The following is a 57,671-nucleotide window of genomic DNA, read 5'->3' on the forward strand; positions in this document are numbered from 1 at the left end:
CCCCGAGCTCCTCGACCTCGTCGAGCGGGTACGCGCCCTGACCCGCTCCGACGGCGAGGCCGCCGCCCGCCTCCTCGGCGACACCGACCTGGCCACCGCCGCCAAGCTCGTCCGCGCCTTCTCGACGTACTTCCACCTCGCCAACGTCACCGAGCAGGTCCACCGCGGCCGCGAGCTGCGCGCCAAGCGCGCCGCCGAGGGCGGCATCCTCGCCCGCACCGCCGACATGCTCAAGGACGCCGACCCCGAGCACCTGCGGAACACCGCCCGCAACCTCGGCGTACGCCCGGTCTTCACCGCCCACCCCACCGAGGCCGCCCGCCGCTCCGTCCTCACCAAGCTCCGCAAGGTCGCCGAGCTGCTCGACCGCACCGACGCCACCGAACGCCGCCGCACCGACCTCCGCCTCGCCGAGAGCATCGACCTCATCTGGCAGACCGACGAACTCCGCGTCGCCCGCCCCGAGCCCACCGACGAGGCCCGCAACGCCATCTACTACCTCGACGAGCTCGCCCGCGGCGCCGTCGGCGACGTCCTCGAAGACCTCGCCGCCGAGCTCGAACGCGCCGGCGCCCCGCTGCCCCCCGGCACCCGCCCGCTCACCTTCGGCACCTGGATCGGCGGCGACCGCGACGGCAACCCCAACGTCACCCCCCAGGTCACCTGGGACGTGCTGATCCTCCAGCACGAGCACGGCATCACCGACGCCCTCGAACACGTCGACGAGCTCCGCGGCGCCCTGTCCAACTCCATCCGCAACTGCGGCGCCACCGACGAGCTCCTGGAATCCCTCCAGCGCGACCTCGACGTGCTCCCCGAGATCAGCCCCCGCTACAAGCGCCTCAACGCCGAAGAGCCCTACCGCCTCAAGGCCACCTGCATCCGCCAGAAGCTCGTCAACACCCGCGAGCGGCTCGCCGGCGACACCGCGCACGTCCCCGGCCGCGACTACCTCGGCACCACCGAGCTCCTCGACGACCTCACCCTCCTCCAGACCTCCCTGCGCGAACACCGCGGCGGCCTGGTCGCCGACGGCCACCTCGAACGCACCATCCGCACCATCAGCGCCTTCGGCCTCCAGCTCGCCACCATGGACATCCGCGAGCACGCCGACGCCCACCACCACACCCTCGGCCAGCTCTTCGACCGCCTCGGCGAGGAATCCTGGCGCTACGCCGACATGCCGCGCGACTACCGCCGCAAGCTCCTCGCCAAGGAACTCCGCTCCCGGCGCCCGCTCGCCCCCACCCCGGCCCCCCTCGACGAAGCCGGCGCCAAGACCCTCGGCGTCTTCCGCACCATCCTCAAGGCCAAGGAAACCTTCGGCCCCGAGGTCGTCGAGTCCTACATCATCTCCATGTGCCAGGGCTCCGACGACGTCTTCGCCGCCGCCGTCCTCGCCCGCGAGGCCGGCCTCATCGACCTGCACGCCGGCTGGGCCAAGATCGGCATCGTCCCGCTCCTCGAAACCACCGAGGAGCTCAAGATCGCCGACCAGCTCCTCGACGAAATGCTCGCCGACCCCTCCTACCGGCGCCTGGTCGCCCTCCGCGGCGACGTCCAGGAGGTCATGCTCGGCTACTCCGACTCCTCCAAGTTCGGCGGCATCACCACCTCCCAGTGGGAGATCCACCGCGCCCAGCGACTCCTCCGCGACGTCGCCCACCGGCACGGCGTGCGCCTCCGCCTCTTCCACGGCCGCGGCGGCACCGTCGGCCGCGGCGGCGGCCCCTCCCACGACGCGATCCTCGCCCAGCCCTACGGCACCCTCGAAGGCGAGATCAAGGTCACCGAGCAGGGCGAGGTCATCTCCGACAAGTACCTCATCCCGTCCCTGGCCCGGGAAAACCTCGAACTGACCGTCGCCGCCACCCTCCAGGCCTCCGCGCTGCACACCGCACCCCGCCAGTCGGACGAGGCCCTCGCCCGGTGGGACGCGGCCATGGAAACCGTCTCCGAGGCCGCCCACGGCGCCTACCGCCGCCTCGTCGAGGACCCCGACCTCCCGGCGTACTTCCTCGCCTCCACGCCGGTCGACCAGCTCGCCGACCTGCACCTGGGCTCGCGGCCCTCCCGCCGCCCCGGCTCGGGCGTCTCGCTCGACGGTCTGCGTGCCATCCCGTGGGTCTTCGGCTGGACCCAGTCCCGGCAGATCGTCCCCGGCTGGTACGGCGTCGGCAGCGGCCTCAAGGCCGCCCGCGAGGCCGGCCTCGACACCGTCCTCGACGAAATGCACGAGCACTGGCACTTCTTCCGCAACTTCCTCTCCAACGTCGAAATGACGCTGGCCAAGACCGACCTGCGGATCGCCCAGCACTACGTCGACACCCTCGTGCCGGACGAACTGAAGCACGTCTTCGACGTCATCAAGGCCGAACACGAACTCACCGTCGCCGAGGTCCTGCGCATCACCGGCGAGAAGGAACTCCTCGACGCCAGCCCCGTCCTCAAGCAGACCTTCCACATCCGCGACGCCTACCTCGACCCGATCTCCTACCTCCAGGTCTCCCTCCTCCACCGCCAGCGCACCGCCGCCGAACGCGGCGAGGAGCCCGACCCGGTACTCGCCCGCGCCCTGCTCCTCACCGTCAACGGCGTCGCCGCCGGCCTCCGCAACACCGGCTGACCCGACACACCCCCGCACAAACGGCGGCGGCCGGCCCCTTCACCGAAGGAGCCGGCCGCCGCCGTATCAATTCCAGATGCGCTACATCGTCGCGAACGCCGCCCCCAACAACGCCGCCCCCAACAACCCCATCCCCCACGCCGTACGCCGCATCCGCATCCCCCCGGCCACCACCAGCGCCGCCAGCAACAACGCCCCCGCGAACGGCACCCACGCATGCAGCACCCCCGCCGTCCCCGCCCGCACCGCACGCGACGTCCCCGGCTTCAGCACCACCTCGACCCGCTCACCCTTCTCCGGCGCCGCCGCCTGCGCGATCGACACCCGCGGCCGCGGCCGACCCGTCCCCGCCACCGGCACATACGGACCCGAACACCGCTCACCCGCACACGCCGACACCGTCAGCACCCCGCGCTCCCGGCCCTTGACCAGCATCGCGTACTTCGCCGTGCTCCACGAGGTCCACACCCCCGCCACCAGCAACAGCAACGCCAGCAGCCCCATCAACCCCGTCCGGGCGACCAGCACCACCCCATAGGCGCTCTCACCGAGCCGCCGCCAACGACTGCGTCTGACCGAACGGGTGCGCGTACTGCTTTTGGGCATGGCCGCGATCCTTGGCCATCCACCAGCACCCGTCAACCTCCGACAACAATTCGTCAGACCCTGCCCCGACCCGTCCCCTAAAAGCACTCGATCACGAGTTGTACGTACTCTGCGCCCGCTCCAAACCATCCACGATCAACGTCTCCACCGCATCCGCCGCACGATCCACGAAATAGTCCAACTCCCGCCGCTCCACCGACGAAAAGTCCCGCAGCACGAAATCCGCCACCGGCATACGACCCGGCGGACGCCCGATCCCGAACCGCACCCGGTGATAATCCGCCCCCAACGACTTCGTGATCGACTTCAGACCGTTGTGACCGTTGTCACCACCACCCAGCTTCAGCCGCAGCGCACCGAAATCAATGTCCAACTCATCATGAACCGCCACCACATGCGCCACCGGCACCTTGAAGAAATCCCGCAAGGCGGTCGTCGGCCCACCCGACAGATTCATGAACGACAACGGCTTCGCCACCACCACCCGGCGACTCGACAACCCCGGCGCACCCAGCCGGCCCTCCACCACCTGAGCCCGCGCCTTGTGCGACTTGAAACGGCCCCCCAACCGCTCCGCCAAAAGATCCGCCACCATGAAACCGACGTTGTGCCGATTACCCGCGTACTCCGCACCCGGATTACCGAGACCCACCACCAGCCACGGGCTGTCCGCATCCGCCATCTGCACCCTCCTCCAACGGCACGACCGCCGCCCCGCGCCAAACGGCACGGGACGACGGTCACCAAAAGAATCACCAGGGCACACCGGCCCCGGAAACGAATCAGGCCTGGGCGCCCTCGGCCTCGCCCTCGGCACCCTCCTCGGCCGGAGCCTCCGCCTGCGCCGCGACGACCTGCAGGACGACGGTCTCGTCCTCCACCGCCAGCGACACACCCGACGGCAGCGCGATGTCCTTCGCCAGCACCGACGTACCCGCGTCCAGGCCCGCGATCGACACGGTCACCGACTCCGGGATGTGCGTCGCCTCGGCCTCGACCGGCAGCGTGTTCAGCACGTGCTCCAGCAGGTTGCCACCCGGAGCCAGCTCACCCTCGGTCTGGATCGGCAGCTCGACCGTGACCTTCTCGCCCTTCTTCACGGCCAGGAAGTCCACGTGCACCAGGAAACGACGGATCGCCTCACGCTGCACATCCTTGGGGATGACCAGCTCGCTCTTGCCGCCGAACTCCAGACGAAGCAGCGCGTTCGGCGTCTTCAGCGCCATCATCAGCGCGTGGCTGTCGATCGCCACGTGCTGCGGCTCCGCACCGTGACCGTAGATCACCGCCGGAACCTTCGCCTCACGACGCAGACGGCGGGCCGCACCCTTACCGAAGTCGTCCCGCACCTCAGCGGAAAGCTTCACCTCAGCCATGACAGCACTCCTCGTATCTCAGAAACATCCGGTGGGCGTCACCCGGCCCACGACAGACCTGCTACGAAGAGCGCGTCGATAACGGACAACCACCCAAAAAAGGCGGCCTCCCTCGCCGAGCAACTCCACGAGTCTACCCGGCAGGAAGGCCGCCCCAAAATGGATCTCAAACGCCCAGCGGACGCGGGGACCTACCCCACCCCACGGACACCGACGATCACCACACTCACTGCTCCTCGAACAGGCTCGTCACCGAACCGTCCTCGAACACCTCACGGATCGCCCGGGCGATCGTCGGCGCCATCGACAGCACCGTGATCTTGTCCAGCTCCAGCTCCGAAGGCGTCGGCAGCGTATTCGTGAACACGAACTCACTCACCTTCGAATTCTTCAGCCGATCCGCCGCCGGACCCGACAGCACACCATGCGTCGCCGTCACGATCACATCCGACGCACCATTCGCGAACAGCGCATCCGCCGCCGCACAAATCGTGCCACCGGTGTCGATCATGTCATCGACCAGGACACACACCCGGTCCTTCACATCGCCGACCACCTCATGCACGGTGACCTGATTCGCCACGTCCTTGTCACGCCGCTTGTGCACAATCGCCAGCGGCGCACCCAGACGGTCACACCAACGGTCGGCGACCCGCACCCGGCCGGCGTCCGGCGAAACCACCGTCAGCTTCTCCCGGTCCACCTTCGCGCCCACGTAATCCGCAAGAACCGGCAGCGCGAAAAGATGATCCACCGGGCCGTCGAAGAAGCCCATGATCTGATCCGTGTGCAGATCCACCGTCACCACACGGTCCGCACCCGCGGTCTTCATCAAATCCGCGATCAGCCGCGCCGAAATCGGCTCACGACCCCGGTGCTTCTTGTCCTGACGCGCATAACCGTAGAACGGCACGACCACCGTGATGCTCCGAGCGGAAGCCCGCTTCAGCGCATCAATCATGATCAGCTGCTCCATGATCCACTTATTGATCGGAGCCGTGTGGCTCTGAATCAAAAAGCAGTCCGCGCCACGCGCCGACTCCTGATAGCGGACATAGATCTCACCATTGGCGAAGTCGAAAGCCTTCGTCGGGACCAGGCCCACACCCAGCTGGTGCGCGACCTCCTCGGCCAGCTCGGGGTGGGCGCGGCCGGAGAAGAGCATCAGCTTCTTCTCGCCGGTCGTCTTGATCCCGGTCACAGCAAATCTCCTCGAATCACAGTTTGCGTGCGCTCATCACGGTACGCCCCGCACGGCGCACCTGGTTGCACGATCACCGCTCGCCTTCCGACTCCCGGCGAGCAGCCGCAGCAGCCTGCGCGGCGGCACTTCCAGGCCGCTTACGCGCGACCCAACCCTCGATATTCCGCTGCTGGCCACGCGCGACCGCCAGCGAACCCGGGGGCACATCCTTGGTGATGACCGAGCCCGCCGCCGTATAAGCGCCGTCCCCGATCGTGACCGGAGCCACAAACATGTTGTCCGACCCCGTCCTGCAATGCGAACCAACGGTCGTGTGGTGCTTCGCCTCACCGTCATAGTTCACGAACACACTCGCCGCACCGATATTGGTGAACTCACCAATGGTCGCATCCCCCACATACGAAAGATGCGGCACCTTCGTACCCTCACCCACCGACGCGTTCTTCATCTCCACATACGCGCCGGCCTTCGACCGCGGACCAAGATCCGTCCCCGGCCGCAGATACGCATACGGGCCCACATTCGCACCCGCACCGATACGCGCACCCTCAGCAACCGTGAAAGACACCACCGCACCCTCACCCACCGACGTATCCGTCAGCCGGGAATGCGGACCCACCTCGGCACCCGACGCCACACACGTCGCACCCAACAGCTGCGTCCCCGGGTGCACCGTCACGTCCTGCTCGAACGACACCGACACGTCCACGAACGTCGACGCCGGATCCACCACCGTCACACCCGCCAGCATCGCCCGCTCCAGCAACCGCTCATTCAGCAGCCGCCGCGCCTCCGCCAACTGCACACGGTTGTTGATCCCCAGAATCTCCCGGTGATCAGCGGCCACCGCCGCCCCCACCCGATGCCCCGCCTCACGCACGATCCCCAGCACATCAGTCAGGTACTCCTCACCCTGACTGTTGTCCGTCCGCACCTTCCCCAGCGCATCCACCAGCAGCCGGGCATCGAAGGCGAACACCCCCGAATTGATCTCCCGGACCGCCCGCTGCGCCTCCGACGCGTCCTTGTGCTCGACGATCGCCGTCACCGCACCCGACGCCGCATCCCGCACGATGCGCCCGTAACCCGTCGCGTCCGGCACCTCCGCCGACAACACCGTCACGGCATTCCCGTCCGCCGCATGCGTCTCACCGAGCCGCCGCAGCGTCTCCCCGGTCAGCAGCGGCGTGTCCCCGCAGACCACGATCACCGTGCCGTCGAGCACGACACCGCTGTCGCTCAGCTCCTCCAGCGCCGTACGGACCGCATGCCCGGTACCCCGCTGCTCGTGCTGGACGGCGGTCCGCACCCCGGGATCGACCTCGGAGAGATGCGCCCGCACCTGCTCCCGGGCATGGCCGACGACCACGACGAGATGCTCGGGGTCCAGCTCACGGGAGGCGGCGACGACATGGCCGACGAGAGAGCGGCCGCAGAGTGCGTGCAGGACCTTGGGGGTCGCCGACTTCATGCGGGTACCTTCACCCGCTGCGAGAACGACGACGGCTGCCGGGCGGTTGGCGCTCACGGGGATGCCCTTCGGCTTCTTGGCTACTTCGGGTGGTGGTCACCCGAAGGATACCGGGGCGTATTGCGGGCGAAACGACGGCGGGTCCTGATCTTGCGATCAGGACCCGAACTTGCACTGGCTCCCCCGCAAGGATTCGAACCTTGTCCTGCTGGTACCAAAAACCAGTGTGCTGCCAGTTACACCACGGGGGACAGTGCGTCAGACCATACCTGAGCCTGCGCCGGGCGTGGACACCGATTTGACCATGCCGGCCCACCAACCCTCGATGCGACGGTAGAGCTCAGCGCACTGAAGAACGCGGACCACGAAGCAGCCTCGGTAGTCGTCGCCCACGTTCTTGCGCACCGTTTTGGTGTTGTGCCTCTTGAGTACCGTCTTGCACAGGTCGGGGACGTCGACGCCCACCAGGTCCGCCCAGTACTGCTCGGCGCCTGCCACATCGGCAGACTCGTGGATCATCACGGAGAAACGCAGTCGCTCACGCTCGACGCCGAGCAGCGTCAGCCAGGCCATGTAGACCTTGATCATGCCTGGGTCGCTGTTGACGAAGATGACCCGTTCTCTGCGCTGGTACGGCTTGCTCTTGCTCCCCTCCGACCAGTACAGGCCGACACCGATCAGGAACAGTTCCCGCTCGCTGAGTGTGCCGATGCCTTTCGCCGCCTCCGCCTTCGTCTGCTCGATCGCGCGGTCCCGGGCTTCCCGGTACGGCGCCCACCGCGCCTCCCGCATCTGGTGCATGGCCTCGGGTGACTTCTGAGGCTTGGGTAAATCGCGCACCCAGAGCGACACGGAGCTCTTGGCGACCCCGAGCTCCGCCACGATCTCGTTGTAGGTGCGCCCCTGCTTGCGGAGCTCGCGTGCCTTCGCCCGGAGGTCGTCCTTGGCGTTCGGGCGCCTGGTCCAGTCGGGCGGCGGCTCACCTTCCAGGAGGGAGGTCAGGGCGGCGTCGGTCAGGGGGAGGGACAGCCGGTCGCGGATCTGGCGGCGGCTGAGGCCGGCGCGGCGGAGGGCGAGGGCGTGGTGGCGTAACGCTTCGTAGTCGTAGGGGGTCCGTTGGGTGTGCGACATGGGAACAGGGTGACGGGACACGACACGCCAGAGCATCGAAAACGTGGGCGATTCAACAGTTCGAGGGATAACCGAGGGTAAGGCTGGTATCCGGGCGGGCGGGCGTCCATAACTGGGCGGAGGAACCGGTGGAGGCCCCCGTAGGCTGGTCGGTATGACCGCGACGGGGGCAAGTGAAGGTGTGGGCGCGCGGGGTGCGCCGATAGGTGGGCCGTGGTGGTGGGCGCGGCGGCGCAGCGCCGTACTGGATGCGTCGTTGGCGGCTGCTTCGACGGTGGAGTGCCTGCTCGAGGGCGTGAGTTTTGCGCATGGGGCGCATCTGCCGGAGCTGCTGGGGGCGCTGCTCGGTGTGCTGGTGGGTCCGGTGCTGTTGGTGCGTCGCCGGTGGCCCGTGGTGGTGGTGCTGGTTTCGATAGCGGTGATGCCTGCGGAGATGGGCGGACTGCTGAGTGTGGTGGGGCTGTACACGCTCGCCGCGTCGGATGTGCCGCGTCGGATCACCGCGTTGTTGGCCGGTATGACGGTGACGGGGACGTTGGTGACGACGTTCCTCAGCATGCGGCAGGACATCGCGTCGCAGCCGGACTTCAATCCGCCGGTGTGGCTGGTGCCGGTGATGGCGTTGGCGCTGGGTCTGGTGCTGACGGCGCCGCCGGTGTTGTGGGGGTTGTACGTCGGTGCGCGGCGGCGGTTGGTGGAGAGTCTGAGGGAGCGTGCGGACGGTCTGGAGCGTGAGCTGTCGCTGTTGGCGGACCGGGCCGAGGAGCGGGCGGAGTGGGCCCGTAACGAGGAGCGGACGCGGATCGCGCGGGAGATGCATGACGTGGTCGCGCACCGGGTGAGTTTGATGGTGGTGCATGCGGCGGCGTTGCAGGCGGTGGCGTTGAAGGATCCGGAGAAGGCGTCGAAGAACGCGGCTCTGGTGGGGGACATGGGCCGGCAGGCGCTGACGGAGTTGCGGGAGATGCTCGGGGTGCTGCGGACGGCCGAGGGGTCGGCGTCGCGGGGTGTTGCGGGGGCGGATGTGCCGGAGCGGCTGGCGGCGGTGGCGTCGGGGGTGCGGGCGCGGGGTGCGGCCGAAGGGGATCCGGAGCGGGAAGGTCGGGAGCGGGACCCGGGTCGGAGGGGTTCGGCTGTGGAGGTGTCGTCGGGGGAGGGGGATCCGGACGGGCCGGGTCTGGATGATCTGGGGGATCTGGTGGGGCAGTCCCGGGCGGCCGGGATGGTGGTGGAGCTGTCGGTGGCCGGTGGCGAGGGGGAGTCGGTCCGTCCGCGTTATGGGGCGCGGGTGGAGCGGGCGGTGTACCGGGTGGTTCAGGAGGCGTTGACGAACGTCCACAAGCATGCGCCGGGTGCCCGGGCGCGGGTGCGTCTGGCGCATCGTGAGGGTGAGCTGGCGGTGCAGGTGGAGAACGGTCCGTGTGAGGGCGGGGCGGCGGATGCGGGGCTGCCGAGCGGGGGCAATGGTCTGGTGGGGATGCGGGAGCGGGTGACGGCCCTGGGTGGGGTCTTTGTCTCGGGTCCGACGGACAGTGGTGGTTTCCGGGTTTCGGCGGTTCTGCCGGCGCCTTCGCCGGCGCCGCGCGTCGTGGGCTGACCCGGGTCGCGGTTTCTTCCGGCGGTCCGCCGGGTGGGGGTGCTGCGCCGGCGGGGGCGTTGTCGGGCCGTGCCTCGGGGTCAGTCGGTCCCGTGGGGCGAGAGGCGGCTCGGTCGGGTGCCGAGGACGAGGGTGCCCAGTGCGGTGTCGATGTCTGCGCCGAGGTACCAGTCGCCGGTGTGGTCGAGGCTGTAGATGCGGCCTTCGGCGTCGATGGCGAGGGCGGCCTGGGGGTGGATGCCGTCGTGGGTGGGGAGTTCCTCGCGGCCGAGGGGGGCGACGTCGGTGGCGAGGGCGCGGCCGAGGTCGCCGAGGGTGCGGGCGAGGTGGAGGCCGTGCAGGGGGTCGATGACGAAGGGGGTGGGGGCGATGTGGCGGCCGGGTCCGGGGCCGGTGATGCGCAGGCCGCCGAATTCGGCCCAGGCTTCTACGGCGGCGGGGAAGACGGTGTGGCGGTGGCCGGCGGGGGAGGTGTGGGCGCGGAGGGTGTCGGCCCAGTGTTCGGCCTGCTTTATGTCCCAGCGGCCGGGTTGCCAGCCGGCTTCCTGGAGGGCGACGTCGACGGCGGCGGGGAATCGGGTGGAGTCGGTGCGGCCGGGGGTCCGGTCGTGGGTGGCGTCGCGGGGTCCGGGGGTGCGCGGGCCGGGGGTGGTGGGCGGCATGGTGGCGTTCAGCTCCCTGTGGGCGTCGCGCCGATCGGCATGACGCCGAAGTGGGCGAGGAGGGCGTCGCAGGAGCGGCAGGGTGGGGCGTAGCTGCCGTGCTGGGGGTCGCCGTCCTCGCGGATGTGGCGTGCGGTGATCTTGGAGTGTTTCAGGGAGCGGCGGGCTTCGCCGTTGGTGAGGGGCTTGCGGGAGGCGCGTTTGCCGCGGTTGGTCTCGACGGCGGTGAGGTGGCGGGAGAGCAGGACGGCTTCGGGGCAGCGTCCGGTGAAGCGTTCGCGTTGTGCGGTGGGGAGGGCGTCGAGGAAGTCCTGGACGAGGGGGTGGAGCGGTGGGGGCTGTTCGGCCTTGCTGGCGGTGCAGGTGAGGGTGTGGCCGCGTACGGACAGGGCGGCGCCGATGGTGGGGAGGATGCCGTCGCGGCGGTGGTGCAGGGCCGGCGGGCGGTGGGTGTCGGCGGTGCCGCTCCAGCCGATGCGGGGGTCGCCGGTGCCGGTGCCGGTGCTGTGACGTGCCGTGGTGCTCATCCGTGGTGCTTTCCCTCCCTGCAAACCCCCCGGTTGCGGGGGTCAGCCTGCCAAATGTGCTGGGTGTTCCGGTAGTCGGACGGCCTGTCGCGGTGATCACGAGGGGCTGACGGGGTGTCGGCCGGTGGCCAACGGGGCTGGTGGGCGGGGTGGTGTGCGGGGTTCAGGGGCGGTGGGCCGGCGGGTGACGCCGGTGTGTCGCGGGGCTGACGGGCGGGGGGCGCGGGGGCGGAGGAGGGGGTTCCGCCGGGTGGGAGGCGGGTCGTCGCCGGGCCGGGGGGTGGCGCTGACGTGCGGGGCGGGGGCGGCGGGGGGTGTTGCGGTACGGCATAGGCTGTGCCCCAAAGCCAGCTTCAGCCAGGGGGCAACCGCGATGACGACAGGTCGGCCAGGGCTGGGGGTTCCACCCGGCCCCCAGGCGGCGGGACATGCCGCGCCACCGAATGCGGCCTATGCCGGACAGGTCGTGCATTTTCCGGATCCGGTGCGTGCCGCGCGGTATCCGGCGGGGGTGCGGATGGACGGGCGGGGCTTCCCGGATTTCACGCCGTACGCCCGGGCCGCGGCGGAGATCGCCGAGCCGCCGGAGGGTTTCGGGGTCGATGAGCTGAGGCTGACGGACTATGTGTCGGCGAACGCGGCGCTGCACGCGCAGGGGCACGAGCTGTGGATAGATGTGCCGCCGGTGGCCACGCCGCACGGCTGGACCTGGCATCACGTGGCGGGTACCCGGCGGATGGAGCTGATCCCGGTCGAGGTGAAGGCGCTGTTGCGGCATCACGGTGGGCTGGCGACGGCGGCGGTGGCGCACGACAAGCGCGGGACGCGGCCGTTGCAGGAGACCCGGCCGGCGCATTTCGGGTTGCCGCACCGTGATCTGTCGGTGGGTGAGGAGCAGGTGGTCCAGGCCGAGGAGGCGCTGGGGTACCGGCTGCCGGGTGCGTACCGGTCGTTCGTGAAGGCGGCGGGCGGGTGTGCGCCGGTGGGTGCGGCGCTGGACGCGGAGTTGGGGCTGCTGGTGGACCAGCCGTTCTTCACGGTGCGGGACGATGCGGCGGTCAATGACCTGGTGTACGTGAACAAGTGCCTGCGGGACCACTTCACCAAGGACTATCTGGGCGTGGCGTTCGCGCAGGGTGGTGTGGTCGCGGTGAAGGTGCGCGGTGAGGGGCGGGGTTCGGTGTGGTTCTGCCCGTACGACGATGCGCGGGACCGGGACGGCTGGACGGTGCAGGAGCGGGTGGAGCGGTTGTTGTTGCCGTGCGGGGCGGATTTCGACGAATTTCTGCAGCGGCTGGCGGGTAATCCGCCGGAGCTGGAGACGGTGGCGAACCTGATGGTGGACGGCGGTTTCGCGCAGGCCGTTGCGGTGGGGGGCTGATCGCGGTGGTGACGTTCGCGCAGGCGCAGGAGCGCGCCGAGCGGTGGGTGAACGGTGAGGTGCCGGCGGAGCTCCACCGTGAGGTGCGGGTGCGGGAGTTCGATCTGGGTTTCGTGGCCTGGGCGGAGGACCGTGAGGGGGGTGCGGCGTCGGAGGGCGGCCGGGCCCGGATGGTGATCGCGCGGGACAGCGGGGAGACCACGCTGTGGCCGGGGCTGCCGGTGGGCGAGGTGATCCGTCGTTACGAGGAGGAGTACGGCACTCCGGTGGACGGCGGGTACGGCGCTGCCGAGCCGCCGCAGCGGATCGATCTGGAGGCCACGTCGTTCCTGCTGACGCCGCCGGAGTGGCTGCAGGAGGCGGCGGACGCGATCGGGGTCCCGGACCGTAGTGGCGGTGCGGGGGCGGCCGGTGGCGCGGGGAGTGCGGGGAGTGCGGGGGAAGGGGCCGGTGCGGGTTCCGGCCCGGTGGCCCCGTCGGTGCCGCAGCAGGCCGCCGCGCCGCAGCCGTCCGCGGTGCCCGCGCCTGCTCCTGCCGCCGCGCCCGGCCCGGCCCCCGCGAACGCTGCCGACGACACCCCCTGGGCGGCGGCGGACACGACGCATTCCGACGCGGGGGCCGGGGACCGTTCGGTGGGCCTGCCGGCGACGGTCTTCGCGCCGCCGCTGGCCGGTTGCGACGAGGAGGACGCCCCGGTGGCGCCGCGGGCGCGGCCGGACGCCAAGACCGAACTGCTGCAGGGCGGCAGCCAGTTGCCGCGTACCCAGGTCGCGCCCGCGCTGGACCTGCCGTCCGGTCAGGCCGGCGGTCCCGGTGGGGCGCCGCTGCCGCCGATGCCGTCCGCGCCGCCGGCCGTTGCGGGGCTGCCGGATCTGCCGCCGCCGTCGGGGCCGCCGGTCGCGGACGTGCCGCCGCCGCCCGGCGTCGCCGGGCCGGGTGCTCCCGGCCCCGCCACGCCCCCGCCCGCCCCGCAGAGCGCGGAATCCCCGGCCACGGGTACGGGTGGGGCCGCCGCGGGCGCGTCCGGTGGGCCGGCCGGTGGTTACGTACCGACGCAGCTGGTCTCGCAGCTGGATGCGGACGGTCTTGATCTGAGTGCGGTGGACGGGCCGGGTGGCGCCGGCGGTCCCGGTGGCGGTGACGCGGGTGGCTCCGGCGGTACGGGTGCGCCGGGTGCCGGCGGTCCCGGTGGTGGGGTGCACGCCGCGGCGACGATGCTCGCCGACGGGGCGGCGCTGCAGGATCTCGTGGGTGCCGGTGGCCCGGGGGGCGCGGGTGCGGGTGTGCCGCCGCCGCCCGCGCCGCCGGGCGTACCCGGTGCGCCGAAGCCGCCCGGCCCGCCGGGGCGGCCCGGTCAGGGTGCGCACGGCGGCCAGGGCGCGCAGGGTGGCCAGGGTGGGCAGGGCGGTCCGCCGCCGCCCCCGCCGGCGCCCGTCGCGGGTGGTGGCTCCGGTGGTGGGGTGCATGCCGCGGCGACGATGCTGGCCAGTGGCGCGGCGCTGCCGGGCGGTCCCGGTGGTCCGGGCGGTCCGGGTGCGCCCGGTGTGCCGCCGGCCGCCGGTCCCGGTGTGCCGCCGCCCGGTGTGCCGGGTCCGCCGCAGGGGCAGCCCGCCGCGCCCGGCCCGCAGCCCGGTGTGCCGGGCCCCGGCGGTGCGGCTCCCGGTGCGTACGGCTATCCGCCGGCGCCCAGTGGTCAGCCGACGGTCGGTCCGGGCTACATGGCGGTGCTGAGCTATCGGGCCCCGGACGGTTCGGAGCAGAAGATCGTGCGCCGTTCGGCGCCGGGTACGCCGCATCCGGAGTGGCAGCTGCTGCACGAGCTGCGCGGGATGAACGTCCCGCCGCAGCAGGTGTTGGAGCTGCACACCGAGCTGGAGTGCTGTGATCTGCCGGGCGGCTACTGCGCGCGGATGATCCGGGACAACTGGCCGCAGGTGCGGATCAGCCACACCGCCGCGTACGGCCGGGACCATGCCTCGCGTCAGCAGGGCGTGCGTCATCTCGTCGAGCACCAGGGCGAGTTGCACCAGGTCGCGGACGGTCCGGCGCGGCCGGCCCCGGTGCGGGTGCCGTTGCCGCATCCGTCGCAGGTGCAGCCGGTGCCGCCGGTTCCGCCGCAGGTGATCGGGCAGGAGCTGGAGCAGTCGTTCGGGCCGCAGGGGATCTTCCGGTTCGACCAGCGGGCGGTCTCCCGGCACGGTGTGCCCGACGTGGTGGCGCAGATGCTGGTGTGGGCCGGGCTGCCGGTGGACTTCGGGCCGTTCTTCTGGGCGCAGGCGCAGCCGGGCCGTCCGGTGCCGACGCTGGCGGAGCTGGCGGCGGAGCGCGGGGTGCAGCCGGCGTCGGACGCCGGGTCGTACCTGGTGATGGGCAACGACTTCGGGCGTCAGCTGTGTGTCCAGTACGGGACCGCGAACATCGTGGCGGTGCCGATGGAAGCCGGCCCGGGCGGTCAGCCGGCCGCGCCGCAGTTCGTGAATTCCGGGCTGCCGGAGTTCGTGCGGTGTCTGGCGATGCTGGGCCGGATGTGGCGGCTGCGGTACGGGCTCACGCCGGAGCAGGCGGGCCGCTGGACGGTGGACTTCCAGGCGCAGCTGGTGGCGCTGGATGCGCCGGCGCTCGGTTCGCCGGAGACCTGGTGGTCGGTGCTGCTGGAGCAGATGTGGGACGGCCTGCTGTGAGGGGTGTTCTCCGCTAGGGCGGGGGCGCTCGACCTGCGGGCCGGGCCGGGCGCCCTGACCATGCCTGTATGGGCCGTCCGATACCCCCGTCGTGGTCGTCGTCGTGGCCCGGCCCGTCGACGACGCTGTACCGGGCGCGGCGGCCGCCGTGGTGGCACCGGCGGCGGGTCGCCCGTTCGCTGCCGGGGCGGCGCCCGCCGCGGCGCCGGGGGACGGGTTCCGGGCCGTCCCGGCTGGCCTGGCTGAGGTGGCTGCTGGTGGCGCTGCTGGTGCTCGTGCTGCTGGTGGTGGCGGGCGGGGTGGGGCTGTATGTGCGGGCGGGGCAGCAGCTGCAGCACGTCGATGCGCTGGGTGACTACGCGGGGCGGCCGGCCGCCGGGCGGGGCACGAACTGGCTGCTGGTCGGTTCGGACAGCCGGGCCGAGCTGACCCCCGAGCAGCGCAAGGAGCTGCACGTCGGCAACAACCAGGTGCGGAACACCGACACGATCATGGTGCTGCACTACGGCGATCACGGGCCTTCCCTGGTGAGTCTGCCGCGTGACAGTTACGTACCGGTGCCGGGGTACGGCAGCCGGAAGATCAACGAGGCGTATGCGGACGGCGGCCCGCGGCTGCTCACCCGGACGGTGGAACAGGCGACGGGGCTGCGGATCGACCGGTACGCGGAGGTCAGCTTCCTGGGGCTGGTGCAGGTGGTGGACGCGTTGCCGGACGGGGTGCGGCTGTGTCTGGAGCGGCCGCTGCGGGACGAGAGGTCGGGGGCGGACTTCCCGGCGGGCTGCCGGCGGATGAACGGCACCGAGGCGCTGGCGTACGTCCGGGCGCGGTATGCCGACCCGCAGGGGGACCTCGGACGGGTGAAGCGGCAGCGCCGGCTGATCGGTGCGCTGGCGGACGGGATGACGGACTCCCAGGTGCTGCTCGATCCGTTCCGGCTGCGGCGGGTGCTGGACGTGTCGGTGGCGGCGCTGAGGGTGGATCAGCAGGCGGGAATGGCGCAGTTGCTGGACATGGGCTGGGCGATGAAGCAGATCGCGGGCGGGAGCGGGACGGCGACGACGGTGCCGGTGCGTCAGCCGGGGGTGACGGTGGCCGGGGCCGGGTCGGTACTGCTGTGGGACGAAAACGGGGCGAGCCGGTTGTTCCGGGCCTTGCGCCACGATGATCCAATTCCGACTTCTGTCGCTAAATAACGCATCCTGGTGCAGTGGGTCGGCCGGCGGGTCGCGAGGGCGCCGCCGCCGGCCGGTCCGAGGAGAAGTGCGCGCAACTGCACAGAGGGGCTTGAGGGATGAGTGCATCGGTTTCGCCTCACGGGTTCGAGATCGTACGGGGCCGTGGGTACCGGCCGGAGGATGTGGACCGCCGCTTCGAAGGGCTCTCCATCGACCGTGACTCCTGCTGGGAGCGGGCCGCACGGCTCACCGTCCTGTGCAACGAGATGGAGGCCGAACTCACCGAGCTGCGGCTCTATCTGGCGAAGCTGCCCCCGCAGACGTACGAATCCCTCGGCAGCGAGGCCCGGTTGATCCTGACCACGGCGGAGTCCGAGGCGGCGCGGCTGCGCACGGAGGCCGAGGATTTCGCCGAGCAGGAGCGGGACGCGGCCGACGCGCACGCCAAGAGGGTCCGGGAGTCGGCGGACAAGGCGGCGTCCGCGCTGCGCACCGACGCCGACGAACGGGCCCGGCACGCCGAGGAGGTGGCCCGGGACAACGCCACGAACCTCGTGGCGGCGGCGTCCCGGGAGGCCGGGGAGCTGCGCGCGGAGGCCGCCGAGGCGCTGGCGAACGTGATGCGGCGCACCGACCAGCTGCTCAGCGACCAGGAGAAGCGGCACGCGGAGGAGTGGGACGCGGGCGGCCGGGAGATCGCCGAGCGGGAGGCGGCGCTGGAGCGGCTGGTGGCGGAGCTGGACGAGCGGGGTGAGGTGCTGCTCGCCGACGAGCGCCGGCGCTACGCCCAGGCCGAGGAGGCCGCCCGGCACCACCTGGAGGCCGCCGAGGACCAGGGCGCCGAGCTGCTGGCGCAGGCCCGGGTCGCGGCGGAGCGCATCGAGCGGGCCACGGAGCGGGTGCTGCGGGAGCACGACGAGGAGCGCGAGGAGCTCCGTTCCCACATGGCGCACGTCCGCAACAGCCTGGCGGCGCTGACCGGCAAGGCCCCGGCGCCGGAGGACGACGGCCCGGCGGCCGGCCCCGCCGGGCCCGACGAGGAGGACACCGTGGAGACCCAGGTGCCGCGCCAGGCGGGCGGCTGACCCTGCGAAGGCTCCGGCCCGGCTACGTCCCGCCGGGCTCGGCCTGTTCCGTACGGGCGTCCGCGTGCACCGGGAAGCGCCGCGGGGCGAGCAGGAGCAGGGCGAGCACGGCGAGCGCCGCGGCCGTGGCGGCACCGAGGTAGACGTGGCCGACGGTGGCGGCGACCGCGCGGCGGAGGTAGTCGGTGGCGTGCGCGGTCAGCGTGCCGGCGTGCTCCAGGGCGTGCGAGACCGCGTCGAGGTCGCCGGGCAGGCCGGGGCGGATGTCGGCCGGGGCGTGGGCGAGGCGGTCCTTGAGGGTGGTGTTGGCGACGGCGCCGAAGAGGGCGGCGCCGACGGACTGGCCGACCTGGCGGCAGAAGAGTATGGACGCGGTGGCGGTGCCGCGCTCGGCGTAGCCGACGGAGGACTGCACGCCGATGATCAGCGGCAGCTGGAAGAGGCCGAGGGCGGCACCCAGCGCCAGCATGATCAGTGCGGGCTGCCAGGCCGCGCCGGGATAGGGCAGCAGCGGGAAGGCGAGCAGGATCAGCCCGGCCGCGCCGCTGCCGAGCAGGGCGCAGTTGCGGATGCCGAGGCGGTTGTAGACGTGGCTGCTCAGGGCCGCCGACACCGGCCAGCTCAGGGTCATCACGGACAGCACGAAACCGGCCGCGATCGGGCCGAGGCCCAGCACCGACTGGGCGTAGGTGGGCAGGAAGACGGTGGGGGCGACCATCAGCAGGCCGAGTGCCCCCAGGGCGAGGTTGACCGCGGAGATGGTGCGGCGGCGCCACACCCAGCCGGGGATGATCGGCTCGGCGGCGCGCCGTTCGATCAGGACGGTGGCCGCGCCGCACACCGCGCTGCCGGCGAACAGCAGCAGGGACGGGGTGGAGAGCCAGGCCCAGGCGACGCCGCCCTGGACCAGGGCGGTCAGCAGCAGCCCGCCGCAGGCGAAGATCGCCAGCGCGCCGGGCCAGTCCACCCGGGGCCGGCCGGCCCGGACGCCCACGCCACGGCCGGTGGCGCGTCGCGGCTCCGTGAAGTGCCGCCCGACCAGCCACAGCGCCACCGCGCCCACCGGCACGTTGACCAGGAAGATCCACCGCCAGTCCGCGTAGGCGGCGAGCAGTCCGCCGAGTGCCGGCCCGGCGATCGCCGAGGTGGCCCAGACGCCGGAGAGCCTGGCCTGGATCTTGGGGCGTTCCTTCATCGGGTAGAGGTCGGCGGCGATGGTCTGCACGGTGCCCTGGAGGGCGCCGCCGCCCAGGCCCTGCAGCACCCGGAAGGCGATCAGGGACGCCATGTTCCAGGCGGCGGCGCAGGCCAGTGAGCCGGCGAGGAAGAGCACGATGCCGGTGAGCAGGATGGGCTTGCGGCCGAAGGTGTCGGAGAGCTTGCCGTAGACGGGCAGGGTGACGGTGACGGCCAGCAGGTAGCCGGAGAACAGCCAGGAGAAGACCGCGAAGCCGCCGAGGTCGCCGACGATCTGGGGGACGGCGGTGGCGATGATCGTGGAGTCCAGCGCGGCCAGTGCCATGCCGAGCATCAGGGCGGCGACGACCGGGCCGCGCCGCTCGGTGCGGGCGTCCCCGGTGTCCGGCGCCGGCGTCCGCGGTCCGCCCGTGCCCCGGTCCGTGGGGCTGTCGCTGCCCCTGGTCGTACGGCTCATGGGTCCCCCTCCGCTTCCCTGCCACCGTTGTGTGTAGTGGGCACCGTTCCTGGCCCAGCCTTCCATGCCGGACCGGGATCCGGAACGGGACCGGGCGGCCCGCCCCCGCCCGGGCCCGGTCTGCTCGGGCGGCGGTTTGTCGGCGGTCGGGCGTATCGTGGGCAACCCCCGCCCGTGTGACGTCGCGGGCTGTTCGCGTTGTTCGCCTCGCTTGCTGGGACGGAAGCCTTTCATGAGCCTGACTGGTCTGCTCGACGCCGTCGTACGGGACCCGGCGCTCGCCGAAGCGGTCCGGGCCGCCGCCGACGGACGCCGCCCGCACGTGGATCTCGTCGGCCCGCCGGCCGCCCGCCCGTTCGTGATCGCCGCGCTCGCCCGCGAGGCGCAGCGCCCGGTGCTGGCGGTCACCGCCACCGGCCGGGAGGCCGAGGACCTCGCCGCCGCGCTGCGCAGCCTGATGCCGGCCGGCGAGGACAACTCCGTCGTCGAGTTCCCGTCCTGGGAGACGCTGCCGCACGAGCGGCTCTCCCCGCGCTCGGACACCGTCGGCCGGCGCCTGGCGGTGCTCCGCCGGCTCACCCACCCCAGCCCGGACGACCCCACCGCGGGCCCCGTCTCGGTCGTCGTCGCGCCGATCCGCTCGGTGCTCCAGCCGCAGGTCAAGGGCCTGGGCGAGCTACAGCCGGTCAGTCTGCGCACGGGGCAGACCGCCGACCTGGAAGAGATCGTCGACGGACTGGCGGCGGCCGCCTACGCCCGCGTCGAACTGGTCGAGAAGCGCGGCGAGTTCGCGGTCCGCGGCGGCATCCTGGACGTCTTCCCGCCCACCGAGGAGCACCCGCTCCGGATCGAGTTCTGGGGCGACGACGTCGAGGAGATCCGCTACTTCAAGGTCGCCGACCAGCGCTCCCTGGAGGTCGCCGAGCACGGCCTGTGGGCGCCGCCCTGCCGTGAGCTGCTGCTCACCGACGACGTCCGCCACCGCGCCGCCGTCCTCGCCGAACAGCACCCGGAGCTGGGCGAACTCCTCGGCAAGATCGCCGAGGGCATCGCGGTCGAAGGCATGGAGTCGCTCGCACCGGTCCTCGTCGACGAGATGGAGCTGCTGCTCGACGTCCTGCCCAAGGGCTCCATGGCGGTGGTCTGCGACCCGGAGCGGGTGCGCACCCGGGCCGCCGACCTGGTGGCGACCAGCCAGGAGTTCCTGCAGGCCAGCTGGGCCGCGACGGCGGGCGGCGGCGACGCGCCCATCGACGTCGGCGCGGCGTCCCTGTGGGGCATCGCGGACGTCCGCGACCGGGCCCGTGAGCTGGACATGATGTGGTGGTCGGTCACGCCGTTCGCGTCCGGCGACGAGGACCTGGACGCCGAGGACGACGGCGACACCCTCAAGCTGGGCCTTACGGCCCCCGAGACGTACCGCGGTGACACCCAGCGGGCGCTGGCCGACACCAAGCAGTGGCTCGCCGACGGCTGGCGCACGGTCTACGTCACCGAGGCGCACGGTCCCGCGGCCCGCACGGTCGAGGTCCTCGGCGGCGAGGGCATCGCCGCCCGCCTCGACGCCGACCTCCCCGAGATCTCGCCCGCCCTCGTCCACGTCGCCTGCGGCTCCCTCGACAACGGCTTCATCGCGCCGCAGCTCCAGCTCGCCGTGCTGACCGAGACCGACCTGTCCGGCCAGAAGGCGGCCGGCAAGGACGGCCAGCGGATGCCGGCCCGGCGCCGCAAGACCATCGACCCGCTCACCCTCGAAGCGGGCGACTACATCGTCCACGAGCAGCACGGCGTGGGCCGCTACATCGAGATGGTGCAGCGCACCGTCCAGGGCGCGACCCGCGAGTACCTCCTCGTCGAGTACGCGCCCGCCAAGCGCGGCCAGCCCGGCGACCGCCTCTACATCCCCACCGACCAGCTGGAGCAGGTCACCAAGTACGTGGGCGGGGAGGCCCCGACCCTGCACCGGCTCGGCGGCGCCGACTGGACCAAGACCAAGGCGCGCGCCAAGAAGGCCGTCAAGGAGATCGCCGCCGACCTGATCAAGCTGTACTCGGCCCGGATGGCGGCGCCCGGCCACACCTTCGGTCCGGACACCCCCTGGCAGCGCGAACTGGAGGACGCCTTCCCGTACGCGGAGACGCCCGACCAGCTCACCACCATCGCCGAGGTCAAGGAGGACATGGAGAAGTCGGTCCCGATGGACCGGCTGATCTGCGGCGACGTCGGCTACGGCAAGACCGAGATCGCAGTCCGCGCCGCCTTCAAGGCCGTCCAGGACGGCAAGCAGGTCGCCGTCCTGGTCCCCACCACGCTGCTGGTCCAGCAGCACTACGGCACCTTCAGCGAGCGGTACGGCCAGTTCCCGGTCAACGTCAAGGCGCTGTCCCGCTTCCAGAGCGACACCGAGGCCAAGGCGACCCTGGAGGGCCTGCGGGACGGCGCCGTCGACGTCGTCATCGGCACCCACCGGCTGTTCTCCTCCGAGACCAAGTTCAAGGACCTGGGCCTGGTCATCGTCGACGAGGAGCAGCGCTTCGGCGTCGAGCACAAGGAGCAGCTGAAGAAGCTCCGCGCCAACGTCGACGTGCTGACCATGTCCGCCACGCCGATCCCCCGCACCCTGGAGATGGCGGTCACCGGCATCCGCGAGATGTCCACGATCACCACCCCGCCCGAGGAGCGGCACCCGGTCCTGACCTTCGTCGGCCCCTACGAGCAGAAGCAGATCGGCGCCGCCATCCGCCGCGAACTGCTCCGCGAGGGCCAGGTCTTCTACATCCACAACCGCGTCGAGTCCATCGACCGCGCCGCCGCCCGCCTCCGCGAGATCGTCCCCGAGGCCCGGATCGCCACCGCCCACGGCCAGATGTCCGAGTCGGCCCTCGAACAGGTCGTCGTCGACTTCTGGGAGAAGAAGTTCGACGTCCTGGTCTCGACCACGATCGTCGAGTCCGGCATCGACATCTCCAACGCCAACACACTGATCGTGGAGCGCGGCGACAACTTCGGCCTGTCGCAGCTGCACCAGCTCCGCGGCCGGGTCGGCCGCGGCCGCGAACGCGGCTACGCGTACTTCCTCTACCCGCCCGAGAAGCCGCTGACCGAGACCGCCCACGAGCGCCTCGCCACCATCGCCCAGCACACCGAGATGGGTGCCGGCATGTACGTCGCCATGAAGGACCTGGAGATCCGCGGCGCCGGCAACCTCCTCGGCGGCGAACAGTCCGGCCACATCGCCGGCGTCGGCTTCGACCTCTACGTCCGCATGGTCGGCGAGGCCGTCGCCGACTACCGCGCGTCCCTCGAAGGCGGCGTGGAGGAGGAGCCGCCGCTCGAAGTGAAGATCGAGCTCCCCGTCGACGCGCACGTCCCGCACGACTACGCCCCCGGCGAGCGCCTCCGCCTCCAGGCCTACCGCGCGATCGCCTCCGCGAACTCCGAGGAGGACATCGCCGCGGTCCGCGAGGAGCTCACCGACCGCTACGGCAAGCTGCCCGAGCCGGTCGAGAACCTGCTGCTCGTCGCCGGCCTGCGGATGCTGGCCCGTTCCTGCGGCGTCTCGGACATCACCCTCCAGGGCGCCAACATCCGCTTCGGCCCGGTCGAACTCCGCGAGTCCCAGGAACTCCGCCTGAAGCGGTTGTACCCGCGTACGGTCCTGAAGCCGGCCGCTCACCAGATCCTGGTCCCGCGGCCCACGACGGCCAAGGTCGGCGGCAAGCCGGTGGTGGGACGTGAGTTGCTCGCCTGGGTGGGCGAGTTCCTCACGACGGTCTTGAGCTAGCCGCCCGTTTTCGGCCGGCCCGCCGTGGGGGTTGCTGTTTTTCGCCTTCGGCTGGGTGGGACCAGGGGCTCGGCCGCGCCACGACGCGGCCGAGCCCCTGGTCTTTGGCTTTCCCCCGGCCCAACCAACCCCACCCCGCCGAAGGCGAAGCAACAGGCTTGGTACGGCGGGGTCACCCGACAACGTACGGGTCAGCCGGCCGTCGTGCGGCGAAGTACCAGGACGTCCGCCGCGCCGCCAAGAACGACATAGTGAGCCCGCGGATGCCGGGCAACGGCATCCGCGACCGCCTGGCGCGGCGTGTGCCCGTCCCGCAGCTGGACCGCGATGTAGGCGGGCGCCAAGCCCCCCGTGTCGCCGAGCCAGAAGACGTGGGTGTGGTCGGTGAGCCGGCTCAGGGGGCGGATGTCGGATTCGACGGTGGCGCCGTCCGGGATCCGGGAGAGCAGCCGCGCCGCGGCGGCGACGTCCGGCGGCGTGCGGTACGTCGCGGACTCGGTGAGCCGCGCCAGCGGCAGGTTGGCGGTCAGCGCGAGGGCCGCGGCGAGGGCGGCGGCCGGCAGGTGGTGGGCGTAGGAGCGCAGCCAGGGGCGGGCGGAGACCCGGGCCCGGGGGAGCGCGTCGACCAGGGCGAGGAAGACCACCGGCATCAGGACGGCGTTGTAGTGCCAGTCGATGCCCCAGTAGTGGGGTTCGTGGGAGAGGAACCGCCAGCCCAGGGTGGGCAGCGCGACCAGGATGAGGGGGGAGCGCAGGGCGAGCAGGCCGGTGGTGGGGAGCAGCACCCACAGGGTGGTGCGCAGCGCCGTGTCGAGGGGGATCGTCGCGCCGCCGCCGTCGGCGCCGAACTTGCTCCAGTAGTCGTAGGAGCCGGACCCGTTGAAGGACGGGATGAGGACGCCGAGGGTGAGGGCGGCGGCGCCGAGGCCGAAGCCGACCAGGGCGATGGGGAGGGGGCTCGCCCTCCGGGTGCGTATCAGGGCGAGGGCGCCGATGGCGGCGGCGGTGACGCCCAGGTCCTCCTTGACCAGGACCAGCGGCGCCGCCCAGCACACCGCCGCGGTCCAGCGGCCGCGGAGCACCGCTTCGAGGGCGAAGGCCAGCAGCGGCAGGGCGAACGCGATCTCGTGGAAGTCGAAGTCGACGGCCTTCTGGATGCCCCAGGAGGTGCCGTACGCGATGCCGAGGGCGAGGCCGGGGAAGCGGCCGAGGGCGCGGGCCGCGGCGCGGGTGACCGGTATGACGGACACCGCGAACAGCGCGGCCTGGGCTATCAGCAGGGTCAGTGAGGAGGGGAAGACGCGGTAGAGGGGGGCGAGCAGGACCAGTACGGGGCTGAAGTGGTCGCCGAGGATGTTGGTGCCGGGGCCCTTGAGGTCGACGATCGGCGCCCCGAAGTGGGCGTAGCCGCGTATCGCCTGTTCGAAGATGCCCAGGTCCCAGGAGGACGTGGACAGGGTCCGGTAGCGGGCGAGGGCCAGCAGCGCGAAGGCGAGGAAGAAGAGGAGGGCGGCCCAGTACGGGTCGAGGCGGGGGACGCGCAGCGGGGCCGTGCGGTCCCGCAGGCGGCCGGCGGTGCGCCGGAGGGGGCCGGCGGGCGGCCCGGGGGTGGTGGTCGCGGCCGGGTCGGCGGCGGTCCGGGGCGGCGGCACGGTGCGGCCGTCCTGCCCCAGGTCCCGTCCGGGGGCACCCCCGGCCGTTGCGGCGGCCGTGTCCATCAGGTCCTCACTCACTCTCAACTGCCGGAAAGGTACCTGACGCGGCCGGCCCGGAGGCCAGGTGCCCGTCGGGCAGTGAGTCAGACGCCGCGCCGGCACGGTCCGTTCCCGCCGGACGAACGGCGCCGGCCCGGCACCGCGGGTCGCGGTGCCGGGCCGGGGAGAGGCAGCGGGGCGGGGCCCCGGGGCGTCAGAGCGCCAGCTTCCAGTTCGCCGGGTCGAGCAGCAGGTCCGGCGTGATCTTGAGTTCGAGCTCCTTGGCGGTCGGCGGGGCGTCGAAGACCATGTCCACCTTGGAGGACTCGTTGGGGCTGAGGGTCTTCTCGAAGTCGTGGTGGAGGATGCCGTGCTTGTCGTCGGCGACCTCCTCGGACTTCTTGCCGTCGGCCTCCGCGTCGGTCGTCATCAGCGGGTTGGTGTAGGGCTTGGAGCTGGTGTTCTTGAGGGTGACGGTGACCTTCCATGCCTTGTTGCCCTCGGTGTGGCCGTCGATGAGGGTGTTCTTGTCGACGGTGTACGGGGTGGGCTTCGAGACGGACACCTCAAGGCCGTTGTTGTACTTCGCGGCCTGACCCGCGCCCAGGTCCTTGATGTTGCTGCTGCTGCCCGACTGCTTCTCGTACTCCTTGTGCACCTCGTCGACGGCCTTGTTGACGGCCATCAGGGTGACGATGACCCCGACGACCGCGAGGATGAGCGAGAGCGCGCCGAGGATCGTGCCGGTGATCGCCACGCCCTTGTTGGTGGCCTGGCCCTTCTTGGCCCGGCTCATGCCCACCAGGCCGAAGATCAGGGCCAGGATGCCCAGGGGCCCGGCCAGCCAGAACAGGATCATCGGGATGCCGCTGAGTGCGCCGATGATGCCGAGGATCAGGGCGGCGACGCCGAGACCGTTACGGGCCTGCTGCGGGGCGGCGTGCCCCTGCGGGGCGGGCTGGTAGTGCATCTGCTGGGACATGCGTGGGAGCCCCTTCCGGGCTGGTGGATCGAAGACCGTTGCGGTGATGGGTCAATAACAGCAGAGGCTGTGAACCGAGTCAACATGAATGAGAGAAGAGGATTGGTTCACGCTGTGAAGGGGGAGAATCCCGGCGGATGGGTATGCTGGCCGACACAGCGTCGGGGGTCACAGGAGGTCGGGGGTTCACGGAATGGGAGTCAGCCAGGTGTCGCACAGCGCGTCAGCGGACCAGGGGGCGGACGGCCGCCCGACCGAGGTGACCGCCGCCGGCATCGCCCGGCTCGCCGGCGTCGGCCGGGCCGCGGTCAGCAACTGGCGGCGCCGCCACGCCGACTTCCCCAAGCCCGTCGGCGGCACCGAGACCAGCCCCGCCTTCGCCCTCCGCGACATCGAGCAATGGCTGCGCGACCAGGGCAAACTCGCCGAGGTCCCGCTGCGCGAGCGGGTCTGGCAGCAGCTCGTCGGGCACCCCGCGGGCGCCGCCGCCGCGCTCCGCCAGGCCGGCGCCGTCCTGCTGCTCGCCCACGACCGGCCCGCCGCCTGGCAGCAGCTGCGCGGCGCCGCCGACGACACCGAGCTCACCGGCGTGCTGCCCGCGATGCTCGACTCCGTGCTCGCCGCCCGGCTCGGCCCCGGCCACCCCGTCCGCGGCCTCACCCGCGAGGCGCTCGCCCCCTCCGCCGCGCTCGTCCGCGCAACCGGCGAGCTCGCGACCCTGGACGGCGCCCCCGAGGCGTACGCGTTCCTGCTCGGCCGTCATCTGGACGCCAACCCCCGGCAGTACACCCTGACCCCGCCGGGACCCGCCGCCCTGATGGCCGAACTCGCCGCCGTGGCAGGCCCGTTGACCACCGTCCTCGACCCGGCCTGCGGCGCCGGCGCGCTGCTCGCCGCCGCCCGCGAGCGCACCGCCGACGAGACCGACGGCACCGCCGTCACCCTCCACGGCCAGGAGTCCGACCCCGACCTCGCCGCGCTCACCGCGCTCCGCCTCGCCCTCGACGCCCCCGCCGCCGAGGTCCGGGTGCGCGCCGCGGACACCCTGCGCGCCGACGCCTTCCCCGAACTCACCGCGGACGCCGTGCTCGTCCACCCGCCGTTCAACGAACGCAACTGGGGCCACGACGAACTCGCCTACGACCCGCGCTGGGAGTACGGCTTCCCGGCCCGCACCGAATCCGAACTCGCCTGGGTCCAGCACGCCCTGGCCCGGCTGCGCGAGGGCGGCACCGCCGTCGTGCTGATGCCGCCCGCCGCCGCGTCCCGCCGCTCCGGCCGCCGGATCCGCGCCGACCTGCTGCGCCGCGGCGCACTGCGCGCGGTCATCGCACTGCCGGCCGGCGCCGCCCCGCCCAACGGCGTCCCGCTGCACCTGTGGGTGCTGCGCAAGCCCGGCGGCACCACCCCGCCCACCCCGCAGCTCCTCGTCGTCGACACCGCGGGCCCCGCCACCGGGGCGGCCGCCGGCGCCGCCGGCCGGGACCGGCCCGACTGGCAGACCGTCCGGGACACCGCCGTGGAGGCCTGGCGGGCCTTCGACCGCGACGGCGGCATCGAGGAGCGGCCCGGCGTCCGGCGCTCGCTGGCCGCCATCGACCTCCTCGACGACGACGTCGACCTGGCCCCGGCCCGGCACCTCCCGCCGCCCGCCGCGGCCGGCGGCCCCGCCGCACTCGCCGAGGTGCACGACCGGCTGACCGAAACCCTCGCCCGGACCACCCAGCTCACCCCCCGGCCCGCCGACGCCGACACCGGACCGGCCCGCTGGCCGCTGACCACCGTCGGCGAACTCGCCCGCTCCGGCGCCCTGGTGCTGCGCACCGGCGGCCCCGGCACCGCCCCGGCCGAGGGGCAGGACGCGCCCCCGGTCCTCACCGACCACGACGTCATCGCCGGCGGCGCCCCCTCCGGCGCCCTGCCCGAGGCACCCGCCTCCGGGCCGGCCGAGGAGCCCGTCCTGCTCCGCGAGGGCGACGTCGTCGTCCCGGTCCTCGGCGGCGGCGCCATCGCCCGGGTCGTCGACGCGGCCACCGCCGGCGCCGCCCTCGGCCGCAATCTCACCCTGCTGCGCCCCGACCCGGCCGCCCTGGACCCGTGGTTCCTCGCCGGCTTCCTGCGCGGCACCGCCAACAACCGCCAGGCCAGCAGCTACGCCTCCACCGCCACCCGGCTCGACGTCCGCCGCCTCCAGCTGCCCCGGCTCCCGCTGGCCGAACAGCGCCGGTACGGCAGCCGGTTCAGCGACCTGGCCGCCTTCGAAAGCACCCTGCGCCAGGCCACCCGGCTCGGCGAACAGCTGGTGCAGGGCCTCTACGACGGACTGACGGACGGGTCGGTCACGCCGGACCGGCGGACGGATCGGGTATAGCGGACGGACCGGCGGAACGGCGGGACCGGGGCGGTCCCCGGCCCGCCGCAGGTCGCAGAATGGGCCCGGCACATCGCCCGGTCCATTCCGTACAACCCCGCACACGCGCCCGGTGTCGTATATACGCTCGCAAGGCACGTGCGGTGATGGGCGCACCCCCGCCGGCGTGCCAGGCCGCCGTGTCAGCACGGCTCCACCGGCCACGAACCGATCCGTCAGGAGCAGTGATGCACGGCCCCGTCCCGGCCCCCCCGCCGCACCGTCCCCCCGCGCAGGGCACGGTCATCCTGCTGCGGGTGGTGTTCGTGGCCACCGCGGTGCTCAGCCTGGGGCTGCTGGCCTGGGTGCCGATGCTGCGGGCCGCGATCGTGCAGCGCGGGCAGCTGGGCTGGTGGCTGTTCGGCGGTGACCTGGTCGCGGTCATCGGCGCGTGCGTGCTGATCACCAGCTACGCCGAGACGGACTGGCGCACCAACGTCGGCGTGGGCCTGCTGCTGATGCAGATCGCGGCGGCCGTGGCCTACTACCTCGTCGTCGACACCCGTACCCGGCGCACCGCCGCCCCCGGCGCCGGCCACGTCCCGGCGGCCTACCCGGGCCTCGCGGGCCTCCCGGGCACCCCGCCCCTCGCCGGCATCCCCGGCTCCCCGCCCCTCGCGCAGCCCTACGGCCCGCCGCAGCCGCCCGCACCGGGCGCCTTCCACAGCCGGGAGACCCAGCCGTACCAGGGCCCCCGCCCGGCCAACCCGTACGCCGTGACCGAGACCCGGCTGCCCCCGCCGCCGGCGCCCGGCCACCACCCCGCGCCCGCCCCGTACCTCCCCGCGCCCGCGCCCCAGGAACGCCCGCAGCCGCAGCGCATCGACCGGGTGCGGGCCGAACTCGACGAGCTCAGCGACTACCTCCGCAAGGAGGAAGGACGGTGAACGGCCGGGTCATCGGCGACCGTTACGAACTCTCCGCGCTGCTCGGCCAGGGCGGCATGGGCCAGGTCTGGATCGGCTACGACCGCCGGCTGGACCGCCGGGTCGGCGTCAAACTGCTGCGCCCGGACCGGGTGGCCGGCACCCCCGACGGCGAGGAGATGCGGCGCCGCTTCGTCCGCGAGTGCCGGGTCACCGCGCAGGTCGACCACCCCGGGCTGGTCACCGTCCACGACGCCGGCAGCGACGGCGAGGACCTCTATCTGGTCATGCAGTACGTCGAGGGCGCCGACCTCTCCGACCACCTCGCCGAGCACGACCCCTACCCCTGGCCCTGGGCGGTCTCGGTCGCCGCCCAGCTCTGCGCCGTGCTCGCCTCCGTCCACGCGGTGCCGATCGTCCACCGCGACCTCAAGCCCCGTAACGTCATGATCCGCCCGGACGGTTCCCTGGTCGTCCTCGACCTCGGCATCGCCTCCGCGCTGGACACCGACACCACCCGCCTCACGCACACGGGCTCGCCCATCGGCAGCCCCGCCTACATGGCCCCCGAGCAGGCCATGGGCGGCGCGGTCGGCCCGTACACCGACCTCTACGCGCTGGGGGTCCTGCTGCACGAACTCCTCAGCGGCGAGGTCCCGTTCGCCGGGTCGACGGCCCTCGGCGTGCTCCACCGCCACCTCCACGAGGAGCCCGTGCCGGTGCGGAAGCTCCGCCCCGACGTCCCCGAGGCCCTCGAAGCGCTCGTGCTGCACCTCCTCCGCAAGGACCCCCAGGCCCGCCCCGCCGACGCGCAGGAGGTCTACCAGGCCCTGGCCCCCCTCCTGCCCACCGCCACCGTGGGCTCCGCGGCGAACCCGCCCGCACCACTCGCCCCCATGGACCCCACCCGGCCCTTCCGCCACCCCCAGGCCCCCTGGCCCCTCCGCTCCTCCCACGCTCCGACCCCCACCGCCCTCTCCACCCCCCAGGCCCCGGCACCGGCCCCGCCCGCCGGCCCGGCCGACCCCCGCGTCTCCGCCCTCTCGGGTGCGCTGACGTCCGGCGGCGCCGTGAACTCCGCCCCGAACGAACCGGGCCCGCCGCCACCGGCAGCGACCAGCACCTCCCGCCCGCCCGGCGCCTGGACCTCCGCCGCCACCCCCCTGGTGCCCCCGCCCCCGTCCTCTCCCCCCTCCACCGGACCGGACGTCGCCGCCGCCGTCGACGAGGTCAAGAACCTGCTCGACCAGGGCCGGATCACCCACGCCGTGGACATCCTCGGCAACATCCTCCCGGCCGCCGCCGAGCGGCACGGCGCCCACTCCCCGGTCGTTCGCACCCTGCGCAAGCAGTACGCCGCGACCCTCATGGACGACGGCCAGTACCGCCGCGCACTGCCCGAACTCCGGCTGCTGGCCGAGGAGTACGCCAAGGAATCCGGCGCCGGCGCCACCCGCCAGGCCCTCCAGTTCCACTACGAGGCCGCCCAGTGCCTCGAACAGCTCGGCGAGGTCACCCAGGCCCTGGAGGAGTACCGCGCCCTGCTCCCCTACTTCGAGCACTACGCCGACGACCCCCTCCGCCCCCTGGAAATCCGCCGCTCCATCGGCCACCTGCTCCTCGCCCAGGGCGAACGCGGCGCCGCCCAGGAGGCCCTCTCCCGCCTCCTCTACGACGCCGAACGCCTCCACGGCCCGCACCACGCCTTCCCCACCGAACTCCGCCGCACCCTGTACTGGCTGAGCCAGGTGCAGGGCTAGGGACGCCCATCGGGCCCCTCGTGGCGGCGTGCGCCGTGCGGGCGTCCGCTACGGGCATGTCCAGCAGTAGAGCCGCTGCCCGCGGCCGACGGCGCGCCTCGCCAGGGCGGCGAGGCCGGTGCGGAAGAGCATGGCAGCCGCCACCGACAACCGGCCCGGCTCGGCCTACGGCTTGGGGGCCGCCGCCTCCAGCTCGTCGACGGTGCCCGACATGACCGTGCGCAGGTGGGCGGTGAGGTGGTCGACCGGCCAGTCCCACCAGGCCAGGTCGAGGAGCCGGGCGATGTCCGCGGCGTCATAACGGTGGCGGATGACGCGGGCCGGATTGCCGCCGACGATCGCGTAGTCGGGGACGTCGTCGACGACCACCGAGCCGGCCGCGACGACCGCGCCGTGGCCGATCCGGACGCCGGGCATCACCATCGACCGGTGGCCGAACCAGACGTCGTTGCCGACCACCGTGTCACCGCGCCCCGGCAACCCCGTGATCAGGTCGAAGTGCTCGGTCCAGGAGCCGCCCATGATGGGGAACGGGAAGGTCGACGGGCCGTCCATCCGGTGGTTGGCGCCGTTCATCAGGAACCGCACGCCCTCGCCCAGCGCGCAGAACTTCCCGATGACCAGCCTCTCCGGCCCGTAGTGGTAGAGGACGTTGCGGGTCTCGAACGCGGTCGGGTCGTCCGGGTCGTCGTAGTACGTGAAGTCGCCGACCTCGATCAGCGGCGAGGTGACCAGCGGCTTCAGCAGGACGACCCGGGTCTGCTCCGGCATCGGGTGGAGGACGGTCGGATCGGCGGGCACACCGGCCGGCCCGTGGGGGACAGCGGTCATGGACATCACTCCTCGGACGGCTTCTCACGCGATTCCCCGCGCGAGCCATGATCGCTGGCTTCGGTGCCGGACGCCCGTGAGTTTTCAGAGTCCGGCCGGCTCGCAGGTGACCAGGTAGTCCGCGGTGTCCAGGGGCTGGTCGGTGAAGAACCTGACGACCAGGTCGACCACCGCCTGGGCGCGTTCGAGGGCGACCCAGTGGTCGGACTCGGCGATGGTCAGGAAGCGGCTGTCCTCGATGGTGGCCGCGAACGCCCGCTGCTTCTCGGGCGAGGACACCGTGTCGTGCTCACCGCAGAAGACCAGCGCGGGCACCCCGGTCAGCCCGCCCGACGGGTTGAGCTCCTCGGTGGCCGAGCGGTCCAGGACCGTGAAGCCGTGCGGGATGTGCGTGACGGCATGCATGATCAGGCGCTTGACGTAGCGGTGCACCAGCTTGCGGTGGCGCACGAAGCGGCTCTCGTCCTGGCACAGCCACAGTTGCAGCGCCAGATCGACGAACTCCTCCGGCTCACCGGCCGCCATCCGGGCCGCAGCCTGCCGCCACAACGCCAGCTGGGCGTGGGTGATGTGCGCCGGCACGCCGCCGAGCAGCAGCCGCGCGATCCGGTGCGGCCGGCGCTGCGCGAAGGCGAAGGCGATCGCCGAACCGAACGAGTAGCCGAAGAGGTTGACCCGGGCCACCCCGAGGTCGTCGAGGACGTGCTCCACCGCCCGGCACATGGTCGCAAGACCCTGGTCGGGGCGGAGCGGATCGGCGTTGCCCGAGCCCGGCAGGTCGATGGTGATCAGGCTCGCCAGCGGCGACACCGGCTCGTCGAGGTGCTGCCAGCCGTATTTGTCCTGCAGCGCGCCGCCCAGCACCAGTACCGGTTCGGTCCGGGGAGCCGGCTGCCGCACCAGCCGGTAGGAGTAGGACAGCCCGTCCACCCTCAGGGCGTGGACCGCTTCGTTGGTCATGCGTCTCCTTCGCGTGGGTGCCCCGCCGGGACCGGCGCTGGGCTCACCCGCGGCTGACGACCAGGGCGGCGTTGTGCCCGCCGAACCCCAGTGAGGTCTTCACCGCGCAGTCCAGCCGCGCCGGCCGGGCTTCCTTGGCCACCACCTCGACGGGGATGTCGGGGTCGGGCGATACGAGGTTCGCCGTCGGCGGCACCAGCTGGTGCTGCACCGCCAGCACGGTGAACGCGGTCTCGATGGCGCCGGCCGCGCCGAGGGTGTGGCCGGTCATGGCTTTGGTCGAGGTGACCAGGGGGTGTTCGCCGAGCACCCGGCGCAGCATGGTGCCCTCGATCAGGTCGTTGAGGACCGTCGAGGTGCCGTGCGCGTTGACGTGCCCGATGTCGGCGGGGTCGGCGTCGGCGTCGGCCAGCGCGGCGCGCAGCGCGCGTTCGGCGCCGGCACCGTCGGGATGCGGGGCGACCGGGGCGTACGCGTCGTTGGACGAGCCGTAGCCGGTGATCCGGGCCCTGATCCGGGCGCCGCGCGCCCGGGCGTGCTCGGGCCGCTCCAGGACGAGCAGCCCGGCGCCCTCGCCCAGGACGAAGCCGTTCCGGTCGGCGTCGAACGGGCGGCAGGCCGCGGCCGGGTCGTCCCGCCGGGTGGAGAGGCCCTTCATCTTGCACATGCTCGCCACCAGCAGCCGGGAGCAGGCCGATTCGGCGCCGCCGGCGAGGGCGATGTCGCACATGCCGGCGCGCAGCAGCTGACGGGCCAGGCCGATGGCGTCGGTACCGGAGGCGCAGGTGGTGTTCACCGCGAGGCTCGGCCCGCGGGCGGCCAGATCGCGGCAGACGCTCGCCGCGGCGCTGTTGCCGGTGGTGAGCGCCGCCAGCACGGGGGAGACCCGGCGCGGCCCGCGCTCCAGAAGGACGGTGTGCTGCTCGTCGTAGGCGGGCAGCCCGCCGTTGGCGGTCCCGATGAGGACCGCGACCCGGTCGCCGTCCCACTCGGCGGGGTCCAGCCCGGCGTCGGCCACGGCCTCGCGGGCGGCCAGCACCGCCAGTTGGGAGAAACGGTCCATCAGACGGCGGGAGGCGACGTCCAGGGCCTCGTCGACGTCCAGGCCGTCGACCAGGTACATGAAGTCCGTGGGCAGATCCTGCAGTTCGGCGGGCCGGCGCACCCCGGACGGTGCGGTGGCGCGGGTGATCTCCCGCCAGCTCGCGCCGACCCCGGCACCGGCGGCGGTCAGCATGCCCAGACCGGTCACGGCAGCCGCGTACGGCTGCTGCGCGGGACCGGTCGCGTACCCGCCCGGGACCGGGCGGGGCTCCCGGCCCGGGCGGCTCACGCGGCCGCCACGTGCACGGCCGCCAGCAGCTGGCCGTAACTGTCCCGGGGCGTCAGCTCGACGTCCTCCAGGTCCACCTGGAGACCGTCCTCGATGAGCAGGCGCAGCTCCTCCAGCGCCAGCGAGTCGACCCCCAGCTTCCGCAACGGGACCTCCGGATTCACGGAGAGGGGATCCACCCCGAATTTCGTCGTCAACAGGGTCCGCACCTGTTCCGCGATGTCCACTCCAGCCACCTTTCTCACCGGTTCGGGCCCGCCGGACTATGGGGACAACGCCACAGACGCCCGTTGAGTCACGCCACGCCCGGCGTTCGTGCGGTGCGCCGTGCGGGGCGGGCCGCGGACCGACCGGATCGGGCGGGCGGCCGGGTGCGGGACGCAGAAACCCGACCCCGGCGCAGATCGTTGGCCGAAGCAGTGGCCTGGGCCACGCCGACTTCATAGCATCGATCACTCAAGGTCGAGACTCCGTCGCACGATCTGCCGGGAGGCCATGTGTTCCGCCGTAGGACAGCGCTCTCCGTATCCGCCACCGCCGCTCTGCTGGCCGCGACGCCGCTGCTCGCCGCCTGCGGGAGCGAGGCGCACCCCGGTGCCGCCGCCATAGTGGACGGGAAGCGGATCACCGTCGCCCAGCTTCAGGCGAAGGTCCGGGACGTACGGGCCGCGCAGGCCAGGTCCCCGCAGGGCGGCCAGCTGATCATGAACACCGGCCGGCTCAGCCTGGCCACGCTCAACGGCATGATCTTCGACGAGGTGTTGGCGCGCGGCGCGAAGGACGCCGGGGTGACGGTCACCCGCAAGGACGTCCAGGCGTGGCGCGGCAAGGCCGAGAAGCAGGCCGGCGGGGCCGAGCGGCTGAAGGCGATGTGGCTGCAGCAGGGCATCGCCCCCGACGAGGTCGACGGCACGGTCCGCAACCAGCTGCTGCTCGACGGCATCGCCCGGCACCTCGGCGCGGACCGCGGCAAGCCGCAGGGCCAGCAGAAGCTCGCCCGGTCGCTGGCCCGGACGTCCCGCTCGATGGGGATCGACGTCAATCCGCGCTTCGGCAGGTGGGACGACCAGCAGGTCATCCTCGGCGAGACCAAGGACCCGTGGATCGCCGCCGCCCCGGTGCGGCAGCAGACCTGATCCGGGCGGGCGGCGGCGCGGGCGCCGGGCGGTGCCGGTGGGGTTGTCGGTGGGGTGCGTTACGTTCGATGCGTGAACGCTGACGCCTCCGCCGCCGACGCCGGCGCCGCCGCCCGCCCCGAGGGCCCCGGCACCGGACGCCTGGTCCTGCTCACCACCAGCCACCGGGTCGCCCCCGGTCTGCTGTCCTGGCCCGCGTGGCAGGTGCTGCGCGCCGCCGAGCGGGTGCTGTGCGCCGATCCGGACCATCCGCAGCTGCCGTATCTGCGCGAGGCCGGCATCGCGGTGGAGACCGCCGCCCCGACCGCCCGCGAGCTGGTCGACTACTGCGTCCCCGAGGACCGTACGGCCGTCGTGCTGACCTCGGCGGAGGGCGAGAGCGCGCTCACCGACGGCCTGGCCCGGCTGGCCGGCTCCGGCCGCGAGACCATGCCCGACCTCGAACTGCTGCCCGGCTCGTACGACCTGCCCGGCGCCCGGCTGCTCGACCTCGTCCAGGTCATGGACCAGATCCGCGCCGAGTGCCCCTGGAGCAGCATCCGGACCCACCAGGACCTCGCCAAGTACGGCCTGGAGGAGGCGTACGAGATGGTCGAGGCCATCGAGGCCGGCGACCGGGTCGAGCTGCGCGAGGAGCTGGGGGACGTGCTCCTCCAGGTCGTCTTCCACGCCCGGATCGCGCAGGACGACCCGGAGGAACCGTTCTCCGTCGACGACGTGGCGGGCACCATCGTGGAGAAGCTGATCCACCGCCATCCGCATGTCTTCGGGGAGGCGGAGGCGGCGACCCCGGAGGACGTCAAGGCGCACTGGATACGCACCAAGGCCGTCGAGAAGCAGCGCGGATCGGTGACCGAGGGCGTGCCGCTGGCCCAGCCCGGCCTGGCCCTGGCGGCGAAGCTGGCGTCGCGGGCGCGCACGGCGGGCCTGGACGTGCCGCTGCCGGCCGGCCGGGGCATCGGGTACGAGCTCCTGGCCATGGCGGTCCGCGCCGAGGCGGAGGGCACCGACCCGGAGGCGGCGCTGCGCGCGGCGGCCCGCGCCTACCGCGACGCGGTGCTGGCGGCGGAGGGCAGTACCCCTTAGTACCGTGGGTGCAGGGCGTGTTGAGGGGGCGGGCGTGGAAGCGGAGTTGGCGGCGCTGGCGGGCGCGGGGGCGAGCGCGATGGTGCAGGCCATGGCGACGGACGCTTGGGCGGATGTCCGGTTGAGGGTCTCGGAGCTCTTCCGGCGGGCGGCGGCCGACGCTCCCGCCGAGGCGGCGGCCGAAACAGCCGCCGGGGCGGCCGCGGAGGAGACGGCCGCCCGGCCGCGGTCGGCGGAAGAGCCGTCTTCCGCTGCGCCGCCGGAGTCGTCGGACGAGGTGACCGCGCGCTGGCAGGCCAGTCTGCGCAGCCTGCTGGAGCAGCACCCCGAGGCCGCGGGCGAACTCCGGGCGCTCTGCGAGGAGTTGACCGAGGAGGCGGCCGGTGAGGTGGCCGACCGGTTGTCCGGCGAATCGGCCGGCGGGTCGGCCGCCGGGCCGGACGGTCACCCCGTCCCGCCGGTGCACAACTCCCTCACCGGTGGCCTTCACGGCCACGTCATCCAGGCCGCCTCCATCAACTCGCTGACGTTCCATGCCGGTTCGCTCCATGGTGCGCTGCCCGAACCCGACGACTGGCCGCGGGTCGAGGACCTCGACCCGGTCGCGCTGGGGGTGCGCCCCACGCACCGGATCCCGGCCCTCCCCGCGCTGCCGCCGTACGTCCTCAGGGACCGCGACGACGCCCTCATCGCGGCGGTCACCCGGGCCCGGGAGGCCGGCGGTCTGGTGCTGGTGCTCGGGGAGCCGTTCGCCGGCAAGTCGCGTACGGCACTGGAGGCGATGGCCCAAGGACTCGCCGGATTCCGGGTGTTCGCGCCCGCGCGCGGCGCTGACCTGCGCGGTCTGCCCGCCCTGTTGCAAGGGCGCCCGGGCCGCTACGTGCTCTGGCTGGACGACCTCGACGGGTATCTCGGTGCCGCCGCCGGGGGCGGGGGAGGCGGCCTGGAGCCGAGGCTGCTGTCCCAGCTCACCGCGCTGGGCGTGATCGTGCTCGCCACGATGCGCGAGGACGCCTACGACGAGCACCGGCACGCCCCGCACGGCCGGGTACTGGACCTGGCGACCGTCGTCGAGCTGGCCCGTGAGTGGAGCCCGGCCGAGCGGGCGCGGCTGGCACACCGGGCCGGGCGGGCCGGCGACCCGCGGCTGGTCGACGCGCTCTGTTCCAGCGGCCCGGAAGGCGCGGCCGCCTATCTGACGCTCGGGCCGCTGCTCTGGGACGAGTGGTGGCGGGCCCGCCGCGCCGACCGCCACCCGCGCGGCCACGCCCTGGTCCGGGCCGCCCTCGACCTGGCCCGCTGCGGGCTGCACGGCCCGCTGCCGATGGACCTGCTGACCAAGGTGCACGAGGGCTGTGCGGACGTCACCGGGATGGACCGGGAGCCGCTGGCGGACGCCCGGGAGTGGGCGACGGAGCGGCGCCACGGCCTGCTGCGGTTCCTGGTGGGCGGCACCGGTAACACCTGGCGGGTCGCGCCCTTCCTGCTGGAGGCGGCCGAGCGGCACGAGACCCTGCCGCCGGTGGACGGCCGGATCTGGCGCTACGCCCTGGCGGTGGCGCGGACGGACGACACGTACGACTACCCGGCCATCGCGGCCGCCGCCCGCGAGGCGTTCCGGCGGGCCGCCGAGGCGGGCGAAAGCGCGGCGCTGCACAACCTCGGGTTGGTGGCCGAGTCGCTGGGGGAGCGGGCGGAGGCCGAGGAGTGGTTCCGGCGCGCGGCGGACGCGGGCCGGCCGGAGTCCGCGGGGCGGCTGGGCCGGATGCTGGCCGACCGGGGCGAGGGCAAGGCCGCCGAACCGTATCTGGAGCTCGCCGCGGAGTCGGGGGACGCGGAGGCGGCGACGCTGCTGGGGAAGCTGCTGCGGGAGCGGGCGGAGCGCTGGCTGGGCGTCGGCAAGGAGGGCGGGAGCGCGGAGGCGGCGTACCTGTGGGGCGACCTGCGGTTGGCCGGCGGGGACGACACCGATGCCTTCGACAGTTACCACGACGCGCTCCTGGCCGGCTGCGCCGATGCGGCGGGGCGTTACGGCAGCCTGATCCTGCTGTGGAACGACCGCGCGATGGCCGAGGTGTGGTTGCGGCGCGCCGCCGACGCCGGTGACCAGCAGGCGGCGGAGCGGCTGTACGACAACTTCGAGGCGCCGCCGTCGGTGGACACGATCGAATCCGAACTCAAGGAGCACGCCGCCGGGGGCAGGCCCCTTGCCGCCGCCAACCTCGGCGTCTTCCTTGAGATCCAGGACCGCCCGGAAGAGGCCCGCCCCTGGTACCTCAAGGCGTACGAGTCCGGCGACCCCTACGGCGCCTTCCGCCTCGCCGAGCTGCACAAGAAGGCCGGCGAGCCCGGCGAGGCCCGAGCCTGGTACCGCAAGGCCGCCGCCCTGGGCCACCCCGGGGCCGCGCGGGCCCTCGGCGAGGAGCCGGGCGCGGGCGCGGCCCCGGGAGGGGACGCCGTCAGCGCGTGACCGCCACCGCCGCCGCGGCCGCCTCCTGCTCCCGCCCCGCCGCCCCGTCCGGCCGGGCACGGCGGCGTGCCAGCCGGTCCAGCAGCCACACCGCCGCCGCGGCCGCCGCCAGCCCGGCCCCCATGGCGCACACCCAGGCCCAGCCCCCGGCGGACCACACCACCGAGGTCAGTGCCGAGCCGACCGCGCCGCCCGCGAAGTAGCTGGTCATGTAGGCGGAGTTGAGGCGGTTACGGGCCTCGGGGCGGACGCCGTAGATCAGGTTCTGGTTGCTGACGTGCATGCCCTGGGCGGCGAGGTCCAGCACGATCACCCCGGCCAGCAGCGCCGCCAGCGACCAGGTGCCGCCCGCCCCGCCCAGCGCCAGCAGCCCCCAGGAGCCGAGCAGCAGGAACGCCGCGGCGCCGGCGACGTGGTGGACCAGTCCGCGGTCCGCCAGCCGGCCGGCGGCGGAGGCGGAGAGCGAGCCGGCCGCGCCGACCAGCCCCAGCAGGCCGATGGCGGACTCCTGCCAGCCGTAGGCCGGACCCGACATCAGGAACGCCAGCGCCGTCCACAGCGCGCTGAAGCCCGCGAAGGTCAGCGCGCCCAGCACCGCCCGCCACCGCAGCACCGGCTCCTGGGCGAACAGCGCGAGGGTGGAGCGCAGCAGCGCCGGATAGCGCAGCCCGGCCGTGGTGCGCAGGGCCGGCAGCCGGAGCCGCAGCAGCACGGCCATCAGCGCCATCAGCCCGGCGTTGACCCAGTACGCGGTGCGCCAGCCGCCCAGCTCGGCGAGGGTTCCGGAGGCCGTACGGGCGAGCAGGATGCCGAGCAGCAGACCGGTCATGAGGGTGCCGACGGTCCGGCCGCGCTCCTCGGGGGCGGCGAGGGTGGCCGCGTACGGCATGACGACCTGGGCCGCGACCGAGGCCAGGCCGGTCAGCGCGGTGCCGGTCAGCAGCAGGGCGGCGTTGGTCGCGCTCGCCGTCACGGTGAGGAAGACGGCGGTCGCCGCGCACAGCGTGACGGCCAGCCGCCGCCGCTCCACCAGGTCCCCGAGCGGGACGAGCAGCAGCAGCCCGAGGCCGTAGCCGAGCTGTGCGACGGTCACCACCAGCGCGGCGGTGGACGCCGAAAGTCCCAGGTCATGGCCGATGACGTCGAGCAGCGGCTGGGCGAAGTAGTTGCCCGCGACGGACAGACCGGTGGCGACGGACATCAGCAGCAGCGTGCCGCGGCCCAGCCGTCCCGGTCGGTCCTGCGCGGACCGGTGTGCGTCCTCGGCTGTCATACCTGACCTCCCCGTTCGTGCCCGCGGCCACCGTGGCGGCGGGCACCACCCAGCGTCGGGCAGCCGGCACCGATGAGTCCAACACATCATTTTCATCGGATCCATCTCGTATCGCGATCAATCTCGCCTCACGATCGATCCCGGATGACGAGTGATCGCTGCCGCCGGTGGCAGGATCGGCGGGCATGGAGCTGCAACAGATGCGCTATGTCGTGGCGGTGGCCGAAACGGGCGGGTTCACCCGGGCCGCCGAGCGGTGCCACGTGGTGCAGTCGGCCCTCAGCCACCAGATCGCCCGGCTGGAGAAGGAGCTCGGTGCGCGGCTCTTCGACCGGACCAGCCGCAGCGTCCGGCTGACCGCCGCCGGCGAGGCGTTCGTCCCGGTCGCGCGGCAGGCGCTGGCGGCGGCCGAGCGGGCCCGGGCGGAGGTGGCGGCGGCGACCGGGGAGGTGCGCGGCCGGCTGGCGGTGGGCGCGATCTCGACCGTGGCGGCCGTCGATCTCGCCCGTGAGCTGGGCGATTTCCGCACTCGCTATCCGCAGGTGCGGGTCGGCCTGCAGATGGAGATGAGCGATCCGCTCATCGAGAAGGTGCGGGAGGGGACGCTGGACGTCGCCTTCGTCGGGCTGGTGCCCGACGCCCGCCCGTCCGGCGTACGGGAACGGGTGCTGGCCCGCGGCGAGCTGGTGGCCGTCGTGCCGCCGGGGCATGCGCTGGCGGGGCGGGAGTGGACGACGCTGGCGCGGCTGGCGCGGGAGACCTTCGTGGACTTCACGGCGGGTTCGGCGGCCCGGCGCCAGCGCGACGAGGCGTTCCGGGCGGCCGGGCTGTCGTCGGAGGTGTCCTTCGAGGTGACCACGGTGGAGTTCCTGGCGAAGCTGGTGCGGGCGGGGCTGGGCATCGGCATGGTCCCGGAGGCCATCGCCGCCGAGCTGTCCGGGCTGCACGTCGTGCGGGCGCGGCCGGCGCCGGAACGTACGGAACGGGTGGTGTGGAGCGCCCTGGGGCCGTCACCGGCGGCGGTGGCCTTCCTGGAGGGGCTGGGGGTGGATCCGGGCGCCTCCTGAGGGAGCCACCGGGTGCCCCGGGAGCGGGGCCGCCGGCCGTGCGCCGGGCGTCTTCCGGGGCGGTTACGGTCAGAGGGTGCACGACAAGCCCCAGCCCACCCCGCCGGACCCCACGCCCGCCCACAGCGCTGCGGACGGCTCCGCGGGCTGCCCGGCGGACCGGCCGGTCCCGCCCGCGCCCCCGCTGTTCACCTGGGAGTTCGCGTCCGACCCGTATCCGGCGTACGCCTGGCTGCGCGAGCACGCGCCGGTGCACCGCACGGCGCTGCCCAGCGGGGTCGAGGCATGGCTGGTGACCCGCTACACCGAGGCGCGGCAGGCGCTGGCCGACGCCCGGCTCTCCAAGAATCCGGTGCACCACAGCGAGTCCGCGCACGGCAAGGGCAAGGTCGGCATCCCGGGCGAGCGCAGCGCCAACCTGATGACGCATCTGCTCAACATCGACCCGCCGGACCACACCCGGCTGCGCCGGCTGGTCAGCAAGGCGTTCACCCCTCGTCGCGTCGCCGAGTTCGCGCCCCGGGTGCAGGAGCTGACCGATCACCTCATCGACGGGTTCGCCGGTCGGGGTGAGGCCGATCTGATCCACGAGTTCGCGTTCCCGCTGCCGATCTACGCGATCTGCGACCTGCTGGGCGTCCCGCGTGAGGACCAGGACGACTTCCGCGACTGGGCGGGCATGATGATCCGGCACGGCGGGGGGCCGCGCGGCGGGGTCGCGCGGTCGGTGAAGAAGATGCGCGGCTATCTCGCCGAGCTGATCCACCGCAAGCGCGAAACCCTGGAGGCCACCCCGGCCCCGGACGAGGACCTGATCTCCGGGCTGATCCGCGCCTCGGACCACGGCGAGCACCTCACCGAGAACGAGGTCGCCGCGATGGCCTTCATCCTCCTGTTCGCCGGTTTTGAGACGACCGTGAACCTGATCGGCAACGGTACGTACCAGCTGCTGCGGCACCCCGCCCAGCGCGAGCTGCTGCAGAAGTCGCTGGCGGCGGGCGACACCGGGCTGCTGGCCACCGGCGTGGAGGAACTGCTCCGCTTCGACGGCCCCGTGGAGCTGGCGACCTGGCGGTTCGCCACCGAGGAGCTGACCCTCGGCGGTCGGCGGATCGCCGAGGGGGACCCCGTCCTGGTCGTCCTGGCCGCCGCCGACCGCGACCCGGCGCGCTTCCCCGAGCCGGACGTGCTCGACCTGACCCGGCGTGACAATCAGCACCTGGGCTACGGGCACGGCATCCACTACTGCCTGGGTGCCCCGCTCGCCCGGCTCGAAGGGCAGACCGCGCTCGCCACCCTGCTGACCCGGCTTCCGGACATCCGGCTTGCGGTGGAACCGGGCGAATTGCGCTGGCGCGGCGGGCTCATCATGCGCGGACTGCGGTCGCTGCCGGTGGAGTTCGCGCCCGAGCGGCCCTGACCTGCGGCGGAGGCCGGTGGTGACAGAGCGTCAGGACGTGACCTGCGCGTGATCTTTGCTACACCGACTTGTGACTACCCGTGACCCCGGCTATTTTTCGATCCACGATCAACGGTTCCTCGAACACACTGTCGAGGAAACCGCTGGATCGCGACAACTCAACCGCCGCGCGAAAGGCATCCGCATGCGTTCCGGGAACGGCCGACACCGGCGCCCCCGTCAAGCACCGGCCATCTTTGTCACGGCGGGAGTGACCGGCTCGGCACTCGCACTGCCCCTGCTCTCCGCCGGCGGCGCACATGCCGCCGACACCGCGACCTGGGACCGGGTCGCCCAGTGCGAGAGCGGCGGCATCTGGAGCTCCGACACCGGCAACGGCTTCTACGGCGGCCTCCAGCTCACCCAGGAGATGTGGGACCGGCACGGCGGCGGGGCCTACGCCTCGCGGCCGGACCTCGCCAGCCGCGCCCAGCAGATCGCGGTGGCCGAGACGATCCTCGACGACCTCGGCCCGGACGCCTGGCCGAGCTGTGCGGTGAACGCCGGCCTGACGAAGGACGGCCGGGCACCGCAGGTCGACCCGGGCGGCACCAGCACCCCGATACCCGACCCCTCGGACGACGACGGCTCCACCGGTTCCACCGGGATGCACGACGGGACGGCCGACGACCCCGGTGGCGATGCGGGCGACGGGCCGGCCGACGACGAGCCGTCGCAGGCCACGCCGTCCCCGTCCACTCCCGACCCCACGGACTCCGCCGGCACCGGCGAGTCGTCCCCCGGCCCCGACCGGACCTCCGGTTCGTCCGGGCCGTCCGGCGACGCGACACCGGGCGACCGGGGCGAGGACCCGTCCGGCACCCCCGGCCCCTCCGGCGACGGCAGCGGCCACGGCCGCGGCACGGACGACGGCAACGGCACCGGCTCCGCGGACGGCACGGCCTCCGACGGGTCGCAGGGCGGGGCGCAGGACGGGTCGCAGGGCGGTACGGGGACGGACGGCGTGCCGGGCGGTTCGGGCCGGCACCGCGGCGACGCGGACCCGGGCGAGGGGGACGGCGCCGGCCGGACGGCCGGCGGGCGGCACGCCTCGCGCGGTGACGACGCGCACCGGACGCCCCCGGCGGGCGGCGACGGGTACACCGTGCAGCCGGGTGACAGCCTGTCAGCGATCGCCCAGGCGCACCGGCTGCCGGGTGGCTGGCCGGCGCTCTACGACCGCAACGAGGACGTCGTCGGCTCCGACGCGGACCTGATCCAACCAGGCCAGCAGCTCGATCTCGGGCAGTCCAAGGGGTAGTTCGCCGGTTTCGGCCCGCTTTGGCGAAAGTGAGACAAGCGTCTCGTTGTGGGGCGGTGGGCCCCGAAGGGTCCGCCGCCGTCGCACCGGTCCCCACCTGCGGGTTTATAACCCCTCCGTGATCAAAAATGGCCAACTCGGGCCAGATGGGGGGGTTTGAACACCACGGGGGTTCCTGTTTACGGTCATCACCGCTCGCCAAAGCGGGCCCCTTCGATCACACGCCGAATCCTGCCGGTGGTCGGAGGCAGTTGACGCGCAAGCGCCGTAGGCAGGAGCGGGGGAACCAAGGTAGGCGCCGGCCAGGCCCGTGAAAGCGGGTCAGCCGGCTTGGGGTGAAGCCCGGTGCCCATGGCACCGGCCGGGCGACTCATCAGTCCGAACCCGACAGCTCACCTCGTAGGCGTCGGTGAGGAAACGAACGAACCATGCTGATCAACAAGGGCAAGCACCGTCGTCCCTCCAAGGCCGTCCGCGTCGCCACGCTCGCCGGTGTCGCCGGTGCCGCCGTGGCCGTCCCGCTGATGGGCGCCACCTCCGCGTCCGCCGCCTCCGTCGCCACCTGGGACAAGGTCGCCCAGTGCGAGTCCGGCGGCAACTGGTCGATCAACACCGGTAACGGCTACTACGGTGGCCTGCAGTTCTCCAACTCCAGCTGGGCCGCCGCCGGCGGCACCAAGTACGCGCCCCGCGCGGACCTCGCCACCAAGTCCCAGCAGATCGCCGCGGCCGAGAAGCTCCTCGCCCTCCAGGGCCCGGGCGCCTGGTCCTGCGCCGGCGCCGGCGGTCTGACCTCCGGTGGCCCGTCCCCCGACCTGAACACCAGCGCCCCGGTGGCCAAGTCCGCGCCGGCGAAGAGCGACGCGGCCGTCAAGCGCACCCCGGCCGCCCCGAAGCACGAGAGCGCCCCGGCCGCCCCGAAGAAGAACCAGGGCCACGGCAACTACACCGTCAAGGCCGGCGACACCCTCGCCAAGATCGCCAAGGCCCACGGCACCCACTGGAAGGCCGTCTACGCGGCCAACAAGTCCGTCATCGGCGGCAACCCGAACCTGATCTTCCCGGGTCAGAAGCTCCACGTCTGAGCCGTCCCCGCACCGGGTCACCCCTGGTGAGACCGGCCCCGTCCGGCGCGCCCCTCCCCCCGGCGCGCCGCGGCGGGGCTTCTGTCGTATCCCCCCGTCATCCCCGCCGCCATCCCCACCGTCGTCCCCGGAGTCGCCCCCCGTCCGCGCCACCGCCGGCCGGCCGCTCCGCCGGACTTTCCCCGCTCGGCGAACATTGCGGCAAACGTCCCGTGAGCTGGGCCTTTGTGTCGCTTGGGGGGTTATTCCGTCCCACGGAGCGGGCCAAGGGGAGGCGGACGCTCCCCGGGCCGTTAGGCTCGTGCTGCAGAACTCCAGACACCCATGAAGGAGACAACGTGCCGTCCATCGACGTCGTCGTAGCCCGCGAAATTCTCGACTCGCGAGGTAATCCCACGGTCGAGGTCGAGGTCGGCCTCGACGACGGCAGCACCGGCCGTGCCGCCGTGCCGTCCGGTGCCTCCACCGGCGCCTTCGAGGCCATCGAGCTCCGTGACGGCGACCCCAACCGCTACCTCGGCAAGGGCGTGGAGAAGGCCGTCCTGGCCGTCATCGAGCAGATCGGCCCGGAGCTCGTCGGCTACGACGCGACCGAGCAGCGGCTGATCGACCAGGCCATGTTCGACCTGGACGCCACCGACAACAAGGGCTCGCTCGGCGCCAACGCCATCCTCGGCGTCTCCCTCGCCGTCGCGCACGCCGCCTCCGAGGCCAGCGACCTCCCGCTGTTCCGCTACCTGGGCGGCCCGAACGCGCACGTCCTGCCCGTGCCGATGATGAACATCCTGAACGGCGGCTCGCACGCCGACTCCAACGTGGACATCCAGGAGTTCATGATCGCCCCGATCGGCGCGGAGTCCTTCTCCGAGGCCCTGCGCTGGGGCGCCGAGGTCTACCACACCCTCAAGAAGGTCCTGAAGGAGCGCGGTCTGTCGACCGGCCTGGGCGACGAGGGCGGCTTCGCCCCGAACCTCGGCTCCAACCGCGAGGCCCTCGACCTCATCCTGGAAGCCATCAAGCAGGCCGGCTACGCCCCCGGCCAGGACATCGCGCTCGCCCTGGACGTCGCCGCCTCCGAGTTCTACAAGGACGGCTCGTACCAGTTCGAGGGCCAGTCCCGCTCGGCCGCCCAGATGACCGAGTACTACGAGGAGCTCGTCGACGCGTACCCGCTGGTCTCCATCGAGGACCCGCTGTTCGAGGACGACTGGGCCGGCTGGAAGGTCATCACCGACAAGCTCGGCGCCAAGGTCCAGCTGGTCGGCGACGACCTGTTCGTGACCAACCCCGAGCGCCTGGCCCGCGGCATCGAGGAGGGCTCCGCCAACGCCCTCCTGGTCAAGGTCAACCAGATCGGCTCGCTGACCGAGACCCTGGACGCCGTCGAGCTGGCCCAGCGCAACGGCTTCAAGTGCATGATGTCGCACCGCTCCGGCGAGACCGAGGACGTCACCATCGCCGACCTCGCCGTCGCCACCAACTGCGGCCAGATCAAGACCGGTGCCCCGGCCCGCTCCGAGCGCGTCGCCAAGTACAACCAGCTGCTGCGCATCGAGGAGATCCTCGACGACGCCGCGGTGTACGCCGGCCGCAGCGCGTTCCCCCGCTTCAAGGGCTGACACCCGGAGCGCGGCGCCCCGCGGTTCCGCCGGGGCGGCCCGGCCCGAGGCCCGAAAGGGCTGATCGGGCGAGCCGACCGCCCAGCGCCCCGTACGTCCCCGGCAACGGTCCCGTACCGTTGCCGGGGACGTACCTGCTTGAAGCAGACCGGCGTCCGTCAGTGAAGGGGAGACGACGTGCCCGCGGACCGGTTCTCGACCGCGACCCGACTCAAGGCGCTCGGCGAGCAGGCCGCCGCCCGCGTCTACCGCGCCCGGCCGGCCCGCCGCAACCGCCTCACCGGCCGCGCCGCCCTGCTGGCCCTGGTGATGTGCTCGCTGGTGGTGGCGCTCGCGTACCCGATAAGGCAGTACGTCTCCCAGCGCTCCGACATCGCCGACCAGCGCCGCAAGGCCCGCGACGCGGGCGCCGAGCTGGACCGGCTGCGCGAGCAGAAGGCCCGCTGGCAGGACCCCGAGTACGTCCGCCAGCAGGCCCGCCGGCACCTGCACTACGTCATGCCGGGCGAGACCGGGTACATCGTCCAGGACGGCTCCGGCACCGCCGCCGCCCCCAAGGGGACGCGGGCCGCGCAGCGCCCCTGGTACGACAACCTGTGGCACGCGGTCGACGCGGCCGACAAGCGGTAGCGCCGGCTCCGGCCGGGCCGCCGGTGTGCCCGGCCCGTACCGCCGGCGCGCGCGGCCCCGTACTGTCGACAGGGACGGCGCGCACCGCCGTCCCGTCCCCCGCCGTATCACCCACCACCTCACCGAAAGCGCACATGGAAACCCCTCCGCCCCAGACCGAGCCCACCGAGCCCACCGCCGCGGACATCGCCGCCTTCAAGGAGCAGCTCGGCCGCCCGCCGCGCGGCCTGCGCGCCATCGCGCACCGCTGCCCGTGCGGCCAGCCGGACGTCGTCGAGACGGCGCCGCGCCTGGAGGACGGCACGCCCTTCCCCACGCTGTACTACCTCACCTGCCCGCGCGCGGCCTCCGCGATCGGCACGCTGGAGGCCAACGGCGTGATGAAGGAGATGACCGAGCGGCTGGCGACCGACCCGGAGCTCGCCGCCGCCTACCGCGCGGCCCACGAGGACTACATCCGGCGGCGGGACGCCATCGAGGTGCTGGCGGGCTTCCCCAGCGCGGGCGGCATGCCCGACCGGGTCAAGTGCCTGCACGTCCTCGTCGGCCACTCGCTGGCGGCCGGGCCGGGCGTCAACCCGCTCGGTGACGAGGCGATCGCCATGCTGCCGGAGTGGTGGAAGAAGGGCCCCTGCGTGAGCCCGTGCAGCGAGCACCACAGCGACAACAACAGCGAGCACGCCACCGAGAACGCCACCGGGACCGACGAGGGAGAGTCCGAGTGAAGCGTGTCGCCGCCGTCGACTGCGGTACGAACTCCATCCGCCTGCTGGTCGCGGACGTCGACCCCGCCACCGGCGAGCTGAAGGAGCTCGACCGCCGGATGCAGATCGTCCGGCTGGGCCAGGACGTGGACCGCACGGGGCGGCTGGCGCCGGAGGCGCTGGAGCGGACCTTCGCGGCCTGCCGGGAGTACGCCGCGGTGATCAAGGGCCTGGGTGCCGAGCGGGTCCGTTTCGTGGCGACCTCGGCCTCCCGGGACGCGGAGAACCGCGCGGACTTCGTGCGCGGCGTGGTGGACATCCTGGGTGTGGAGCCCGAGGTGATCACCGGCGACCAGGAGGCGGAGTTCTCCTTCAACGGCGCCACCAAGGAGCTCACCGGCCGCCCGGATCTCGCCAGGCCGTTCCTGGTGGTGGACATCGGCGGCGGCTCGACCGAGTTCGTCCTCGGCGATGATTCCGTCCGGGCCGCCCGCTCGGTCGACGTCGGCTGCGTGCGGATGACCGAACGGCACCTGGTGCACGACGGCGAGATCAGCGACCCGCCCACCGCTGCCCAGATCTCCGCCATGAAGGCCGACATCGCGACGGCCCTGGACCACGCGGAGGAGGCCGTCCCGCTGGCCGAGGCCGCCACCCTGGTGGGCCTGGCCGGCTCGGTGACCACCGTCTCCGCGATCGCCCTGGGCCTCACCCACTACGACTCCGAGGCCATCCACCACTCCCGCATCCCGCTGGCGAAGGTCCGCGAGATCACCGACCGGCTGCTGACCGCCACCCACGCCGAGCGCGCGGCCATCCCGGTCATGCACCCGGGCCGGGTCGACGTGATCGGCGCAGGCGCCCTCGTCCTGCTGTCGATCATGGAACGTACCGGTGCCGAGGAGGTCGTGGTCAGCGAACACGACATCCTGGACGGCATCGCCTGGAGCATCGCGGACTGAGGCTCTGGAAGGAACGGCGAGTCCGGGCCGGGTGCCCGGACGCGCCGTCCCTCAGATGCCGCGGTGGACGTCGCGCCGGTCGCGGAGGTTCGGGCAACGGCCTCTGTCGTGCGGTGTTTTGAGCGGGCGGGGTGCCGTCCGAGCGGGATCCGGGGGCGCTCAGGAGGCTTCGTGGGCGCCCGGTGAAAGAAAGTTCGTGAAATCCTTCACATGAAAAACCCTCCTGTCGGGCGAACAATCTGACCGTACGATGCCCATTCGAAGGCTCCAGGGCTCTTCGACCCGGAGAATGCGCGGGTTCCGGCGGCTCGGCCGTGTGCTCCCGCGGGGTGTGGCGGGTCACCCGAATGGCCTACAAGCCCTGATCAATGGGGGTGTCCAACGCCTCGCGTACTACGGTGGTTCCGGCCCGCGCTATGGCGTCCGTCACGAAGCCGGCGGAGTGTAGCAGATGCCCCTCGGGTCCTTGTGAAGGGGCTCACGAGCGACCCCCCATCTGGGGGTGGATACTCGATTGCATGAGCACCACGGAGCGTCCCAGGATCCTCGTAGTAGGCGGTGGGTACGTAGGCCTGTACGCAGCTCGGCGCATTCTCAAGAAGATGCGCTACGGCGAGGCGACCGTCACGGTCGTCGACCCGCGGTCGTACATGACCTATCAGCCCTTCCTCCCCGAAGCCGCCGCCGGCAGCATCTCCCCCCGGCACGTCGTCGTCCCGCTGCGACGCGTGCTGCCGAAGGCGGAGGTCCTCACCGGCCGGGTCACCACCATCGATCAGGACCGCAAGGTCGCCACGATCGCCCCGCTGGTCGGCGAGGCGTACGAGCTGCCCTTCGACTACCTGGTGATCGCGCTCGGCGCGGTCTCCCGCACCTTCCCGATCCCCGGCCTCGCCGAGAACGGCATCGGCATGAAGGGCATCGAGGAGGCCATCGGGCTGCGCAACCACGTCCTGGAGCAGCTGGACAAGGCCGACTCCACGACCGACGAAGAGGTCCGCCGCAAGGCGCTCACCTTCGTCTTCGTCGGCGGTGGCTTCGCCGGTGCGGAGACCGTCGGTGAGGTCGAGGACATGGCCCGGGACGCCGCGAAGTACTACAACAACGTGAAGCGCGAGGACATGCGCTTCCTGCTGGTCGACGTCGCCGACAAGATCCTCCCCGAGGTCGGCCCCAAGCTCGGCGCCTACGGCAAGGAGCACCTGGAGTCCCGCGGCGTCGAGGTCTACCTCAAGACCGGCATGGACTCCTGCGTCGACGGCCACGTCAAGCTGAACAACGGCCTCGAGGTCGACTCCAACACCATCGTGTGGACCGCGGGCGTCAAGCCCAACCCGGCGCTGGCCCGCTTCGGCCTGCCGCTCGGCCCGCGCGGTCACGTCGACACCGCCCCGACCCTCCAGGTGCAGGGCACCGACCACATCTGGGCCGCCGGCGACAACGCCCAGGTCCCGGACCTGGTCGGCCGCAAGAACGGCAACGAGAACGCCTGGTGCCCGCCGAACGCGCAGCACGCGCTGCGGCAGGCCAAGGTCCTCGGCGACAACGTGGTCTCCGGCATGCGGGGCTTCCCGCAGAAGGAGTACAGCCACGCCAACAAGGGTGCGGTCGCCGGTCTCGGCCTGCACAAGGGCGTCGCGATGATCGTCATGGGCAAGATGAAGATCAAGCTCAAGGGCCGTCTCGCCTGGTACATGCACCGCGCGTACCACGGCATGGCGATGCCGACGTTCAACCGCAAGATCCGGGTCTTCGCCGACTGGACGCTGGCGATGTTCCTCAAGCGCGAGGTGGTCTCGCTCGGCGCCATGGAGAACCCCCGCGAGGAGTTCTACGAGGCGGCCAAGCCGGCCCCCGCACCGGCCGCGGCCGGCTCCGGCGACAAGCCGAAGGCCAAGGCAAGCTGATTCACCGGTCGGGTACGGGAGTACTCCGACCAGCCCGAAGGGCGTCCGCCATCCGTGGGGCGGACGCCCTTCGGCATGTCCGCAAACGTGTCCGCTCTGGCGAAAAGCGTCCCGGGTGAGGTTCTCTTACCAGCAACGGGACTAACGGGACGCCCCGTTGGCGTTTACGTGGTGGGTGAAACTTCTTTGCCCGACTCGTCAACACGGAGGTGTGCGACATGGCCGACGCCGCTGGACGGCTCACCAAGCTCGCCGAGGAGGTGCTGGGAGCCCCGCTCCCGGTGCGCATCCGCGCCTGGGACCGCAGCGAGTCCGGCCCGCCGGGGGCGCCCACGCTCGTCTTCCGCAACCGCCGCGCACTGCGCCGGCTGCTGTTCAAACCCGGCGAACTCGGCCTGGCCCGGGCCTGGGTGGCCGGCGACATCGATGTCGACGGCGACCTCTACGACGCACTCGACCTCCTCGCCGGACTCCTCTGGGAGCGCGGCACCGACGCCCCCAAGCCGCAGCGGGCCGCCGTCCTGCGCGCCCTGGCCCGCCCGGAGGTCCGTGCCGCCGCCCGGGAACTGCTGACCCTGGTCGGCGCGCCGGTCCCGCCCGCACCACCCGCCGAGGAGGCCCGGCGGCGCCGCGGACCGCTGCACACCCTGCTGCGCGACAAGGAAGCCATCAGCCACCACTACGACGTCGGCAACGACTTCTACGAGCTGGTGCTCGGCCCGTCCATGGTCTACTCCTGCGCCTACTGGCCGACACCGGACGCGACGCTGGAGGAAGCCCAGCGGGGAAAGCTCGACCTGATCTGCCGCAAGCTGGCCCTGAAGGAGGACCAGCGGCTGCTGGACGTGGGCTGCGGCTGGGGTTCGATGGTGCTGCACGCGGCCCGCGAGTACGGCGTACGGGCGGTCGGCATCACCCTCTCCGAGGAGCAGGCCACCTACGCGCGCAAGCGGATCGCCGAGGCCGGGCTCGCCGACCGGGTGGAGATCCGGGTGCAGGACTACCGCGAGATCAAGGACGAGCCGTTCGACGCGATCTCCTCGGTCGGGATGGCCGAGCACGTCGGCCGCACCCGGTACGCGGAGTACGCGGACGCGCTGTACGCCCTGCTGCGGCCCGGCGGGCGGCTGCTCAACCACCAGATCGCCCGGCGGCCGCTGGCGGACGAGGAGACGTACCGCGTCGACGAGTTCATCGACCGGTACGTCTTCCCGGACGGCGAGCTGGCGCCGGTCGGCCGGACCGTGGCCCAGCTGGAGGAGGCCGGCTTCGAGGTGCGGGACGTGGAGGCGCTCCGCGAGCACTACGCGCTGACGCTGCGTGCGTGGGTCGCCAACCTGGAGCGGCACTGGGACGCGGCGGTGCGGCTCACCTCGCCCGGACGGGCGAGGGTGTGGCGGCTCTACATGGCCGCCTCGGCGCTGTCGTTCGAGCGCAACCGGATAGGAGTCAACCAGGTGCTGGCCGTACGGACCCCGGAACCCGGCGCCTCCGGGCTGCCGCTGCGGGCGCGGACCTGGGCGGGCTGACCTGCCGGGCCGACAGCGCGTGTGCCGGGCCCCGCGCGGGGGCCCGGCACACGCGCTTTTTCCGCGGCTACTCCGCCTTGATCGACGCCAGCATGTTCAGCCGGGCCGCCCGCCGCGCCGGCCAGAGCGCGGCCAGGACGCCGATCAGCGCCGCCGCCGCGAGGAAGAGACCGATCCGGCCCCAGGGCAGCACCAGCTCGAACCCCCTGACCGACTTGCTGAGCACGTCTCCGCCCGCCCAGCCGAAGAAGACGCCCAGGCCGACGGCGAGCACCCCGCCGAAGAGCGAGATCACCAAGGACTCCAGCCGCACCATCTGCTTGACACCGGGGCGGTCCAGTCCGATGGCGCGGAGCATGCCGATCTCCTGCGAGCGCTCGAAGACCGACATCGCCAGGGTGTTGATGACGCCGAGCACCGCGACGATCACGGCCATGGCGAGCATCGCGTACAGCAGGTTCAGCATCTGGGTCATCATGTGGGCGATCTCCGCGGAGACCTGCTGCTTGTCGGCGACGGAGATCGCCGGGTTCTTGCCGAGCGCCTTGACCAGCGTGTCCTTGGCGGCGTCGGTGGCGCCGCCCCTGGTCTTCACCAGCACCTGCGTATCGACGGCCTGCTTCTGATGCGGGGCCACGGTGGCGTTGTCCACGACGATGCCCCTGAGCAGGTCCGTGCCCTCGTAGACACCCGAGACGGTGAAGATGCTCTTCGTACCGTCCTCGAAGGCCACCGGGACGCGGGAACCGGGGTGCAGGCCCTTACGCCTGGCGGAGGCGTCGTCCACGATCACCCGGCCGCCCCGGAGCTCGCCCGATGAGCCCTCGGTGAAATCGAGTTGGGTGAGCTTGCCGAACGCCTTGCCGTCGACCGCGGTCAGGAACTCGGGGGTGGCGCCGCTGGTGGCGGACTGCCGCAGCGGGCTGACGGCGGTGACCCCGTCCAGGGTGCTGAGTTTCTTCGCCACGTCGGGGGAGAGCGGCCTCATGCCCTGGCCGGCCATGGAGACCACGTAGTCGGCCTTGAGCGAGGCGACGGCCTTCTTCTCGATCGTGGTCTGCACACTGACCGCGATCACCGTCAGCCCGGTGATCATGGTCAGTCCCACCATCAGCGCGGAGGCGGTGGCGGCCGTACGGCGTGGATTGCGGACCGCGTTCTGCCGGGCGAGGGTGCCGGCGACCCCGAAGGCCCGCAGGACGGGTGCGGCCAGAGCGATCAACGGGCGGGACAGCAGCGGCGTCAGGATGAACACGCCGACCATCACCACCGCCGCGCTGACGCTCAGTGCGTTCATGCTCGCCTCGTCGTTGGATATCCGGATGGCGGCGAGCACTCCGGCCGTACCGGCGCCCGTGATGAGCGCACCGATGGTGTTGCGCAGCACCAGGGACTTGGTGGTGGGGGGCGCGTGCACACTGCTCATCGCGGCGACCGGCGGAATCTTTGCGGCGCGTCGGCCCGGCAGCCAGGCGGACAGGACGGTGATGAGGGTGCCGACGAGCAGGGAGGTCAGCACGGCCGAGAACGGGACCACCAGGGGACCGTCGGGACTGCTGTTGCCCAGGCTGCCGACCAGGGCGCGCATTCCGGCGCCGACGCCGACACCGGCGACCAGGCCGATGACGGAGGCGATCACGCCGACGACGAACGCCTCGATCAGCACCGAGCGGGTGACCTGGCGGCGGCTGGCGCCGACCGCACGCAGCAGCGCCAGCTCCTTGGTGCGCTGAGCGACCAGCATCGTGAAGGTGTTGACGATGAGGAAGATGCCGACGAAGAGCGCGATTCCGGCGAAGACCAGGAAGAACTTCTGCGTCTGGGCGGCGTTCTGGGCGATCATCTCGGCCAGGTCGTCGGCGAGTTGCTTGCCGGTGCTGACCGTGGCGTGGCCCTTGGGCAGCACGGTCTCGACCGCGGACTTCAGGGCCGTCTGGGAGGTACCGGCGGCTGCCTTGAGCTGGATCTCGCTGAATCCGCCGGGGGTGCCCAGCAGCTTCTGGGCGGTCGGGGTGTCGAACAGGGCGAGGCTGCTGCCGGCCGCGACCTCGCTGTCGTCGGCGGTGAAGATGCCGGTCAGCTTCATTTCGCGGACCGGTCCGTTGGTGGATGTCCGTACGGTGTCGCCGACCTTGTAGCCGCCCTGGTCCGCGGTCCGGGTGTCCAGGGCGAACTCGTGCGGGCCGTGCGGGGACACGCCGTTGCGCATCGGGTAGCGGGCGTCCTTGCCGTCGGCGCCGGGGAAGTAGTTGCCGCCCCTGCTCCGGTCGGCGTCGCCGACGAGCCTGCCGTCCTTGTCGGCGATGGCGGTGAAGCCGGAGACGATGCCGGTGGCGGAGGCCGCGCCGGGCACCCGGGCGGTCTTGTCGAGGAGCTTCCGGTCGAGCACGGGTGGCGCCGCGGAGTTGCCGTCGGACTGCGGCCGGACGGCCACGTCGACGTTGCGGAAGCTCTGCTGCATCTGGGCCCGGGAGGCATGGGATGTGGTCGAGGTGAAGACCAGGGTGCCGGAGACGAAGGCCACGCCGAGCATCACGGCGAGGACGGTCATCAGCAGCCGGGCCTTGTGCGCAAGCACGTTGCGCAAGGCGGTACGGAACATGAGTGGGTCAGTCCTGGAGGAGAGGCCCGGGAGGTCCGGGTGGGGGTGGCGGCTGCCGCGGATCAGCTCGTGCGGCCCTTGGCGTCGAAGCCCTTGAGGCGTTCCAGCACCAGGTCGGCGGTCGGGTCGGGCATGTCGTCGACGATCCGGCCGTCGGCGAGGAAGACCACGCGGTCCGCGTAGGAGGCGGCGACCGGGTCGTGGGTGACCATCACCACGGTCTGGCCCAGCTCACGCACGGAGTTGCGCAGGAAGCCCAGCACCTCGGCGCCGGAGCGCGAGTCCAGGTTCCCGGTGGGCTCGTCGGCGAAGATGATCTCGGGCCGGGAGGCGAGCGCGCGGGCGACCGCGACCCGCTGCTGCTGGCCGCCGGAGAGCTGGCTGGGGCGGTGCTTGAGGCGGCCGGACAGGCCGACGGTCTCCACCACGCGGTCCAGCCAGGCGCGGTCCGGCTTACGGCCCGCGATGTCCATGGGCAGGGTGATGTTCTCCAGCGCGTTCAGGGTCGGCAGCAGGTTGAACGCCTGGAACACGAAGCCGATCTTGTCGCGCCGCAGCTGGGTGAGCTTCTTGTCCTTGAGGCCGGTCAGTTCGACGTCGCCTATCCGGGCGGAGCCGCCGGAGATCGAGTCCAGCCCGGCCATGCAGTGCATCAGGGTCGACTTGCCGGACCCCGAGGGGCCCATGATCGCGGTGAACTGCGCCTGCCGGAAGTCGACGGAGACCGCGTCCAGGGCGACCACCTGGGTCTCGCCCTGGCCGTAGACCTTGGTCAGATCCGTGGCGCGGGCGGCCACCGCGGTGGTGCGGCCGGCGGTCGGGACACCGGAGTGGGTGGTGGTCACGGGAACGAGCTCCTGTCGGGACGAGGGACCAACGGGGCCGCGGGCGGCCCAAAGGCACGCACCGCGGACGTCATGCGGACGCTTTCCATCGTGGGTCAGCGCACAGCGGGAGGACGTCAACCCCTGTGACCGTCCTTGACCACCCCTGGGCAGTACCCGCCCCCCGTCCGGTCATCCCGGAGGAGGAGACGAACCCTGAGGCGGGGGCGGCGTACCGGGCGGCCCGAGGGGCGTCCCCGGCCGGGTGACGGGGGTGGCGGGCGGGCGTCGAGTTTCCGTCAATTCGGGTACTGATTTGCGCCGCGGCGGGGCGTGGCAAGGGGAGGTGCCAGGCATGTGCCCACGGCCTGTACCCAGCGCTGATGCACCCTCAGTTGCCAATAAAATAAGACAACCTCGGGATGAGCGGCCGATCTGCGTCGTGCGCTGCGGGCTACGCTCGTGCTGCCCTCTTTGGGGTGGCATGGGGGATCCCCCAGCCCGGATGGTGGAATGCAGACACGGCGAGCTTAAACCTCGCTGGCCTACGGGCCGTGCCGGTTCAAGTCCGGCTCCGGGCACTCCGCACGTGACCAAGGCGGGGTTCGAAGTCGGGTGCTTACCTGAATTTTCAACGAGAAGGGCCGCCGGGGCAAACCGGCGGCCCTCGTGCTTTGTTCGGCGGGCTCAGCGCTCCAGGAGAGCGAAGAGGTTCTCCCAGCGCCCGACAATCTCCTCGGTGGAGAACCGCTGGATGTTCTCCCGGGCGGCTTCGCCCATCGTGTCCCGGAGCTCCTTGTCGGACATCAGGGTGCCGAGATGCCGGGCGAATTCGGTGATATTGCCCGGGGGGGCGAGGAAGCCGTCCTCGCCGTCCGTGATGATCTCGCGGACACCCGGCGCCACGTCGAACGCCACACACGGCACGGCCGTCGCCATCGCCTCCATCGGCGCCAGCGGGAAGCCCTCACCCCGCGAGCTGAGCGCGAACACCGCACTCTCCCGCAGCGCCCCCGGAACGTCCGAGGTACGCCCCATCCACTCGACGGACGAGGTCACCCCCAACTCCGCCGCCAGCTTGCGCAGCGCCTCGGCCTCCTCACCGGACCCGTAGATCCGCAGCGTCCAGTCCGGATGCTCCGGGGCGACCTGCGCCCACGCCTCCAGCAGCAGGTCGACGCCCTTCTCCTCGTGCAGCCGGCCGATGCTGACCACGGACTTGCGGGAGCGGTCCGACGGGACGTCGGGGAAGAACGGCAGCGGGTTGGGCATGAAGCCGACGTTGTCCATCCGCTGGCGGATCCAGCGGTCGGCGTCCTCGCGGGTGAGCGTCAGCATCCGGTCGACGTCCGCGTAAAACCGCTTGACCCGGCCGAAGCGGGAGGACTTGCGGCAGGTCTCGAACGACTCATGGCTCATTCCGACCACCGTCAGTCCGGCGGTGTCGGCCAGCGCGACCCACTCCATCGCCCACACCTGGGTGACGATCACCACCCCGCCCGGCTTCGCCGCCCGGAACAGCGCACTCATCTTCGCCGCCTGCTCCCGCATCCCGGCCTCCCGGGCGGCCCGGCGGCGCTGCTCGGCGACGTTCAGCCGGTCCTTCAGCCCGCGCACCGGGCGGACCGTCGGCGGGTGGTCGCGGTACAGCGTGGTGGCCTTGAACGGCACGTCGTCGGCCAGCTCATGGGCGCGCCCCTCGGGCGCCGGCACGATGCCGATGAGATGCACCCGGTGGCCCCGCTCGCTGAACAGCCGCGCCATCTGGTGCGACCAACTGGTGATGCCGCCCATCTCGTTGACGCTGTTGGAGACGAAGAAGATGTCCCGCGGCCCGGCTGCGTACGACTTGGTCATCAACGGCTCCACTGCGCAAAGAACTGATCGACAATGCTCCGGGCGGCGTCGCCCCGGTCGTATTCCCCGAACTTGGCGACGAATTCCGCGCGCTGGCGGGCGTATTCCAGGGACTGCGTCTCGAACGACTTGATCGTCTCGTGGAAATCGTCCTCGGTACGGACCACCGGGCCCGGCGCGTGCGCCAGCAGGTCGAAGTAGGTCCCCCGGCCCTCGTGGACGTATTCGTCGTAGTCGTAGGTGAAGAACACCAACGGCCGGTCCAGCAGCGCGTAGTCGAACATCACCGACGAATAGTCGGTGATCAGCCCGTCGGCCAGCGCCAGCAGCGGCGTCACGTCATGACGCGCCGACACGTCGATGACCCGGCCCTGCACCGTCGGGGGCAGCACCACGTGATT

43 protein-coding genes, 2 tRNA genes and 1 riboswitch (2 of these 46 cut by a window edge) are annotated in these 57,671 nt (G+C 72.4%); of the genes, 24 read left to right on the plus strand and 21 right to left on the minus strand.

The features are described 5' to 3' along the window. Positions 1 to 2,626 carry the 3' portion of a phosphoenolpyruvate carboxylase gene (gene ppc, locus ACZ7MX_RS16045; RefSeq protein WP_472132432.1) on the plus strand. 131 nt of this gene lie to the left of the window's left edge, so 2,626 of the gene's 2,757 nt are visible here — the last part of the coding sequence; the start codon falls outside the window, past its left edge; it ends in the stop codon at positions 2,624 to 2,626. Positions 2,627 to 2,707: 81 nt separating this feature from the next. Here the strand turns inward: ppc and ACZ7MX_RS16050 are convergent, their stop codons facing one another. From ACZ7MX_RS16050 to ACZ7MX_RS16080, 7 genes are all read right to left on the minus strand, one after another. After that, positions 2,708 to 3,232 carry a hypothetical protein gene (locus ACZ7MX_RS16050; protein WP_472132434.1) on the minus strand — a complete coding sequence of 175 codons (525 nt, stop codon included), beginning with the start codon at positions 3,230 to 3,232 and terminating at the stop codon, positions 2,708 to 2,710. Between the two features lie 91 nt (positions 3,233 to 3,323). Beyond that, a complete protein-coding gene (gene pth / locus ACZ7MX_RS16055; protein ID WP_472132436.1) occupies positions 3,324 to 3,914 on the minus strand; it encodes an aminoacyl-tRNA hydrolase in 591 nt (196 codons plus the stop codon). A 100-nt stretch (positions 3,915 to 4,014) separates the two neighbouring features. After that, complete coding sequence (locus ACZ7MX_RS16060; RefSeq protein WP_472132438.1) at positions 4,015 to 4,608, minus strand: 50S ribosomal protein L25/general stress protein Ctc; 594 nt, start codon at positions 4,606 to 4,608, stop codon at positions 4,015 to 4,017. 226 nt (positions 4,609 to 4,834) lie between these two features. Further along, entirely contained in the window at positions 4,835 to 5,809 is a 975-nt protein-coding gene (locus tag ACZ7MX_RS16065; RefSeq protein WP_362613350.1) for a ribose-phosphate diphosphokinase, read from the minus strand. Positions 5,810 to 5,882: 73 nt separating this feature from the next. Continuing rightward, positions 5,883 to 7,340: a bifunctional UDP-N-acetylglucosamine diphosphorylase/glucosamine-1-phosphate N-acetyltransferase GlmU gene (gene glmU / locus ACZ7MX_RS16070; RefSeq protein ID WP_472132440.1), complete on the minus strand. Its 1,458-nt coding sequence runs from the start codon at positions 7,338 to 7,340 to the stop codon at positions 5,883 to 5,885. A gap of 118 nt (positions 7,341 to 7,458) precedes the next feature. Continuing rightward, positions 7,459 to 7,534 (minus strand) — tRNA-Gln (locus ACZ7MX_RS16075). A 7-nt stretch (positions 7,535 to 7,541) separates the two neighbouring features. Then, complete coding sequence (locus tag ACZ7MX_RS16080) at positions 7,542 to 8,414, minus strand: hypothetical protein (RefSeq protein ID WP_472132442.1); 873 nt, start codon at positions 8,412 to 8,414, stop codon at positions 7,542 to 7,544. Positions 8,415 to 8,568: 154 nt separating this feature from the next. Here ACZ7MX_RS16080 and ACZ7MX_RS16085 point away from each other — a divergent pair, with 154 nt between their 5' ends. Further along, positions 8,569 to 10,011: a sensor histidine kinase gene (locus tag ACZ7MX_RS16085; protein ID WP_472132444.1), complete on the plus strand. Its 1,443-nt coding sequence runs from the start codon at positions 8,569 to 8,571 to the stop codon at positions 10,009 to 10,011. An 80-nt stretch (positions 10,012 to 10,091) separates the two neighbouring features. On the opposite strand, the gene ACZ7MX_RS16090 is transcribed toward ACZ7MX_RS16085, so the two are convergent. Then, complete coding sequence (locus tag ACZ7MX_RS16090; RefSeq protein ID WP_472132446.1) at positions 10,092 to 10,673, minus strand: SUKH-3 domain-containing protein; 582 nt, start codon at positions 10,671 to 10,673, stop codon at positions 10,092 to 10,094. A gap of 8 nt (positions 10,674 to 10,681) precedes the next feature. Further along, on the minus strand, positions 10,682 to 11,200 hold the full coding sequence (locus ACZ7MX_RS16095; protein ID WP_472132448.1) for a YwqJ-related putative deaminase: 519 nt from the start codon (positions 11,198 to 11,200) through the stop codon (positions 10,682 to 10,684). Between the two features lie 373 nt (positions 11,201 to 11,573). On the opposite strand from ACZ7MX_RS16095, the gene ACZ7MX_RS16100 reads away from it, so the two are divergent. The 4 genes from ACZ7MX_RS16100 (at position 11,574) to ACZ7MX_RS16115 (ending at position 17,525) form a co-directional block, all read left to right on the plus strand. Continuing rightward, positions 11,574 to 12,581 carry an SMI1/KNR4 family protein gene (locus ACZ7MX_RS16100; RefSeq protein WP_472132553.1) on the plus strand — a complete coding sequence of 336 codons (1,008 nt, stop codon included), beginning with the start codon at positions 11,574 to 11,576 and terminating at the stop codon, positions 12,579 to 12,581. Positions 12,582 to 12,586: 5 nt separating this feature from the next. After that, a complete protein-coding gene (locus tag ACZ7MX_RS16105) occupies positions 12,587 to 15,262 on the plus strand; it encodes an SUKH-4 family immunity protein (protein WP_472132450.1) in 2,676 nt (891 codons plus the stop codon). A gap of 257 nt (positions 15,263 to 15,519) precedes the next feature. Further along, positions 15,520 to 16,458, plus strand: a complete 939-nt coding sequence (locus ACZ7MX_RS16110; protein ID WP_472132555.1) for an LCP family protein — start codon at positions 15,520 to 15,522, stop codon at positions 16,456 to 16,458. A gap of 98 nt (positions 16,459 to 16,556) precedes the next feature. Beyond that, a complete protein-coding gene (locus tag ACZ7MX_RS16115; protein ID WP_472132452.1) occupies positions 16,557 to 17,525 on the plus strand; it encodes a cellulose-binding protein in 969 nt (322 codons plus the stop codon). Between the two features lie 22 nt (positions 17,526 to 17,547). On the opposite strand, the gene ACZ7MX_RS16120 is transcribed toward ACZ7MX_RS16115, so the two are convergent. After that, on the minus strand, positions 17,548 to 19,179 hold the full coding sequence (locus ACZ7MX_RS16120) for an MFS transporter (protein ID WP_472132454.1): 1,632 nt from the start codon (positions 19,177 to 19,179) through the stop codon (positions 17,548 to 17,550). A 232-nt stretch (positions 19,180 to 19,411) separates the two neighbouring features. Here ACZ7MX_RS16120 and mfd point away from each other — a divergent pair, with 232 nt between their 5' ends. Then, positions 19,412 to 22,963 carry a transcription-repair coupling factor gene (gene mfd, locus ACZ7MX_RS16125; protein WP_472132455.1) on the plus strand — a complete coding sequence of 1,184 codons (3,552 nt, stop codon included), beginning with the start codon at positions 19,412 to 19,414 and terminating at the stop codon, positions 22,961 to 22,963. A gap of 191 nt (positions 22,964 to 23,154) precedes the next feature. Here the strand turns inward: mfd and ACZ7MX_RS16130 are convergent, their stop codons facing one another. Both ACZ7MX_RS16130 and ACZ7MX_RS16135 read right to left on the minus strand, forming a co-directional pair. Next, the gene (locus ACZ7MX_RS16130) at positions 23,155 to 24,681 is read right to left on the minus strand and encodes a DUF2079 domain-containing protein (protein ID WP_472132557.1); all 1,527 of its coding nucleotides are present in this window, start codon (positions 24,679 to 24,681) and stop codon (positions 23,155 to 23,157) included. 190 nt (positions 24,682 to 24,871) lie between these two features. Beyond that, positions 24,872 to 25,639 carry a DUF4190 domain-containing protein gene (locus tag ACZ7MX_RS16135; RefSeq protein ID WP_472132457.1) on the minus strand — a complete coding sequence of 256 codons (768 nt, stop codon included), beginning with the start codon at positions 25,637 to 25,639 and terminating at the stop codon, positions 24,872 to 24,874. Positions 25,640 to 25,832: 193 nt separating this feature from the next. Here ACZ7MX_RS16135 and ACZ7MX_RS16140 point away from each other — a divergent pair, with 193 nt between their 5' ends. The 3 genes from ACZ7MX_RS16140 to ACZ7MX_RS16150 all read left to right on the plus strand — a co-directional run bounded on the left by ACZ7MX_RS16140 (position 25,833) and on the right by ACZ7MX_RS16150 (position 30,675). Beyond that, complete coding sequence (locus tag ACZ7MX_RS16140; protein ID WP_472132459.1) at positions 25,833 to 28,010, plus strand: N-6 DNA methylase; 2,178 nt, start codon at positions 25,833 to 25,835, stop codon at positions 28,008 to 28,010. Between the two features lie 227 nt (positions 28,011 to 28,237). After that, positions 28,238 to 28,936 carry a hypothetical protein gene (locus tag ACZ7MX_RS16145; RefSeq protein ID WP_472132461.1) on the plus strand — a complete coding sequence of 233 codons (699 nt, stop codon included), beginning with the start codon at positions 28,238 to 28,240 and terminating at the stop codon, positions 28,934 to 28,936. Next, positions 28,933 to 30,675: a protein kinase domain-containing protein gene (locus ACZ7MX_RS16150; protein WP_472132463.1), complete on the plus strand. Its 1,743-nt coding sequence runs from the start codon at positions 28,933 to 28,935 to the stop codon at positions 30,673 to 30,675. The genes ACZ7MX_RS16145 and ACZ7MX_RS16150 overlap by 4 nt, the downstream gene beginning before the upstream one ends. Before the next feature lie 165 nt (positions 30,676 to 30,840). On the opposite strand, the gene ACZ7MX_RS16155 is transcribed toward ACZ7MX_RS16150, so the two are convergent. The 4 genes from ACZ7MX_RS16155 to ACZ7MX_RS16170 form a co-directional block, all read right to left on the minus strand. Continuing rightward, positions 30,841 to 31,506, minus strand: coding sequence for a CatB-related O-acetyltransferase (locus tag ACZ7MX_RS16155; RefSeq protein ID WP_472132465.1), 666 nt, complete (start codon positions 31,504 to 31,506; stop codon positions 30,841 to 30,843). Between the two features lie 84 nt (positions 31,507 to 31,590). Next, positions 31,591 to 32,466, minus strand: coding sequence for an alpha/beta fold hydrolase (locus tag ACZ7MX_RS16160; RefSeq protein WP_472132466.1), 876 nt, complete (start codon positions 32,464 to 32,466; stop codon positions 31,591 to 31,593). A gap of 43 nt (positions 32,467 to 32,509) precedes the next feature. Further along, positions 32,510 to 33,718, minus strand: coding sequence for a beta-ketoacyl-[acyl-carrier-protein] synthase family protein (locus ACZ7MX_RS16165; protein WP_472132468.1), 1,209 nt, complete (start codon positions 33,716 to 33,718; stop codon positions 32,510 to 32,512). Positions 33,719 to 33,795: 77 nt separating this feature from the next. Further along, positions 33,796 to 34,026 (minus strand): acyl carrier protein, encoded by a 231-nt coding sequence (locus tag ACZ7MX_RS16170; RefSeq protein ID WP_030414316.1) that lies wholly within the window; start codon positions 34,024 to 34,026, stop codon positions 33,796 to 33,798. Positions 34,027 to 34,296: 270 nt separating this feature from the next. On the opposite strand from ACZ7MX_RS16170, the gene ACZ7MX_RS16175 reads away from it, so the two are divergent. The 3 genes from ACZ7MX_RS16175 to ACZ7MX_RS16185 all read left to right on the plus strand — a co-directional run bounded on the left by ACZ7MX_RS16175 (position 34,297) and on the right by ACZ7MX_RS16185 (position 38,491). Further along, positions 34,297 to 34,935 carry a SurA N-terminal domain-containing protein gene (locus ACZ7MX_RS16175; protein WP_472132470.1) on the plus strand — a complete coding sequence of 213 codons (639 nt, stop codon included), beginning with the start codon at positions 34,297 to 34,299 and terminating at the stop codon, positions 34,933 to 34,935. A gap of 72 nt (positions 34,936 to 35,007) precedes the next feature. After that, positions 35,008 to 36,021 carry a nucleoside triphosphate pyrophosphohydrolase gene (locus ACZ7MX_RS16180; protein ID WP_472132472.1) on the plus strand — a complete coding sequence of 338 codons (1,014 nt, stop codon included), beginning with the start codon at positions 35,008 to 35,010 and terminating at the stop codon, positions 36,019 to 36,021. Between the two features lie 34 nt (positions 36,022 to 36,055). Further along, complete coding sequence (locus tag ACZ7MX_RS16185) at positions 36,056 to 38,491, plus strand: tetratricopeptide repeat protein (RefSeq protein ID WP_472132474.1); 2,436 nt, start codon at positions 36,056 to 36,058, stop codon at positions 38,489 to 38,491. On the opposite strand, the gene ACZ7MX_RS16190 is transcribed toward ACZ7MX_RS16185, so the two are convergent. Next, positions 38,481 to 39,764, minus strand: a complete 1,284-nt coding sequence (locus ACZ7MX_RS16190; RefSeq protein ID WP_472132476.1) for an MFS transporter — start codon at positions 39,762 to 39,764, stop codon at positions 38,481 to 38,483. The two genes, ACZ7MX_RS16185 and ACZ7MX_RS16190, sit on opposite strands and share 11 nt — an antisense overlap. Before the next feature lie 185 nt (positions 39,765 to 39,949). Between ACZ7MX_RS16190 and ACZ7MX_RS16195 the strand changes: the two genes are divergently transcribed. From ACZ7MX_RS16195 to ACZ7MX_RS16240, 10 genes are all read left to right on the plus strand, one after another. Continuing rightward, a complete protein-coding gene (locus ACZ7MX_RS16195) occupies positions 39,950 to 40,831 on the plus strand; it encodes a LysR family transcriptional regulator (RefSeq protein ID WP_472132477.1) in 882 nt (293 codons plus the stop codon). A gap of 184 nt (positions 40,832 to 41,015) precedes the next feature. Then, entirely contained in the window at positions 41,016 to 42,251 is a 1,236-nt protein-coding gene (locus ACZ7MX_RS16200) for a cytochrome P450 family protein (RefSeq protein WP_472132559.1), read from the plus strand. Positions 42,252 to 42,501: 250 nt separating this feature from the next. After that, entirely contained in the window at positions 42,502 to 43,551 is a 1,050-nt protein-coding gene (locus ACZ7MX_RS16205; RefSeq protein ID WP_472132479.1) for a LysM peptidoglycan-binding domain-containing protein, read from the plus strand. 253 nt (positions 43,552 to 43,804) lie between these two features. Next, a riboswitch (cyclic di-AMP (ydaO/yuaA leader) is annotated at positions 43,805 to 43,972 on the plus strand. 7 nt (positions 43,973 to 43,979) lie between these two features. Next, complete coding sequence (locus ACZ7MX_RS16210) at positions 43,980 to 44,636, plus strand: transglycosylase family protein (RefSeq protein WP_201803737.1); 657 nt, start codon at positions 43,980 to 43,982, stop codon at positions 44,634 to 44,636. Between the two features lie 338 nt (positions 44,637 to 44,974). Next, positions 44,975 to 46,255 carry a phosphopyruvate hydratase gene (eno, locus tag ACZ7MX_RS16215; RefSeq protein WP_030414325.1) on the plus strand — a complete coding sequence of 427 codons (1,281 nt, stop codon included), beginning with the start codon at positions 44,975 to 44,977 and terminating at the stop codon, positions 46,253 to 46,255. A gap of 177 nt (positions 46,256 to 46,432) precedes the next feature. Further along, entirely contained in the window at positions 46,433 to 46,885 is a 453-nt protein-coding gene (locus tag ACZ7MX_RS16220) for an FtsB family cell division protein (protein WP_261951052.1), read from the plus strand. A 134-nt stretch (positions 46,886 to 47,019) separates the two neighbouring features. Then, on the plus strand, positions 47,020 to 47,610 hold the full coding sequence (locus ACZ7MX_RS16225; protein ID WP_472132482.1) for a DUF501 domain-containing protein: 591 nt from the start codon (positions 47,020 to 47,022) through the stop codon (positions 47,608 to 47,610). Then, complete coding sequence (locus ACZ7MX_RS16230; RefSeq protein WP_472132484.1) at positions 47,607 to 48,551, plus strand: Ppx/GppA phosphatase family protein; 945 nt, start codon at positions 47,607 to 47,609, stop codon at positions 48,549 to 48,551. Before ACZ7MX_RS16225 ends, ACZ7MX_RS16230 begins: the two co-directional genes overlap by 4 nt. 518 nt (positions 48,552 to 49,069) lie before the next feature. Beyond that, positions 49,070 to 50,458, plus strand: coding sequence for an NAD(P)/FAD-dependent oxidoreductase (locus ACZ7MX_RS16235; RefSeq protein ID WP_078872334.1), 1,389 nt, complete (start codon positions 49,070 to 49,072; stop codon positions 50,456 to 50,458). Between the two features lie 218 nt (positions 50,459 to 50,676). Then, complete coding sequence (locus ACZ7MX_RS16240; RefSeq protein WP_472132486.1) at positions 50,677 to 51,987, plus strand: class I SAM-dependent methyltransferase; 1,311 nt, start codon at positions 50,677 to 50,679, stop codon at positions 51,985 to 51,987. Positions 51,988 to 52,054: 67 nt separating this feature from the next. On the opposite strand, the gene ACZ7MX_RS16245 is transcribed toward ACZ7MX_RS16240, so the two are convergent. Together ACZ7MX_RS16245 and ACZ7MX_RS16250 are read right to left on the minus strand one after the other, a co-directional pair. Further along, on the minus strand, positions 52,055 to 54,589 hold the full coding sequence (locus ACZ7MX_RS16245) for an ABC transporter permease (protein ID WP_472132488.1): 2,535 nt from the start codon (positions 54,587 to 54,589) through the stop codon (positions 52,055 to 52,057). Between the two features lie 62 nt (positions 54,590 to 54,651). Further along, positions 54,652 to 55,434 carry an ABC transporter ATP-binding protein gene (locus tag ACZ7MX_RS16250; RefSeq protein ID WP_472132490.1) on the minus strand — a complete coding sequence of 261 codons (783 nt, stop codon included), beginning with the start codon at positions 55,432 to 55,434 and terminating at the stop codon, positions 54,652 to 54,654. 478 nt (positions 55,435 to 55,912) lie between these two features. On the opposite strand from ACZ7MX_RS16250, the gene ACZ7MX_RS16255 reads away from it, so the two are divergent. Then, a tRNA-Leu gene (locus ACZ7MX_RS16255) sits at positions 55,913 to 55,994 on the plus strand. A gap of 106 nt (positions 55,995 to 56,100) precedes the next feature. Here the strand turns inward: ACZ7MX_RS16255 and ACZ7MX_RS16260 are convergent. Together ACZ7MX_RS16260 and ACZ7MX_RS16265 are read right to left on the minus strand one after the other, a co-directional pair. Continuing rightward, positions 56,101 to 57,270, minus strand: a complete 1,170-nt coding sequence (locus ACZ7MX_RS16260) for a glycosyltransferase family 4 protein (RefSeq protein WP_472132492.1) — start codon at positions 57,268 to 57,270, stop codon at positions 56,101 to 56,103. Beyond that, positions 57,270 to 57,671 carry the end of a bifunctional glycosyltransferase/CDP-glycerol:glycerophosphate glycerophosphotransferase gene (locus ACZ7MX_RS16265; protein WP_472132494.1) on the minus strand. The gene runs 2,445 nt beyond the window's last position, so 402 of the gene's 2,847 nt are visible here — the last part of the coding sequence; its start codon lies beyond the right edge, outside the window; it ends in the stop codon at positions 57,270 to 57,272. Before ACZ7MX_RS16265 ends, ACZ7MX_RS16260 begins: the two co-directional genes overlap by 1 nt.

The sequence above is a fragment of the Streptomyces sp. NPDC107765 genome (genome assembly GCF_055657085.1).

Bases quoted from the DNA above. Each gene is read 5' to 3' on its own strand.
- ACZ7MX_RS16050 (WP_472132434.1), bottom strand. From the start codon at position 3,232: ATGCCCAAAAGCAGTACGCGCACCCGTTCGGTCAGACGCAGTCGTTGG.
- pth (WP_472132436.1), bottom strand. From the start codon at position 3,914: ATGGCGGATGCGGACAGCCCGTGGCTGGTGGTGGGTCTCGGTAATCCG.
- ACZ7MX_RS16060 (WP_472132438.1), bottom strand. From the start codon at position 4,608: ATGGCTGAGGTGAAGCTTTCCGCTGAGGTGCGGGACGACTTCGGTAAG.
- ACZ7MX_RS16080 (WP_472132442.1), bottom strand. From the start codon at position 8,414: ATGTCGCACACCCAACGGACCCCCTACGACTACGAAGCGTTACGCCAC.
- ACZ7MX_RS16085 (WP_472132444.1), top strand. From the start codon at position 8,569: ATGACCGCGACGGGGGCAAGTGAAGGTGTGGGCGCGCGGGGTGCGCCG.
- ACZ7MX_RS16090 (WP_472132446.1), bottom strand. From the start codon at position 10,673: ATGCCGCCCACCACCCCCGGCCCGCGCACCCCCGGACCCCGCGACGCC.
- ACZ7MX_RS16095 (WP_472132448.1), bottom strand. From the start codon at position 11,200: ATGAGCACCACGGCACGTCACAGCACCGGCACCGGCACCGGCGACCCC.
- ACZ7MX_RS16100 (WP_472132553.1), top strand. From the start codon at position 11,574: ATGACGACAGGTCGGCCAGGGCTGGGGGTTCCACCCGGCCCCCAGGCG.
- ACZ7MX_RS16115 (WP_472132452.1), top strand. From the start codon at position 16,557: ATGAGTGCATCGGTTTCGCCTCACGGGTTCGAGATCGTACGGGGCCGT.
- ACZ7MX_RS16120 (WP_472132454.1), bottom strand. From the start codon at position 19,179: ATGAGCCGTACGACCAGGGGCAGCGACAGCCCCACGGACCGGGGCACG.
- mfd (WP_472132455.1), top strand. From the start codon at position 19,412: ATGAGCCTGACTGGTCTGCTCGACGCCGTCGTACGGGACCCGGCGCTC.
- ACZ7MX_RS16130 (WP_472132557.1), bottom strand. From the start codon at position 24,681: ATGGACACGGCCGCCGCAACGGCCGGGGGTGCCCCCGGACGGGACCTG.
- ACZ7MX_RS16135 (WP_472132457.1), bottom strand. From the start codon at position 25,639: ATGTCCCAGCAGATGCACTACCAGCCCGCCCCGCAGGGGCACGCCGCC.
- ACZ7MX_RS16140 (WP_472132459.1), top strand. From the start codon at position 25,833: ATGGGAGTCAGCCAGGTGTCGCACAGCGCGTCAGCGGACCAGGGGGCG.
- ACZ7MX_RS16145 (WP_472132461.1), top strand. From the start codon at position 28,238: ATGCACGGCCCCGTCCCGGCCCCCCCGCCGCACCGTCCCCCCGCGCAG.
- ACZ7MX_RS16155 (WP_472132465.1), bottom strand. From the start codon at position 31,506: ATGACCGCTGTCCCCCACGGGCCGGCCGGTGTGCCCGCCGATCCGACC.
- ACZ7MX_RS16160 (WP_472132466.1), bottom strand. From the start codon at position 32,466: ATGACCAACGAAGCGGTCCACGCCCTGAGGGTGGACGGGCTGTCCTAC.
- ACZ7MX_RS16190 (WP_472132476.1), bottom strand. From the start codon at position 39,764: ATGACAGCCGAGGACGCACACCGGTCCGCGCAGGACCGACCGGGACGG.
- ACZ7MX_RS16195 (WP_472132477.1), top strand. From the start codon at position 39,950: ATGGAGCTGCAACAGATGCGCTATGTCGTGGCGGTGGCCGAAACGGGC.
- ACZ7MX_RS16210 (WP_201803737.1), top strand. From the start codon at position 43,980: ATGCTGATCAACAAGGGCAAGCACCGTCGTCCCTCCAAGGCCGTCCGC.
- ACZ7MX_RS16225 (WP_472132482.1), top strand. From the start codon at position 47,020: ATGGAAACCCCTCCGCCCCAGACCGAGCCCACCGAGCCCACCGCCGCG.
- ACZ7MX_RS16235 (WP_078872334.1), top strand. From the start codon at position 49,070: ATGAGCACCACGGAGCGTCCCAGGATCCTCGTAGTAGGCGGTGGGTAC.
- ACZ7MX_RS16240 (WP_472132486.1), top strand. From the start codon at position 50,677: ATGGCCGACGCCGCTGGACGGCTCACCAAGCTCGCCGAGGAGGTGCTG.
- ACZ7MX_RS16245 (WP_472132488.1), bottom strand. From the start codon at position 54,589: ATGTTCCGTACCGCCTTGCGCAACGTGCTTGCGCACAAGGCCCGGCTG.
- ACZ7MX_RS16260 (WP_472132492.1), bottom strand. From the start codon at position 57,270: ATGACCAAGTCGTACGCAGCCGGGCCGCGGGACATCTTCTTCGTCTCC.